This is a genomic window from Litorimonas taeanensis (assembly GCF_003634015.1).
In the GTDB taxonomy this organism is placed as follows: Bacteria; Pseudomonadota; Alphaproteobacteria; order Caulobacterales; family Maricaulaceae; genus Litorimonas; species Litorimonas taeanensis.
The window spans coordinates 971334-1028717 of the sequence record NZ_RBII01000002.1; the positions used below are offsets into that span (position 1 = coordinate 971334).

Below are 57384 nucleotides of genomic sequence, written 5' to 3' on the forward strand. Positions count from 1 at the left end.
TTTCAGCTCCAATGCCGGCATTCAGGTCATGGTTATCAATACGCAGGCTTTTAATGCGACTGGCAAGGATGCCCGCCGTATTTTTATGGAACTGGATGAGTTTCAATCACGTCGACCGATAGATGTGATCGCCGCCAACCGTCCCATTCTTATTTTGGACGAACCGCAAAAGATGGAGGGAACAAAGACGGTTGAAAGCCTAGCGAAGTTTAATCCACTTTTCACTCTGCGTTACTCTGCAACCCACAAAACGGTTCATAATCTGGTGCACCGCCTTGATGCGCTTGATGCCTATAACAAAAAGTTGGTCAAGAAGATTGCCGTGCGCGGGATAACTGTCCGTCACTTGCCGGGGACGAGTGATTATCTCTATGCGGAGCAAATCCGTGTCTCCACGACTAGGCCACCGCAGGTGCGCTTACGTATTGAGAGTAAAACCGCTAGCGGAACCGTAAAACGAAAATCTATCTGGGGCGATAAAGGCACGAACCTTTCAGATGCTTCTGGCGGGATTGGTGCGTATGGGGATTATGTCATTTCGGATATTCGCGCGGATCGGAACGAGGTACATTTCACGGCAAAGGACCCAATAAAGGTCGGACAGGTTTATGGCGATGTCACCGAAGATACACTGCGCCGCATTCAGATACGCGAAACTATCCGCGCCCATTTGGAGAAAGAAAAGCGACTATTTTCTCAAGGTATAAAAGTGCTTTCTCTATTCTTTATAGACAGTGTCGCTAAATATCGCATTTACGGGGATGAAGGCGCAACGGGCGGTGAATATGCCCATATCTTCGAAGAAGAGTATAAACGCGCCGTGGATGAATTAGGTGTTTTAGATGACCCCGACTATATGGCTTATTTGGCCCGTGATGAGGCTTCGCAAATCCATCAGGGTTATTTTTCTGTCGATAAGAAAGGTAAGCTCAAAGACCCGAAGGAAGCAAAAAAGGGGGAGTTTGCAGGCCATGCTATGGGCGAAGATGCGTCTGATGCCTACGAGCTTATCCTGAAGGATAAGGCACGGCTTTTATCTATCGAGGAGCCTGTACGTTTTATCTTCTCTCATTCGGCTCTGCGCGAAGGCTGGGACAATCCTAATGTCTTCCAGATTTGCACGCTCAAACAAAGCAGCAATGATATTTCAAGGCGTCAAGAAGTCGGGCGGGGTCTACGAATTTGCGTTAACAAATTAGGCGACCGCATGGATGACCCGGCTATTGTCCACACTATCAATGTCCTTACCGTTATCGCCAGTGAGAGCTATGAAGACTTTGTCGACGGCTTTCAGAAGGAAACTCGGGAGAGCCTTAAGGCGCGGCCCAAACAAGCGAATGAAGCTTATTTCAAAGGCAAGATATTTGAAATTGAGGGCGGTGATAATGTGCTGGTTGATGAGGCCATGGCCCGCGCGCTTTATCGCTACCTCATCAAGAATGATTATACGGATGATAATGATCATCTCAATGAGACCTATCAAACCGATAAAGAGAATGGAACTTTGGCGGCCTTACCGGAGACAATTGAGCCTTATGCAGTACAGGCCTTTGCTCTAATCGATAGCGTACTGTCGGATGCCAGCCTGCCATCAATTGATGACGACCTGGCCAAGCTGGAAAACAAGCGCCACGAGGATAACTTCGCTAAAAAAGAATTTCAGAAGCTCTGGAAAACTATCAATCGCAAAGCGGTCTATCTGGTGGATTTCGATACGGATGAGTTGATCGCTAATTGCATAAAGGCCATCGATAAAAATGTTCGTGTCGTTGCAACAACCTATACCGTCAAAAAAGGCGAGCAAAGAGATAGCTTCTCAGCAGATGACCTTCAGAGCGGTCAAAGTTTTGGAAATGAAGTGCGTGAAGATCAAGCCGCATTTGGTGAAAAATCGTTAGGGCTTTCCAATGTACGATATGACCTCGTCGGAGATATATCAAAGAAAACCGCTCTAACACGCAAAACTGTAGGTCGGATTTTGCAAGGAATTAGCACTGCTGTTTTTAGCACATACAGGGACAATCCTGAGATGTTCATCTCAGAAGTGTCCAAAGTCGTTGATGACGAAAAGGCCACGGCAGTTGTCGAGCATATCAGTTATAACCTTCTCGATGAAACATTCAGTGACGCTGATATTTTTACTAAATCCACAATCATACCTGACGGATTGAAACGTGCAAAACCTGCTAAGAAACATGTCTATGAATATGTAATCAGCGACTCTGGTACAGAGCGAAAATTCTCAGGTGAGCTCGATGCAAGTGGAGACGTCGTTGTCTACGCCAAGCTTCCAGGCGGCTTTTATATTCCTACGCCTGTTGGCAATTATAATCCCGATTGGGCCATCGCTTTTGAAGAGAACGCCGTAAAACATATCTATTTCGTCGCTGAAACAAAAGGTTCAATGCGCTCTATGGATTTGCGCCAAAAAGAACTTGGGAAAATAGATTGTGCCCGAAAATTTTTCGCGAAGATGCAGTCCCCAAAGATACAATACGACGTGGTCGACAGCTTTGATAAGTTAATTGATGTTGTGCGGAAATAAGACGCGAGTGGGGAGAATATAGACATGGTTTCGAAGGCCAACAGGTATGAATTGTGGGATGAATTTCTTGAAGCATGGCCTGTTGAGGCTGTAGAGACCCTCACTTTAACTCAGTATACAAGTAGTGCGGATGACAGATTAGGTGATAATCCTGAATACCCTTTTACCTATTGGTTGGAGTCCATAACTAATGATCTCGGGTCTATATGGGGTGGGTCTGCTTTCAAATTTGGCATTTTCAAAAGAGCTAAAAAAGAAGAGAAAACAGCAGATAAATCACGGTCCTACTCAGACGATTATGGTTGGTATGCCAAATTTGGGGACGACCCAGAAACAGCTTTTAAAAATGTTAAATCTGCGATTTTGGAAATTATAAAGAATGTAAAAAATGGCCGTCTGGACTTAATTGATAAGTCGCCCATTGGTGACGTCGTTTCCTGGAAAGTAGCTTTTTTATATCAGGATCGTAACAAGCCAATAGTTGTTCCGATTTATGCGGCACGTTCAATTCGTGATACCCATCCAAACATTAAACCGAGCACGCCACTTAGCCGATGCCATGAGATTTTGATAGGTGAAAGAAATGGTGTCGACATTTTCGATTACTATGATCAGCTATTACAACATAGCGAAGCTCATGACGAGGACTCTAAAGAACAGCTAAAGATTACTATAAACAGCTATCCTAAGAACCTCATATTATATGGCCCTCCTGGGACAGGCAAAACATGGACAAGTTCAGAAATTGCAGTGAAAATTTGTGATGGACAGGCTCCCGTTGATCGTGGTGCTCTGATGGATCGTTATAGAGACTTGGTTAAATCAGGACGTATAGCCTTTACAACATTTCACCAATCAATGGGTTATGAAGAATTTGTGGAGGGCTTACGGCCGGTCACAGATGGAGACACAGATGAAGGGGCATCTAGTGGGGGCTTTCGTCTTGTCGCACGCAATGGCTTGTTTCGTAATATTTGCGCTCTTGCTAAGCAAAGTGGAACCCATAACTCAAAAATTGACATTAACCTTGATAAGCATGCGATCTTTAAGATGTCGCTTGGGAACGCAAAGACCGAACCGCATATTTATGCTGCATCATTAAAAAAGGATTGCATAACTCTTGGATATGGAGGGCAGTTTGATTGGTCTGATCCTAAATTCAATAAGTATGACAAAGTAAAAGCTCAATGGGATTCTCTTGGCGTAAATGGGCAAGATATGACGAGTGGGATAAGGGAGTTTCGCAAGTTTCGGTGTGACATGTCTATTGGCGATATTGTAATAGTCTCTGATGGGAATTCTGCCTTTCGCGCAATAGGGCAAATAATTGGTAATTACGAATATGCAGAACCTAGTGACGATGGGGAAGACCCTTTCGATGAAGGTAATTATTACCATCACCGAAGAAAAGTAAAATGGCTGAAGATTTTAGAAGAGTCATTGCCTGTAGAAAACATTAAGTCGGGAAAGTTCACCCAATCGAGTTGCTACCGACTAGATAAATTACAAATAAATTTTGACGTTCTTGAGCGCTTAATCTCTGCTGGCGAGACAGGTAAGTCCAATCTCGCTAATAATGAAGTGCAAAATTATGTTCTTATTATTGATGAAATAAACCGCGCTAATATATCAAAAGTTTTTGGTGAACTAATTACGCTTCTTGAGCCCGATAAACGAATTGGTTCAGGGCCTAATGCTCTACAAGTCACTCTGCCGTATTCCAGAGACAAATTCGGTGTGCCACAAAACCTTTATATCGTTGGAACGATGAACACAGCGGATCGTTCAATTGCGCTTTTGGATACAGCGTTACGGCGGAGGTTTAGTTTTAAAGAAATGATGCCGCGCTATGATATTCCCCCGATTGATAGAAAGGTCGAAGGCATTCATCTAGGAAAATTTCTGAAAGCAATTAATGCCCGTATAGAATGGATGTTCGACAGGGATCATCAAATTGGTCACAGCTTTCTAACAAGCGTTCAGACTCAAGACGATTTAGACCAAGTAATGCGCGACAAAATAATACCCCTACTTACGGAGTACTTTTATGAAGATTGGGAAAAAGTATGTGTCGCGCTGAATGATAAAGGCAATCAGTTTATAAAGAAGAAAAAACTTATTGCTCCAACAATGCAAGGCTCTGAGGAAGAAGAAAGATTTCGTTACAAAGTTAAAGTTAAGCCCTTTCCTTTAGAGGCTTATAAAACGGTTTATCAATCGTGAGAACGCTGACGATCTTTGAGCACGCTTATGTGAGTATTTCTGATAAACCTGCCGAGGGGCGTCTGATGCAAGCGGACGTCGAGGCATTAGACCTCGCTCAAAAATCCATGGGAGCGAATGCTTTTGCGTGGGACGGACGCAACAGGATAAAAGCATCGCAATTTGTGGGTATCATTGCCGCACCCGGAATCAGGCTTGAAATTCTGCCAAAGATTGACAAAAGTGAAAATATAGAGACACGCGGCACATTGATAAAAATGATTGCTGCGGCACTATCTATTCCAATTTATGACGGTGATATAACGCCTCTCAATTCTCAAGACCAGGATTTTCTTGAAATCCTTGTACTTGTATTTGCGCGCCGATTAGCAAGCGAAGTTCGAAAAGGACTGACCCGTAATTATAAACGGCAGACTGATGATTTGGCACGACTGCGGGGCAAATTGGATGTGACGCGTCAGTTCACAAAATTCGCGGCTACGCCTCAAATTCTTGCTTGCGAATTTGATGAGTTTAGCGCTGATAATGCGCTGAACAGGCTCTTGGCGTGCGCGACGTCTCTCTTGATGAGAAAGACTAATGTTGCCACCACTCAGCGTCTCCTAGCGGAAATTGATGCTCACTTCGCCGAGGTTTCGCCAGTGACAGTTCAGCAGGCACTCCAAGAACCGATAATCCTGGATCGCAAAAACCAAAGATGGAGTGTGTGCGAGAAACTCGCGAGGTTACTTCTGCAATCTTTGTATCAAACAGTTCATGGTGGGAAGCGCGAGGGTGTGGCCCTGCTCTTTGATATGAATAAACTGTTTGAAGCTTATGTAACTCGCCTTGCGCAAAAGACCTTGAGACCGATGGGTTACACTGTTTGGACCCAAAAACCGCAAAAAGCCTTAGTGCATGACAAGGAAGGGCGACGCGCCTTCATCACCAAACCTGATATCTATGTGAAGGGGCATGGCGAAGTAATAATAATTGATACTAAATGGAAGACGCTCGATTTCTCAAAAGGAAACTTTGGTATTTCGCAAGCTGACGCGTACCAAATGCATGGATATGCAAGAGTCTATGATGCCACAAAAACTATTCTGCTCTACCCACAAATGCATGATAAATCGGGTGCATTCGCAAGTTGGACCTTTGAGAATTCGGATACCCAATTACAAGTGGCTACAATCGATATTCTAGACGAAACAAAAATGGCGGAAAGCTTATTGTCGATAGTCCAGCTGCAAGGCAATTCGCTTAGTGGGACCGAAATCTCGCAAAGGTACGATCACGCTAGTTTAGCTGCGCAGGTATAAGCAAAGTGTATTTATCTTCCGGACAGCTTGTATTTTCACCCTCGGACCTCATCACATTCATGGAGTCAGAATATGCTTCTGCAATGGAGCGGTTGAAGCTCGGAGATGAGTCTATCGCTGAATTGATGGATGCCGAAGATGTGGTGTTGGCGAGCTTGCAGCAAAAAGGTTACGCCCATGAGGATGCCTTTACGGAGCGGCTCAAGACTCTTGGCAAGGATGTTCTGGAGACGAAGCGGGCCACGCCTCAGCAGACCTTTGATGCCACTTTAGAGGCTATGAAAGCTGGGCAAGAAGTTATCACGCAGGGTTACCTCTCTTTAGGGCAATTTGGTGGGTTTACGGATTATTTGGTCCGCGTGCCTGGGGCCTCTAATTTTGGCAATTATCACTATGAGGTCTGGGACACGAAGCTCTCTAAAAAGCTCAAACCTTATTTTGCCATTCAGCTCTGTTGTTACATTGAAATGCTGGAAGCCATTCAGGGGGTAAGACCCAAGCAGATGGTTGTCGTGTTAGGTGACGAAACAGAAGCCCGGCTGAATGTCGATAATTACTTTGCCTATTATCAGAATTTGAAATCAGCATTTTTAGCATTTCATGCGGAGCCTCCGAAAGGCTTGCCGGACCCAAATATCAGTAAGAGCTATGGCCGCTGGAGTGACCTTGCCCATGAGCAGCTTGTTGAGCGTGATCATCTTTCCCTCGTGGCTAATATTTCTCGCTCGCAAGTCAAGAATTTAGAGAAAGCCGGTATTTTCACGATGCAGGCTTTAGCGGATAGCGAGCTTACGAGCATTCCCAATATGAGCGGCAATGTCTTTGCACGGGCAAAAGCCCAAGCCAAATTGCAAATCGCGTCGAGGGGTAAGGAGATACCTGATTATACTATTCTGCCGCATGAAACGGGCGCGCAGCGCGGTCTTGCGATACTCCCGCCCCATAGTGGGAATGATGTGTTCTTTGATATTGAGGGCTGCCCCCATATTGAAGGCGGGCTCGAATATCTCTGGGGCAATACTTATTTTGATAAAAGCGGCACGAAACAGTTCAAAGAGTTTTGGGCGCACGATTATAAGCAAGAAAAAACAATATTCACCGAGTTCATTGATTGGATTTACGGCCTGTGGCTCGAAGACCCAACCATGCATGTCTATCATTATGCCAATTATGAGATAGCGGCCATACGCAAGTTGATGGGACGCTATGGCGTATGCGAAGAGAAGGTTGATAACCTTCTGCGCAATAATGTCTTTGTCGATTTGTATAATGTCGTGCGCCACGGCATCATGATTGGCGAGCCGCGTTACTCCATTAAAAATGTTGAGCATATTTATCGCGGTAAACGCGACACTGACGTCGCCTCCGGCGGTGAAAGTATTGTCGTCTATGAGAACTGGCGTGAGGATCCAGATGGGCTGACATGGGAAACTTCGAAAGTTCTGAACTCTATTCGGGATTATAATATTGATGATTGTGATAGCACACAGGAGCTGACTGTCTGGCTGCGGGATGAGCAGGCCAAGCATAATATTGCCTATCTTGTGCCCGACGGCGAAGGCGAGAAAGAGGTGCCTGAAGAGGTCACAGACATCACCCAATTACGAGACCGTTTATTAGAGGCGTCTGAAACGCAAGAGGATGTGAAACGCGCGGCGCTGCTGGATGTTTTAGCTTGGTCGTTGGAGTTTCATCGCCGTGAGAACAAGCCGACATGGTGGCGACTCTATGAGCGGCTTGGATGGACGGAGCCTGAATTTTTTGATGATATGGACTGCCTCGCAGGTCTGACCCGAACGGCTACCGAGCCTTATCTGCCTACATCGCGCGCGCGTAATCATGTCTATGAATATGCTTACGATACGAACCAACCCTTCAAAGGCTCGGGTAAGAAGTTCTATGTTCTGGGCGAAGAGAATATGAAGATCTCCCGCTATGCTTATGACCCCGATGCCGGATTGATTTCCTTCCAATATAAGGAGCCTTTGCCCAATAGATTGAGCATCCTACCTGATGAATATGTCAGGCCCGTGCCTATTCCAGGCGCGATTAAGGCCGTCATCGAAACACTATTTGAGACTGATTTTGAGCCTTGCGCGATTGTGGATTTTTTAACCCGCTCTCGCCCCCGTATTACTGGTTTTTCAGGCGGTGACATTATCAGGACTGAGGCTGATTTTATGGCCGAAATCATTCAGGCCGCGACAAATCTGGACAATAGCTATCTGTGCATTCAAGGACCGCCAGGCGCAGGAAAAACCTATACCGCTAAGCATATTATTGGTGAGCTCCTGCGCCAAGGCAAACGGGTAGGCATTTCGTCTAATAGTCATAAGGCGATTATCAATCTGATGAAAGGCGTGGCTGAATATGTTGATGGCGAGAGTATTGATTGCAGCATAGTCAAAGCGGGCGGCGATAAAGAGGATGAAATCTTTGACAGGGACAATGTAAACTATGTTGCCAGTGTAACAAAGTTCACACCGAAAGATGGATGCTGCTTTGGCGGTACGGCATGGGCTTTTAGTAATGAGCACGTCAAAGACAGTTTCGACTATCTATTTATTGACGAGGCGGGCCAAGTCTCTGTCGCCAATATGATCGGTATGAGCCAATCCTGCAGCAATATCATTCTCATGGGTGACCAGATGCAGCTCGGCCAGCCTATCCAAGGCACGCATCCCGGAGAGAGCGGGATGTCTATTCTGGATTACTTACTTGAAGATCATGCCACTATCCCATCCGATATTGGTGTGTTTCTGCCAAAGACGTTTAGGATGCATCCGAATGTGTGTGATTTGATTTCACGGCAAGTCTATGAGGGTAAACTGTCATCTGACGAAGTGACTCATAAGCATATTGTAGAGACTTCTGGGCCGTTAATTACGCAGCCATCAGGTGTCTGTTTTGTCCCAGTTGCCCATGAGGGAAATACGCAAGGCAGTCCCGAGGAAGTGGAACACATTTCAGCCATCGCCAATGAACTTATCGGCAGTCCTTATTGGCCGGACCCTGAGGGGAATGAACGGGTGATTGGATGGGGCGATGTTCTATTTGTTGCGCCATATAATTATCAGGTTAATTTACTGCGGGCGGCACTGGGAGACAGTGCGAAGATTGGCAGTATTGACAAATTCCAAGGCCAGGAAGCGCCTATCGTTATTCTGTCTATGTGCGCCTCAGATGCCGCAGATAGTCCGCGCGGTATAGATTTCCTGTTTTCTAAGAACAGGATGAATGTGGCGATATCGCGAGCGCAAGCTTTAGCGATTGTCGTGGGGAATCCGAAGCTGGCGCAAACCAGCGTCAATAGTTTGAAGCAGATGGAACAGATTAATTTTTTCTGTGATATTGTGAGGTAGGCCCAAGATGAAAAACAAAACTTACCGTAATCTGTTAGCGGATGTTTTGGATAGCCTTGAAGGTATTAAAGCTGCCATTTTACAAACATCAATAGACGAAGTGCGGCGAGTGAGGGTGAACTCCACAAGGGCGCTTAAAGGACTCGTCTATGTTGGCGCAACCAGTTCTACATTAGGGATTGTCACTTTATTTGGCACAGCCGGTACTGGGACAGCCATATCAACTTTAAGCGGGGCGGCCCTCACGAGCTCGCAATTGGCGTTTCTAGGGTTTGGCTCCATGGCAACAGGAGTTGTGGTTTTAGGCGCGATCGGCTTTGCGACCTGCCAAGCCGTCGGTTGGATGTATAAGACAACGGTTTATGGAAAACCCCGCAAGTTTAAAACGCTCTCGGATAATGAAGTGTCTATTCTGAGTATGATTGATAGCCTAGTCGCGCCTCTGGCAGATGCGTTGGAAACTACATCTGAAAATCACGCATATTCACGAGAAGATATTTTTCTATATGCTTTTGATGGGCTCGCACCTTTGCAGGATTTATTGGAAGAAGAATTTGGTTCGAATGTCTTTATCGATGAAAAAGTCGTTCAAGATGTCAATAACTCAATAAAACTTTCATTGGCGTCAAGAGCTGCTTTAAAAAGAAGGTTTTGGGGACTTGTACAGGCCGTTGAGCGCATCACAAATCGCGCCTTAAATGACGTTATGACGCGATTGGAGGCAGGTGTCGCGCCAGCTAGTTCTCCGGTCCATAATCTCGTAGTTAAAGCGCTACGCCAAAGCGTTGCGCCGCAGGAGGTAAGTGATCTAAAACTTGCCGACTGCGTAAGGAGGTTTGACCGCCAGAAAAATGAGACTGTTAAAGGTCAAGCTAAATTGATTTTACTTAAACAGTTGGAACAACTCAAACAGCCGCATGCTCTTGAAAAGGTCGAAGGAGCTGTCATCGTCACAGTTGACGGCGTTTCAAAAACTATTGGGACGCACGGCAAGAAACTTATCAAAACAAGCACTGAGAAAATGAGGCCAGCGGTGGGCGTATTCAAAGACGAAATGGCGCAGCCGCGTTGGGATCGCGTCCGTGACCATAATTTATTAAAACCGGAAGGTAGACTCGCGACGGCGGTTACAAGTGCGGCTCCAAAAATTCAGAACTTAACGGGTAATGCAAAGGGTCTGGGGCGTAAAGTTATTGGAGACTTTTGGCGAAAGACTAAGATTGCTAGAGATAAGCTTGAAGATGCAGCGGCAACAAATGTCTTGGAGTACAACTCAGAAACATCTTATAGTGAACCTCAATCCCGGTTAGCTTCTGTCGTCATTGCCGTGTGCGTCGAGCGCTTGATGAGTAATAGGCTGCGGTACTGGACGTTGGAAGAAGATCTCGTGCTTCAAGCTCTTAGATTATCTATCCCAGATTTATCAGAGGCCGATATTACGGAACTCTCTTCATATTTACGAAATAGTGATCCAGCCCAAATGCGGGGTGTCCTTGCGACAACGAAAGGAAAATATCATGAACTTATTGTTAAGCAGGCTGAAAATATGGATGGGGACGAGGTTTCGGCGAGGCTTTTTGAAGACCTGAATCATCCCGGAAGTGACATTGAATTTATCGTGGATGGGCAGGTCATTGAAGAAGTTCAGTTAAAGGCCGTCGTTTCAGAAGCGCTGATAATTGAGCATCAAAGTAAATATCCTGATATTACAATATTGGCGACAGAAGAAGCTGCCAGCCGTGTTGATGGGGTGGAAAGTTCAGGGTTTTCTAATGCGCAATTGCAGGCCGATGTTGAAGAGAGGCTAAAGGAGCTTGAAGGTGACGGAACTCTTGACAATATGGGTGATGCCTTTGTTGTGTCAGCTCTAAGTCTTGCGGCTTTAAACGCAAAGAAAATTGCCAAAGGGGATGTTAGTGCGGATGATCTGCGTACATCTGCAAATGACATTGCCGCAGGGCTCACAACATCAATTCTGTTGGATATGATATTTTGATTAAGTTTGCGTACTTGAAAACACCTGAATATTCAACGGTTTCGGTTCGTAGAAATTGTGATAGTTAGGAGTTGGGCTTCGTTTAGTCACTTTCACTCGAGTATTTACTCATTATATTTCTAATTTTTCCTCATTTACTTACTCTAAAATTTCCTCGTATAGTGGATGCATGAAAAACTGATGTTGCTAGTTATCAATACGTAACTGGAGAACAACATGACTAAACAAGCTTTAAATCTAACAAAACACGTAACAACTCGTATGCAACAACGTGGAATTAGAGGCATATATATGGATTACCTCTTTAAATATGCTGATCGCTACGAATATGCAGGCGGCGGAAGTGAGCGTGTATATATTTCAACTCGTGAATTTAATTCCTTAAATACTGCGGGTGTTATTCCGGCGGATATCTTGTCCAAAATTCGAAATTTATGCGTCATTATTAAGGATAATGTTGTGGTTACGGCCATGCATAAAACCCAACGCACACGTCGTTGCAATTAATCAGGAGGTCAGCCATGACAAAACAAAGATCAGATGGTGTTAAAACTGATACCTGGGATAATGTTGAAGGCACCCTTCATTCAAAATTATCCTCTGCGGATGCATGGCAGATGGCTCAGAATCTAGGGTTTTTTGTTTCAGAAAAAAAAGGAAGCATGTCACCGCAAAAATTTATCAGACGTATTTTTGAGTCTGCGTATGGTGACCTAGCGGAGTCAAAAATAAAAAATAGAAAGCGTTGGGTCGTCTTACCTGAGGAAGTCAAGGGGCGCACAGTCCGAGATCTGAAAAACAACGACTTAGCTAAGTCAGGAGGTGATTTTAAGCGACTTGCGCAATCACTGGGATTATCGCGAGTGGACTCTTTAGCTATGTTGGTCAAAGAAACGACCCTAGAGCCCGCTTATCTAAAAGTAGCCATTTTAGAAAACTCTGGCTTCAATTTGGTAGAAAATCTTTGCGCATCCATATCGAAAAAATATAACTTAGTTGATTATTATAAAACCCTTGTAACTTATGGCGTAAGTTGGAAGCATTTAGACCCTACTGCTACTGATGAGGAAACCATTCAACGCGCACTTCCTCGCATCAACATTGATGATGACGTTAAACTTAAGTCATATGAAAAAGGAGAGCTAGCACAGGTAAATAAATATGGGTGGCCTGTAGGGTTTTCACTTTCCGGTAATAAGAATAATTACGATAGCTTAGAAGAGCATTTATCTTTTAAATACTCCATGAATGATTCTGACCTGATAGTTCTAGCGCCGACTGTTTTTTTAGGAAATTTATTTTTACCAAATCCCATCTTTAAGGTTCAGTATCCTAAAGAGGTTGGGTTAAAAAATTGGGAGATGGAAGAGCCTGCGTCTTGGACTGAATTTTCAGATAGTTTGAAAACCCAATTTAGTCACTTTCCTTTTTTTGAAGAGCCATCGGAAGGAATAAAAATATATGACCATGATTTTAAATATGAGCATTGTAGAAAAGAGTATGAAGGCTGGTCCAAACTTATAAAACAGCAAGCTAGCGACATGAAAATTAGCTTTGCAGCGGGATATTCGTTTCACCGAGTGTATATGAGTTTATTACCGAGCGCTGATGGTTCTGAGGTCATACCGCATATCATCATTTCGGGTGACCACACGATTGGTGGAACTTATTATTCTGCCTTTCTACCGGAAAAAATTAAGTCTTATTCCTTCAATGGTAATCGTGACATTCAATTTGTGGATCACGGTCGTATTGGTTTTTTTGCTCTCTACGATGAAGCCGAATGGGAGAATGATTTTTCGAAATTTTCACCGCTTATTCAGACCGCTTTTCCTTTAAAGTCACGCTCAGCGAATAGTCTGTTCGCTCATCGTTGTGATAAAAGCGGAAGCTGGCTGAAAGAAGTTGAGGTCAGTGATTTGTATGATAATTATAATCCGGTATTTCACCCAAGCTTTCAATATTCGGAGGAGACGTTAGTCAATTCTGTTGAAGATAGCATAATTGGGAAGCTTCATCGTCATTTGTTGACAATAAAACCTGAAAATTGTGTTTTGGCTATCCTTGATGAGGAGGCAAAGTTGTTTACCGAAAACCTAAGTTATTTCTTGAAAGACATTCGCCAAAAAAACTCAGAAATAGAAGATAATTTAAAATCATACTTTGATAGAAAGTGACTTATTTTAAATGTTAGAGCCTTATGACGTTCTGATATAATGAGGTGATTTTAAATTTAAAAGGCCTGATTGCGATTATGCTAAGATTAGCTAGGCGCTCAACATGAGGCGCCAAAGCGGCATTTTTGCAATAAGACGCGCTTCAACGCCTTCATTAGCGGGTCTGGTTTCATGTAAAAAACCGGACAGCATTAAGGGCTCAATGACGCCGTTATAAAAGTGGTATAGCTTGTGCTGGTTTCCTGTAAGCGTTCAATTTATCGGTCGGGCCGTAAAACTCTGTATGAAGTCTATCAAGTCTGGCAGGCGTGTCTGCTGCGCGATGTAAAACATTTATCCATATATCCCAATTGCCAACGGGACTGCTGCGCATACGGGAAAAGGCCAAATGATCGACTTCAAATAAGTAGGCCGGAATTATCATGTTATATAAAGCGCTTATGTTATTGCATAAGCTCTGGTCTATTCTCGTGAGCTTTAGAGTGCCTTTAAAATGGAGCACTAATTTATGATGACGCAAAAGTTCATGCACTATAATAACAGGTGGAAAATCATCGGCATTCATGCCTGTTGAAACGGCGTAATACTCCTCAATATAATAATACGGTCAATCATATTACCGAGCTAGTGGGTCAACATATTTGCGCTTTAATCGTCCCGTTTGCGTCAGTTCTATGCCGTCCTTCTCTTTGCAATAATTTAGTGTGAGGTGGAGCGCCCGCGTAAGGGCCGAGTGCTTAAATGTGGCCTCGGCCGGGATAATGGTATCCAAATTAAAAAGTTATGACTGTGCCATATGCGACGAATAGATAGAGTTCTCAGACTTTCAAAGTGTTTGTAAAGATCCGCTTGTTTTTTGGCTTATGGCTTTGGTATCTTTGTTTTGTTTTCATGCGTGAAAAACTCATACAGGTTGAATTTGAGAATTTTGGCGAGGTATTCATATTCCACCACATCAACACGTCTTAGGCCGCTTTCCATGCGGGCGACGAAAGATTGATATTCGCCAAGCGCTTTAGCAAGTTCTGATTGGCTCAGTCCGGCGTCTTTGCGCTTTTGCGTTAGAAACGCGATAAGCGCTCTATGGCGTGATGTTCCTAATGTTTTACTCAAGTTACCCTCTGGACACATGTAGAGGGGCATCAGGTAATCTGCTTTTTAGATTATCTTAAATTCAGATAATCTATGGATGGCTGTCTGTATCTTGCGTAAGAGCGTTTGTCTTGATATCGGTAGCTATGGAGAGAACGTGGAATGAAGATTGGATCTTTGAAGGTTATGAAACCTTACTCAAAGCGCATCTGAAATCTATTTCATCTTATTACGTCTACGCGCTTTGCCGCCCAAGTGGCGAGCCTTTTTACATTGGAAAAGGTAAAGGATTGCGGGCTTTGAATCATATATCTGAGGCCAAGCAAGGTCCGCGATTATTTCAGAATAATCCACATAAAAATAACATTATACGAAAGATACGCAGGAATGGTGAGGCTGTTTATTATAAACTTGCAGATATATTTGAAGGTGAAGATGCGTGCTTAGATTTCGAGCATAGATTAATTGAGCATTATAAACGATTTTGCGATGGCGGATGTCTAAGCAATCTAGATCCTGGTCGAGGCTCGGCGAGAGGGCCAGCGCCACTGTCCAAGGCCCGTCATGGAGCGACCTTATCAGGCGCGCCACAGAATAATCCGAAGCGAGCAATACTCAATCGTTTTTTACAAAGCATCGGAGGCGTTGAAAGCGTTCCCATTAAACCGTTTGGTCAGATAAAATTGCAACACTCAGTGCCGCATACACAAAATCGAAAACCGACAAAAAGGTCAGCTTATGCATTAATTGCAAGTGCATCTGCACATGAACTTATCCTTGAAGAAGGCGTCGTAATACCAAGACACTTTGTTTTTGAAGGTGTTGAGGGGATTTTAGAGAATGGCGTATGTCGGGATATTTTGAAATCGGGTATGGCTACATTAAATCCAGCCAAGCATCCCAAGGATGAACACTTTATATTAGCGGCAAAGCAGATTGAAATACTTGAGAGGCTCTACGGCGCTGAAAGATTATCCGAATTTGGGTTAGTGGTGGGGTAGAGTAGTTGGCTTCAAGTTGGTGCATCAACTATCATTTGGAGTAAAACAAGGAATAAAATGAGCAACATATATAAACCCACGCGGGGAGCCGATGATTGGCGTGATTTTTTAGCTGACCCCATATTGCATTGGAAGACTGGGTATTCGGCCAAGTCGATGGCTTATGCTTGGGAAGAGAATGCAGGGATGCCGCCGCGTATCCAGCAGGCTTTAAGCTCGGCCTTTGAGGGCAAAATTGACCCATTAATCGTAATTCCGGAATATAAATTTCCACTTCCGAGCGGCCGGACGCAAAGTCAAAATGATGCACTTGTATTGGCTTGAACTGGGAATCAAACTGCGGTTATTATGATAGAAGGAAACGTGGAAGAACCTTTTGGGGATCCGATTTCCATATTGTTTGACCCGGCGTCAAAAGGAAAGACTGAGCGACTGACTTATTTGACGAAAACACTGGGTCTATCCGAAAGTCCGCCTGTTCATTTATGCTATCAGCTCTTTCATAGAACGGCATCAGCGTTAATAGAGGTTGAAAGGTTCAAGGCGGATATGGCGATAATGCTGGTTCATAGTTTTTCCCAAACACATAAATGGTTTGGTGATTATGCGGCATTTGCAGATTTGATGCGATGTGATGGAGCCTATTTGGAAAATGTGATTAAGAGTGATTTAGCAACCGTAAAGACTCTTTATTTGGGATGGGTGACTGGGGATCTCGTATATCTAACGCGTTAGAGAATATTGGACTTATTATGAGAAAACCTGGATCAGTAAAAAGCCTCACGGATTTAGGGCGTGTTCAATTATCTCCCTCATTCTTCATGCGGGACATGCTTTATTCGGAAATTGCAAACTTCCATGGACTTCCAAATATTCCCAACAACCCGGACCTCGCGATCGCTGCAGGCCGAAAACTTTGCACAGAGCTGCTGGAACCCTTACAAGCCAAATTTGGTAAGGTTTCGATACGTTCAGCTTACAGAAGCCCAAGTGTAAATAAATTTGGGAATGAGAATAAATTAGCCTGTTCCCGCAATGAAATTACTTTAGCTGACCATATATGGGACTATAGGGATAAAGAGGGGAATATGGGCGCAACCGCTACTGTGGTCGTGAATAGCTTCATTCCATATTATGAAAGAACGCAGGATTGGGAATCTATGGCGTGGTACATTCACGACAATTTACCCTATTCAGGATTGGAATTTTATCCGAAGCTAGGCGCTTTTAATATTAGATGGCGAGAGAATCCCGAAAAGCGAATTTACAGTCGTTGCCCTCCACGTACGGGTTATCTGACAAAAGTTGGAATGAGTAATCATTCAGGAGATCATTCGCATCTGTATTCTCAAATGTTGTCTGAGGTTTGTAAAAAGCCATAAGTTATTTGGTTGGGCGCCTCCCTGCGCTACCGCTTCGGGCTAGGCTGTTGTGAACCAAGCCCGCTTCGCGGTCTCGGCCATGCGGCGGCCATCCTTGACGCATCCCGCTACCCACGGGTCTATTTCAGGCGTCTGCTTCTCAGCAGACAATTCCGCATTCCGGCACAGGCTTACCCAGTGACTTTTGGAGAGAGCCACTGGGTCGATCACCCGCCGCTCATTCCAACGTATAGACGGAGATGACTCAGCGCGTGCTCTAAGCCGCGACGGCCTGCGGACCTACGCAGCCTTTGAACTGCATCCAAGGGCCGCTATGACAGCGTGATAGCATACAGCTCGATAACTTGCCTGGCTCCGACGGCCAAGGTTTTGCGGGCCTGAAAGACAAAGTGGATCGCCATACGTGGCAATTCATTAAAGGCGCGGCCTTATCATCTCTTCTCTCGGTAGGGTCTGAGCTTGCGAGTGATGACGGTGATCGTCTGACTCGCGCGTTGCAAAATGCGGGGCAGGACACGGCCAACATTGCAGGACAGCGAATTATTGACCGCAATCTGAATGTTCAACCGACCCTGCGCGTTCGGCAGGGCTGGCGGTTTAACGTCATCGTCTCCCGCGATCTTATTCTTAAACCTTATGGAGAAAGCCGATGAGCCAACCCAAAATCAAACTCGATAAGCTTCCTAATATGAAGCCCGTTAAACACACGATTACAGTGATGCCTGAACTAGAAGCGGATTTGAAGGCTTATGCCAAAGTCTATGAAAAGGCTTACGGCGAGAAAGTAGATATCACCGCCCTTATTCCGTCAATGCTTGCAGGATTTCTTGCCAGTGATGCCGGTTACAAGAAGGCCAAGCGTGAGCTGGCCTAATCCCCAAGAAGCCAGAGAAAGGAATTATTATGGCAACCATTGGAACATTCAGCCCTACAAAAGCCGGAGGCTATGAGGGCACAATCACGACGTTAATGACAAGCCGCAAAGTTAGGTTTGTCCCCAACGACAAAAAGAAGACTGAGGCATCACCGGATTTCTTTGTGAAATCTGGTCGCTGTGACATCGGCGTGGCTTGGAATGAAACGTCCGATCCGCAAGATGACAGTGAACCTATGGACTATATCAGCGTCAAACTTGACGGGCCTGAAATGAATAAGCCAATCAATGCGGCATTGTTTGACCGCGAAGACGGCGCTGACTTGGTTTGGTCTCGTCCGAAGGCTCAATAGCCCTATACGAAACGCAATTCTGCGCGTTTCCCTAAGGCCCGCGCCAGCTTCTTAATTGTTGCTGGCGTGGGCCATTGACCGCTTTCGAGCCTTGAAACTTGGGCTTGCGTCATACCGGCTTTCTCGGCGAGTTCAGCTTGGGTAAGACCAGCCTCGGCGCGCGCTTTAATCATGGCGCTTGCCACAGCATATTCCGGAGTAAATTCATCATAAGCGACCTTGTTCTTGGGATCCGCCAAAAACTCTGATTTCATATCTTTGAAAGTGTGGGTCTGTGTACTCATGGTTCAAATCCTTTCATGCGGTTTCTAGCTTTAATCAATTCCTGCTTAGGCGTTTTCTGCGACTTCTTTACAAAGGCAGAACAAACAACAATGCGTTTGCCGACGACTGTGAAATAGATAGCGCGTGCTATACCGCTTTTTCCTTTCATTTTCATTTCCCACAAGCCGCCTTCAAGATGACGCACATGCGGCATGCCCACTTGTTGTGGGCCGTGTTCAGTGAGCATGTCGCCAATTTGGAAGAAACGCGCTTGTAGGTCGCGAGGTAGTGATTTAACTTCGCGCCTTGCAGCGGGTAGGGCTTCAATTGTCCACTTACTCATATATCATATGTGATATAATGTAAAAGTGCCGTTTTGTCAATTCATCTCTGATGATGGACTGAATTCGATGTGTTTCGTTATTGACTATTGAAACAATATTTAATATTGTTTCAATAATGAATATTGTAAAAAGGTAGGTTATCATGATTTCAGGAATTGATGGCAGCAATTGCATTCTAGAATCTATGGCTAGAATCAGAGTTGAAAAAAAAATGATTGATAGGGCTAAAATCCTAGGGAGTAAGGGTGATTATACAATTGAGTTTCATGGGTCATGTTCGGAATGGGAGGGGCAACAACTTGTTCTTTGCAGCTCACGAAACCCTTATGAACCACGATCATTTAAAAGTTTAGATGGAGCGGTATCTCAACTTTCTAGAATAGGCTTAGCTAGTCTATCTATCATAGTTGAATAAAGGAAATTTCATATCCAGCGTGATTTCAAAATACTCAATGGATGACGTTACTGATTCTCTGTGAAATTGGAGATTTCAATGGCTTTCTTGAGAAGTCTTACAGAGCTTTAATTTTAAAGAAATGCACCACGATACTGTAGATATCACCTGCAATTGGTCCCTATTTGGTCCCTTGAGTTTTTCGGTTCAAAATGACAATTGTTAAAAATCGTCTAAGTTATTGATTTTACTGAGAAAAATGGTGCCCCCACACGGACTCGAACCGCGGACCCCCTGATTACAAATCAGGTGCTCTACCAGCTGAGCTATAGGGGCACTGGTAGGATGGCGCGCCTCTTAGCTTTTGCGTGGCGTTGTGGCAAGCGGATTATTGCGTCTTTTCTGTAAAAAATGAGAGCTTTTACATTTCCGTGAAAACTCTCATTGAATTTACGTGCTATGTGTCACCGACTGTGACTTTGTCTTTACCGCGAAAAGCCGCATATATGGCTGCCATAATTAGATAACCGACCAAAAAATGGCCTAGATCGATGAAAAATCCATTCAGGGGATATCCGCCATAAACGCTTGCATATCCCAAGAGGGGCGCGACAATTGTCACGACTAACCAAAAGGCCGTTTTTAAACAGGCTGGCAAACGCTTAGCGCCTGCCAAATGAAGCACCATGAGGACGCCTACGGCTTGACCCAAAGTGATGAGAATGGCCGATACTAACCATTGTGCCATACCCATCTCCTCGAGTCGGGCCGTAGCCATGTCTTCTGTGATGCCTTCGGCCACCATCCAAGCCTCGCCAAATATTGGCCCATACCATAGCCACCCCAGCATAAAGAAAGCGATGGTCGCTAGAATGACGGCGAGCCAGCTCGTGTTGAAAATTGTTGGCATAGTGTTTCCCCTTATATTAATGGCCTTTTGGCCTTAGATAGAAACTACTCTGATTTAGAGAGATTAGCAAATTTTTGGAGTTCGATCCGTGCCAATACTGTTTTGAGCGCGATTTACGCTTGCACGCTGAAGGCGGCACGGTAGAAGCCATCATTATGGCTCGAATTCTTATTACATCTGCATTGCCTTATATTAATGGCGTTAAACATCTAGGTAATTTGGCGGGGTCAATGTTGCCCGCCGATGTCTATGCGCGCGCCATGCGTTTAATGGGGCATGAAGTGTTATACATATGCGCCACGGATGAACATGGCACTCCAGCAGAGTTAGCGGCTCAGGCGGCCAATATGCCCGTCGCAGAATATTGCGAACAAATGCATGCAGCCCAAAAAGAGGCTGGTGCACATTTCGGATTATCCTATGATTATTTTGGACGGTCATCGGCGGCGTCCACAGCAAAACTGACGCAGCATTTCGCAACCGTGTTAGAAAACAATGGTTTGATTGAAGAACGGGTTTCCAAACAAGTCTATTCAAATGCTGATGGGCGGTATCTACCAGACCGCTATGTAGAAGGGACTTGTCCAAATTGTGGGTTTGAAAAAGCCCGAGGTGATCAATGCGATAATTGCGGTAAGCTCTTGGACCCTGTTGATCTGATTAATCCATATTCGTCCGTATCCGGCAGCCATGACGTCGAAATCCGCGACACAAATCATCTCTATTTATTGCAATCGAAAATGAGCGACAATTTACGGAATTGGGTAAATGAAGCCACGGGGTGGCCGCCATTGGCAACGTCAATTGCGATGAAATGGCTTGATGAAGGATTGCGTGACCGCTCAATAACACGCGACCTCGACTGGGGTATTCCCGTCGTCAATGCAGATGGCGCGGTTCGGGAAGGCTTTGACGGGAAAGTTTTCTATGTATGGTTTGACGCTCCCATTGCGTATATTGGTGCCACGCAGGATTGGGCCGCAGAAAATAACAGTGACTGGGAGCGTTGGTGGCGCACTGATAAAGGCGCTGAAGATGTTCAGTATGTGCAATTTATGGGCAAGGACAATGTCGCTTTCCATACATTGTCCTTTCCTACGACCCTTAAAGGGAGCCAAGAACCGTGGAAGCTCGTTGACCAGTTAAAGGCCTTTAATTGGGTGACTTGGTATGGCGGCAAGTTTTCTACGTCTCAGGGTCGCGGCGTGTTTATGGATCAGGCAAGCGAGTTAGCACCGGGTGATTATTGGCGCTGGTACCTTATGGCGAATGCGCCAGAAGGCTCGGATGCGGCATTTACTTGGGAAGAGTTCCAATCTTCTATTAATTCAGATCTTGCCAATGTTTTGGGTAATTTCGTCAATCGCATCACAAAATATTGTGTCGGTAAATTTGATGGAAAAATACCAGAAGGCGGCGCAGCGGGAGAGGCGGAGGCCTGGATAATTGCTGAGCTTCAGACACGTTTGCCACAGCTAATCGCTTATTACGAAGCGCGCGAGTTTAGAAAGGCCATGGCAGAAACCCGGGCCATTTGGGCGGCGGGAAATGAATATTTAACAAAAGCAGCGCCGTGGACACATTATAAAACGGATATTGAAATGGCCGCAATTGGCGTACGGACCGGGTTAAATCTTGTCGTACTCTTTGCCATTATTGCTCAGCCTATTATACCCGATACGGCTGAGAAAATTCTAGCGGCCCTAAATATTCCTAAAGAAAATCGGAAATGGTCGTTTGGAGATGCTAACGGAATTGCTGAGCTTATCGATGCACTTCCAATCGGTCTCGAAGTGGCCGCGCCAGAACTTCTGTTCTCTAAAATAGAAGATGATGACGTCGCTGCTTGGGCAGAGCGGTTTGGCGGTGGGGCAGATAAAGTATAAAGGCACAATTTTAATATGTGTCTAAGACGCAAGTGATACAGAAGCGTTTATCACAAATTTGAAAGGGAAGAGTTGTGGGATTTACTGAGGCTATTAAGACATTTTACGCCAGATACACAGATTTTTCGGGTCGTTCTAGTCGTTCGGAATTTTGGTGGGTTCAGCTTTGCTTGGCAATTTTGACATTCCTATTTTACTTTGGTGTCGCTATTTCATCTGAGTCGTCTATTGGTGGTGAAATCAGCGTAACACAATTGGTGTTGATTGGAGGACTGATATTGATCTTCTTGGGGCATTTAATTGGTCTGATTGCCTTGCAGGTAAGACGGTTTCATGACTTGGATAAGACAGGCTGGTTGGTACTTGTCTTCGGAATATTAAGTTTAATTCCACTGGTTGGTACCTTGGTCAGTATTGGACAGCTTATCTGGTTTTGTTTTCGTGGAACAATTGGCGGAAATCAATATGGCCCAGACCCATTAGGCCCCAATCATGCCGAAGTTTTTGATTAAAGCTGATATATCCTCCCCTAGAGTCTTTCTTTAGGGTTTAGGGAGTCAAATTAAAGTTATAAACCGTCCCGATTCATTCGAGGCGGTCTTTTTTATACCATCTGATCTCTTTTATACTATCTGATCTCTGGCATTCAGAACGCTAGCCTTCAGATTAATCTTCAATCTGTGTTGTCTCTCTTGCTTGAAAGTCTCGTACATATGTTTTGGGCTTAAGTGTTGAAGCCGTAATGATGGAAACTAAGCCAATCGTTGATGCCCAAGCTATTAGAGTTTCGCCTTGGGGGTTGAAGGCGTGTTTTATAATCAAAAAGGCTAGGCCCCAAGCGATTGGAAAGGCGAAGGCACGGTTCGCTCCACTGTTCCTAATGAAATAGAGCGCCCAAGCCATAGCTAATGCAAGAATCAGAATATTCATAATAAGAAGCGTGTTGGACGAATGGACGAACCCAGTTGCAAGAGGTGCCCAGTTTAGGAAAAATGCCAAGGAGACCCAGCCTGCTATCAAGCTGATTGGCACAAAGACGCAAACTCTCTCACTTGTCTCTAAAGAACCATAATGTTGACTCAGAATGCTCATAGCTTTCACGAGCGATATGAGGGCAGGCACAAAAATAATAGCTGTGGCCCATTGGGCCAGATCGCGCGGGGCAAAGGCTGATGCGAGAGACCAAACACATATACTCCCAAAGCCAAGGGCAGTCCACCAGCCAATCCGCTGATATAGAGGGTGAGTGCGTTTAGAGGGCAGGGTTTGAATGACGCCATAGGCAATACAGCCCACAAAGATTGGAAACCAAATCGAGAAAGCAATACCCAAAGGGACGAGAAAAGATTCGTTTATCTCGGATAGTTCTTTTGGGCTTCGCGCAGAAGTCATAAACACTGAAAGGCTAGAAAGAACCCACATAAGAGGGGCAAAAAGAAAGTTTAATGCGATACGAATAACATCCTTTGGCATTGTTGAGTCCGGCTCTTTATTCAGTGGTTTTAATGGTGATGACATTCTGTTTATACGCTCTAAGAGGCCATTTTGCTCCCGTAATATGGTTAGATATTATAGACCATATCCATATTTTTATCTTTAAAAGCAGTTTTATGGGAGTCACGCCTTATTATTTGTGCTAGCCTTGGGATGTTAAACACTAACGAAAGGTCTATAATGCAAATTCAAATCGTTTCTAAAGGTATTGATGTTTCACCCGCGCTCCGCGAGCGTATCACAGGCCGACTAGACGAGATGATGGACAAGTATATTCACCGCGATGGTGAAGCCCATGTTGCGGTCAGCCGCGAAGGGAGTGGTTTTCGAACGGTATGTTCAGTGCATTTACCAAGTGGAGCCACGATGGAAGGGCAAGGCGAAGCTCAGGAAGCCTATGGCGCCACGGACGAAGCCCTTACGCATATGGAAAAAAGGTTGCGGCGATATAAACGTCGACTGAAAGACCATAGTCAAAAAGCCAAGGCGAAAGAAATGTCGCTTTTCGTTCTGCAAGACCCTTCTGGCGATTACGACATTGACGATGAAAGTGATGCCAATGCGGAAATCGCTGATGAACCTATGGTGATTGCTGAACGTCAGACAAAAATCCGTACTATGACGCCCTCTATGGCTGCATTAGAGTTAGGACTCGCGGATAGCGGTGTTGTTGTTTTTCACAATGCCCGCCATGGCGGATTGAATGTCGTTTTCAAGCGGCCTGACGGTAATATCGGCTGGGTCGACCCAGAAGAGGCGTCTGCCTAAGCAAGTCTCAACATTTTTAATCAATGAGCGTACTGAATGCGCTAATTGACCTTTTGAAGCGCCTCCTTTATGGGGGCGCTCATTATTATGCGTTAGAGCATAAGTTGAATCCGATTCCGAGGGTAGATTTTTAGGGTAATCGGATAGTTTAAATGAGTATATTATGACAACCCCACCGCTTTTTAGTGCGGATAGTGTTCTGTTTGATGTGAACGCTGGAAGCCAGAAACAATTGTTTCAAGAAATTGCGACCAAGCTGATTAAAACTCAGAACTTGGAAAGCAAAGGTATAGCTTGCCGGGATATTGTCGCGGCTGCGGTAGAGCGTGAGCGTTTAGGGTCAACCGGTGTAGGAAATGGTGTGGCATTGCCGCATGCCCGTTTAGACGGTGTGGAGCATGTTAGCGCCATATTTGCAAAACTAAGCCAGCCCTTGGAGTTTGATTCAGTTGATGACCGCGATGTAGATCTTGTTGTTTTCCTTTTGGCTCCAGGCGATGCTGGCGGAGCGCATTTAAGAGCACTGGCCAAGGTCTCTCGTTTGTTACGGCGGCAGGAAATTCGGGCTCGTCTTCGCGCCGCTCCGAATGCGGAAGCTTTGTTTACAATATTGACTGATTTATCGGATGCTAAGGCTGCGTGATTAACGTCTCTCTTGGCATTCATTGTCAAATAATATTCATCTCAAACTTCTGTCAATTTTAAATTGGTCTGACTAAAAGACGCTATGACAGAAAAAGCAACATCCCGTTATTTCAACCGAGAGCTCTCTTGGCTTTTCTTCAACACGCGTGTGTTAGAAGAAGCGCAAAACCCTGCTGTCCCCTTATTGGAACGCGTACGGTTCTTATCGATTTCAGCTTCTAATTTGGACGAGTTTTATATGGTGCGAGTCGCTGGGGTGCGAACGCAAATACTGGCGAATATGACGACACCTTCGGCCGACGGTTTAACACCAGAGCAGCAAATATCAAAGATTGGACGCCGCGCGGGTAAGATTGTGAAACGTCAGGGTGAGTGCTGGTCGCAATTGGTCGAAGAACTTGCCAATGAAAAAATCTATATTCGGAAAATGTCCGAGCTAGATGAGGTCTCAAGAGAAGCTGTTAAATCGCGGTACGAGGAAAATGTTCTGCCGCTTCTTTCGCCCTTAGCTGTTGATCCAGCGCACCCATTCCCTTTCTTACCAAATTTAGGGTTCGGAATGGCTCTGTCTATGAATGTCGAAGGCCGAGATGAGCCAATGTATGGCCTGATTATTATTCCATCCTATGTCGACCGGTTTATGGTTGTTCCCGATAGCGGGAAGGGCCAAAGCTATGTTTTGATTGAAGATGTGCTTGAGACATTTGCTCAGGATCTCTTCCCTGACTTTGCGATTAAATCAAGCGGCTTATTTCGCATTACGCGAGACAGCGATATGACCGTTGATGAAGAAGCAGAAGATCTTGTGAGGCATTTCGAATTTCTATTGAAAAAACGCCGCCGGGGCCGTGTTATACGTTTGGAAACGGGGACAGGTATTGCGAATGATTTACGCGCCTTTTTAATTGATAGTTTCGAATGTTGGGATGAGGACATACAGGACGAGAATAATATGCTCGGACTGTCAGATGTTTCGGAGATTATCTCGAGCCAAAAACCTGAACTTTTATTCCCGTCATTTACAGCGCGTTTTCCAGAACGCATCAGAGAATTTGACGGCAATTGCTTTGCCGCTATTGCTGCCAAAGATATTGTAGTTCACCATCCTTACGAAGAATTCGATGTGGTGATACAATTTTTAGAACAAGCGGCTGCGGACCCAAATGTTGTAGCTATAAAACAAACCTTATACAGAACCTCTGATGATAGTCCGATCGTGGCGGCGCTTATTAACGCGGCAGAAAACGGAAAAATTGTAACCGCTTTGGTGGAACTAAAGGCCCGGTTTGATGAGGCGACGAATATGCGCTGGGCGCGTGATTTGGAGCGGGCAGGGGTCCATGTGGTCTATGGGTTCGTCGGTTATAAAACTCACGCCAAAGTATCCTTGGTCCTAAGGCGTGAAGATGACACCTTACGTAGCTACGCGCATTTAGGAACGGGTAATTACCACGCACAAAATGCAAAAATCTACACTGACCTCGCATTGTTTACCGCAGACCCCGAAATGGGAGAAGATGTAGGGAAGTTGTTTAATTATGTTACCAGCTATTCTCGGCCTCGCGGTTTGAATAAACTTGTTATCGCACCTATGGGGCTTAGGGATGCCCTCTATGAACATATTGATGCAGAGATTGCTTTTGTAAAAGCAGGAAAACCAGGTGGTATTTGGGCGAAAATGAACGCACTCGTCGATGCTGATATGATTGAAAAACTTTATGAAGCGTCTGCCGCAGGCGTAGAAATTGATTTAATTGTGCGGGGTATTTGTTGTTTGCGCCCTGGCGTTCCAGGGTTGTCTGAAAACATAAGAGTGAAGTCAATTGTCGGCCGTTTCCTAGAACACTCACGAATTATCTGTTTCGGGAATGGCGCCGTAATGCCGCATGATAATGCAAAGGTCTTTGTTTCAAGCGCTGACTGGATGCCGAGGAACTTGGATCGCCGTGTGGAAACCCTGATACCGATTGAAGACCCTACTGTGCATGGTCAAGTTCTAGATCAGGTAATGGTTGCCAATTTGATTGATACGGCCAATAGTTGGCAATTAGAGCCGAAAGGAAAATACACACGCGTGAGTGCTGAAGCTGATAAAGAACCTTTCTCTGCGCATGGGTATTTCATGCGCAACCCGTCTTTATCTGGACGCGGCCAAGCCTTGAATAATGATGCGCCTCTACCGCTTGAGACTCTTTTTGCTGAAAGGCTAAGGGAGAAAAAGTGAAGGGGACAAGACGTTCATTAGGGAGAGAAGTCGGGGTCGTTGATATCGGCTCGAACTCGGTTCGCCTTGTGATTTTTGATATATTTGGTGCGCATTTCACACCAATTTATAATGAGAAAGTTCTCGCTGGTTTGGGGCGTGCATTAAAGAAAACGGGGCGCTTATCGGAAGAGGGTAAGGTTCTTACGCTTCAAGCCCTGCAAAGATTTGTACGCATTGCCAAAGCCAGAAACCTTCCGCCCTTAATCATTGGGGCTACGGCAGCATTGCGAATGGCCGAAGATGCGGCTGATTTTATCAAAGTGATTAAGCGCAAAACCGGATTAGATATTTCTCCCATTAGCGGGGATGAAGAAGCGCGCTTAAGTGCGATGGGGCTGATATCTATGCATCCTCGCGCGAAGGGATTGGCGGCGGATTTAGGCGGGGCGAGTTTAGAGTTGGTCGAAATTTGCCAAGGCGAAAGAGAACCCTCTGTTGGCCGCCGAAAGTCATTGCCTTTGGGCCCATTTGATTTGATTGGAGATGACCTCACAAAAATGGGGCCAAAACAAATTGAAAAGGCGAGAAAAACTATACGGTCATATTTAGCCGAGCACACAGATTTAATTAAACAGGGCAAAGGAGCCACGCTTTACTTAATTGGGGGGGCCTGGCGGAATCTGGCGGCGATACACCAAAGTTATGTCGACTATCCTTTACGGACTTTACAAAGCTATACTCTCTCGCCATCCGTAGCGCGAAAACAAGCGAAATGGGCTTATGGAGATGGCCGCGAGGCTGTTCTGAAATGGCCGGGACTACGCCAAAGACGGGCTGAAACATTGCCATATAGTGGCTTACTGTTGGATATCTTACTGGATGTCGTTAAACCCGCCCAAATTGTAATTTCTCACTCAGGGTTACGCGAAGGCCTTGTGCATAATGCTATTCCCAAAACCCAAAGACAACGCGACCCATTGTTTGATGGTTGCCGTGCCTTTGCAAAAGGTTCGTTGCAAACTGTAAATTTTGGCCGCCCACTTTATAGGTTCATTTCAGCTATTGAACCTTCTTTGCCGACAGTTTTTAACACCTTGGATGATGCCCGGCTTTTACAGGCGGCGTGTTTACTGGCGGGTATTGGCAAGGACTTGCACCCTGATTACCGCGCCGAGGGTATTTTTGCGGCTATGCTTTATGCTCCCGTCGCAGGACTATATCACGAAGAACGTGTCTTTTTGGCGCTTTGCTTATTTCGATCCTACACGGCGACGCGTGAAGTGCCTTCGCCTGATATCATTAAGGCATTACTGACCCCTGAACAGCAAAATACGGCGAGTATAATCGGAGCTGCAATGCGGCTAGCGGCTGTCGCGACAGGACAATCTTCAGAGTTATTAGATGCCTTTACGCTGCGCCAGAAAAAGGGTGTGTTGACCTTAAGCGTGGTGAAAAAAGAAAATGATTTAATTACAGATCAAATCGTCTTTCGACTAAAGAAGCTCGCGTCAAAATTAGATTTAGATTACGCAATCGAGTAAAGATCAATTAGAACGCTTGTCTTTTGTGCGGCTTTTTTCGGAGTCCATGATAGAGATATCTTCACCGTTTTTCTCATCATCTAGTGATAATGGTTTATAATCTCTGATAATGGTTGAGCCCACGTCAAGGCTTGAAGCGCCCTCAAGAGTACTGGCCAGGCCGATTTGGCTGCCTTCGATTGTCGATAGTAGAGTGGAAGGCGGCGTCGTCGAAGCGGGTTCATCGGAAAGTGGGGGCACGGGGTTTGGTTCGTCCAATGGTGCGGCTGTCGGTGCAGCTGAACGCGTCACCCGATAAATATCGCCGTTAAATGCATCCGTTACCAGCAGGCCGAGGCTATCAATGGTTAAGGCCGCAGGCGCTCCCCAGGCTGTTCGGCTATTCGCGGGAAAAAAACCTGATAACAAAGGATAAGCCAGAGACTGTGGTTGGCCAAACTTTGTGGGTATAATCAGGACATCAAATCCATCTGGTGCGCGGCGTGATACCAATAAACTATTTTCATCAATTGGGTGGTTCGCAGGTGCAGGCTTTTGGCCTCGTTTAAAGTAAATGTCGGGGACTGGACTTATTCCCGCAAAAGACAGGTCATCGCGGAATTGATGGCTATTTTTTATTGTGGGGCCAAACTTATCCTTTTGTAAAACCCATGGGTATTGGGCACCGATATCCACAAGCGCTAGAATGGGTTGATCGGATTTCTGTGTTTCAACTAATTCGGCCGTCCCCGTTTCCGTATCTATTGATAATAATTTTACTTCACCTTCATTTGTTTGCAGGCCTAAAAACAATGTCAGGCCATCAGAAGAGAGACTTAAAGGGTGGGCCATCGCTGTTGAGTTGGCGGCTCTTAAACCCGCTAATATAGTGGGGGGGTGGTCGCCTTTGACGCGCCAAATGGCATTCCTATCAGCGACGAAGAGTATATCTGAATGGAGGGCCAAACCCGTTGGATTATCAAAACGATGAGCAAGGGCACGTTTCTGATCAACCCGTCCGTCTTGTGCTCTGTCCGGCAGATGCCATATTCGCCCGCTTTGCTGGTCCGCTGCGAATAAATTGCCCTTCATATCTGTCGTTATGGCAGAGAGGTTTCCTAAATTCGAAGCGATTAGCGTTGTCTCGAAACCCTCAGCCGTCATTAAATTATTCGCTCGTTTACCTTTGCGTAAAGCGGGAAGCGTTTGAAGCGGAGCTTTTTCAACTAAATCAATAACGGGCAGAGGTTGACCACCCATTTGTGCCTGAGGTTGTTCCGCAGAGAAACCGAGTCCGAGAACGATTAGTGGTAATATAAAAACGAATCGCATGATTGTTTATGCCGTTGAAAACTGAGTTTGACGATTGAACTTTACAGAAATTGGGTGAATTCAATCTGAAAGGTAGTTTTCAGAGTGAAAAACGTACCAAAAAGGGTTGTTTTTACACGAAGCTTTCTTCTGCTTGTCATCGACCTGTCATAGGGTTTACTTATGTTAAACTTATTGAGCGCGGAGAAATCAGTTTCAGTAACCTCAAATATGAAATATCCCGATTAAAGGAATGGCTGTGCCCAGCCAAACCAATAGCTTGTATTGGTTCCTGTAGCTTTTTGTTTGATACAGAAACAACAAACCCTTCATCAAATTCCTTACCAACTCTCTGCTCTCCCTTCAGGTTTTACTTTCTAAATCATTTTGAGAGCGTTTTATGAGTCTTCAGGCGGTTGATTTTTCCGAAGCTAAACCGGTCGCACAAGGAAACTATCCTTGTTTGATCTTAAATGCGGATTTTCAACCCCTTTCATATTTCCCGCTTTCTCTTTGGTCATGGCAAGATGCGATTAAAGCTGTGTTCTTAGATCGCGTTAATGTTGTTGACCATTATGAGCAATGCGTGCGTTCTGCGAATTTCGAAATGCAAATGCCGAGTGTCGTCGCGCTAAAAGATTTCGTTCCGCAAAATCGCGCTCCCGCTTTTACACGGTTTAATTTATTTTTGCGCGATGGTTTTGAATGCGTTTATTGTCACAGTGAAACAGAGCTGACGTTTGACCATGTCATACCTCGCCGCCTCGGTGGTAAAACCAGCTGGACAAATATTGTGGCGGCCTGCTCCAGTTGTAATCTAAAAAAAGGGGGGCGGCATCCCGATCAAGCAGGCATGCGACCCCTTATAAAACCTTTCCAACCTACAATGCATCAATTGCAGGCCCAAGGACGACGCTTCCCGCCCAATCATTTACACGAGAGTTGGCTTGATTATCTTTATTGGGATATTGAGTTAAAGGATTAGGCGTTAATCTCTCAAACGAGGCTTTCTGCCTCGGCCTTTATCCGAGCGACCATGGCTTGTAATCCATTTGAACGCTGCGGCGATAAATGTTCTGAAAGCCCCAATTTCTCTAATATAGATCGGGCCTCTAATTTTAAGATTTCTGAGGCGTGACGTCCTGAAAAGATTTCCAAAACGACTGCGACAAGCCCTTTTACAATATGAGCATCGCTATCGCCTTTAAACTTCAAAACAGGGTTCTCCTCGCCACTGCGTTCGCTAACAAGCCAGACTTGGCTGACACAGCCTTTCACTTTGGTAGCGTCCGTTTTTAAAGCAGGTTCTAATGGGGGGAGGGACTTACCCATATCGATGACATGCATATAACGGTCTTCCCAACTGTCGAGAAATTCGAAGTCAGAAATAAGATCCTGAATGTTTTCAGGCATAGATTCAAGCAAAGCATCATTCATTCAAAGCAGATAGGCATAAGAATGAAGAGCGGCAAGGGTCAAAGGCTATAAAGTGTTAGCGCATGCCCCCTGCGAAAACCTCTGGAAAATACCCCTCAGATGGGAAAAGACTGGTCACATCACGTGAAAAAGTGATTTGTTTTACTTTGTTATGTTTAAAGGATGACTTTGACACAAATGCAAAATTGGCGTGCCACCTTTATTCCTTGTCTAATTTGGATAGGGGTCGTTACGGCTGCCCTTATCGCAGGTTTGGCAAAAGGGCTGTCCTTGCAGGACTTAGCGCTTCCAGCTGTTATACTGGCGATACCCGGCATATTTGGCGTGTGCCTAAGTCCTATTATTGAACGTGAATGGGCGCAAATTGGCTTAATTTTGGCCTGGTTAGCCCTGGCTATTTGTGTGTGCCTTTTTGCTGGGTATTATCCTTTTGCCGTTTTATTCTTGGCGGCCCCGGTTATCGCGTCTTTGTTTAAACGAGAAAAAATTGTCGAGTCACTCATTTTAGCCACTGTTTTTGCGGCGCTTATATATTTTGCCTTTGTCAAAGGGGCTATTCCTGAATCACCACTTAATGATGTGCAAAAGCTCTGGATGAGCCAAGCTGGTATTATGGGGCTGATTTCTCTGGTGATCAGCACGCTGTTTTCTATAGCGCAGGAAAGAGTCGAAACAGCCGTACCCTCATCAGCAGGGATAAGCACAGACGCTATTGAGGTCAGAGGTGATAATAGATTTGTTTTGGATAGCGATGTTATTGAGACCCTTAACGGAAGTGTTATGCGGTTCTCAAAGTCAGGCGCTTTGATGGCGGCAAATAATGAGGCGCGCTCTAAGTTTCATTTTAATGCACTGGGAATGACCACACTAAACTCTGTGATGTCAGGTAGTCATTCTGTTCAAGAGACGTTCTCAAACGCGGTGAAGAAGAGTTTAAAATCAGATCAGCCGGAAACAATCCGTATCGCTTTGCCTAATCCTTTTGATGCTCAGTCTATCAATAGTTTTGACGCTACTCTCTTGCCGCAAAGTGATGGCGGCGTTTTAGTGCATGCAATTGATCGTACAGCCGAAGAAACGCAAATTGAAGCGCTTCGTCAGCAAGCTGTGATTCTTGAAGGTCGTCCAGATGAAAAGACACTCTTCTTTGCAGGTGTAAGTCATGAGCTAAGAACGCCTTTGAATGCAATTATTGGTTTCTCTGATATGATGCGGTCGCGCCTTTTCGGACCATTGCCTTCGAAATACGCCGAATATGCAGATTTAATTCACGATAGTGGTCAACATATGTTGGACCTTATCGGAGATGTTTTGGATTTATCTAAAGTCGAGGCTGGAAAATATAGTTTGCAATATGACACCTTCGATGCCTCTGATGTTGTTAGAAGCTCTGTGAAAATGTTACGTCCCGCAGCAGATGCAGCAGAAGTAAAGTTCGAAGTGTCAATTGATAGCGATGATAGCTTGCTTGTTGAGGCGGATAGAAAGGCTTTGCGTCAAATCCTATTAAACTTGCTCTCTAATGCGGTGAAGTTTTCGTATAAAGGTGGGCAAGTACTGGTTAAGGCGCAGCATAAAAATGAATATTTGCTTTTAGTCGTCGAGGACCAAGGGGAAGGTATAAGCGCTGATGAGTTAGAAAGGATTGGGACGCCGTTTACTCAATCCCAGAGTGGATTAAATAGTAATGAACGCGGAAGCGGCCTTGGCTTGTCTCTGGTAAAGTCTTTGACAGAATTACATCAAGGCCAGTTTTCTATACAAAGTGAGTTGGAGCAAGGCACGCGAGTTACCGTGGCCTTGCCTTGGTCAAGACCTATCACAGAGCTTAAATAAATCTCACTGAGAAATGTGTTTTAAGTTGGTTTAGTACTGTTTTCCATTCCGGCTTTTCGGGGAAGACGCCCCCAATAAAAAGGCCAAAACACCCACAGCCAAGATTAAGAGTAAAGCCGCTACGCTTATACTTTGATTCGTCCAGTTCTTTTGAGTGGTTCCAAAACCAGACAGCCGTGAAGAATCTGAACGCCAATTTTTAGCGATAGATTGAGCAGACTTTTGCATGTTCTGAACGTCTTTTTTAGGTCTCCAAGCTGATATCTTTTGTTTTATAGTCGTCCAACTGTTCCCAACCCAGTTAAGGGCCGTGTTAGCAGGCGTAGTCGAGACATTAGCCTCGCGAATGGTAATCTGACTATCGGGAAGTGCGGCCTCTAAGAAGCTTTGGCTTTGTGACGGTGGGCTCGGTGCGTCAAATTGAGGTGAGGCGGCGGCCTTCCTTAAGTAATCGCTATAATCCAATGGTAGAGTGGGCTGACTAGTTGTTTTAATTCCGGCATCGGCTTTAGCTTCAGCATATTCTGCTATGGATATGTTAGGCTTGGTTGATAGTGTCTCTGTTGATGGTGTCTCTGTTTTCCAGAATGTGAGTTTCTCTAAGATTTCGGTTCCGTCAATATTGGGGAGCTCAAAATCAAATTTTGGAAGTGAGGCCGTTATCGAACTAAGGTCAGGCAAGCTGACCTTGGGCAGATCCCAATTGGGTATTGCGAAATGAGGCACGTTAATTTCTGGCAGATCGAAGTTTGAAAAATTCAGACCCGATTTTCCCGATGAGGCAGAAGGGGAAATAGAGCGGGAAAAGCCAATGAGAGGCGCTGAGAGTTCAGCCATAAAGACGCTTTTATCGCTCCATCGCGCGACAGAACCTTCAATAGCATTCCAGTGGTCTTCGGTAAGAAGTGACTGCAAGGTAGATGGAAATGATTGACCAGGAACATTCGTAATGACGCCGACCATTTTATCAGATTGGTATGGTGAGCTATATAAGGCTGCGACGCCGCCAAGGCGCACTGAATTTCTCTGCTTTGCCTTTTGGGCAATCGCTTGATAAGCCGCCTGTGCATTTGTTCCGGCGTATTGCTCGCTCTTCACTTGTAATAAATCTTGGCCTTCATACCGATGGCCGCGCAAAGCTGAGCGCACAGTCTTGGGGGCATTATGCTTTGCTATAGAAGGCAACTCTGTAGAGGGTAAAATAAAGAGGATATTTTTATTGTCTTTATATGCCTCTAGCTTGGCTGTGCCTCTTATAAATTGTGCTTGATTCCATCCCTCTGCTTGGCTTTCAGCAAGCTTGGCAATGACAGCGAGGGCGGCATTATAATCTGAATTATTGCGGGGTAATATGATGAGCGTATCGCGGCCATTCGCATCCGAGAAAGGCGCTCCCGTGGCGGCAAAGCGTGAAAGGTCGCTAAGAGGTGTTTCATTATTTGATGTCAAAATTAATTGAGAATTGGATTTTAGATATACCCCTGGGGACGCCAACCCATTGCAGGCTTTTTCAGCGTCTGCGTTTAAGTCTGCGCTGAGGCGTAGTTCATTTTTCTGGCCCCTCAATAGTCCAGACGGAATAGAGAAGCTGGCAGTTTTTCTAGGTTGATCCAGACGTGTGTGGCCAATCACATGGTCATTTAATCTAAGGCTAATGGCATTATTGGCAGATAAAGCTGTTTCGGAGCTTGCTAGCTCTAAAGTGACTTGCCCCTCGCTTGCTGCAGGGTCGGATAGGTTGAATTCATACACTTCATCTGCAGGATTCCATCCCGCTTCAAAGGCTGTATTGCCAAGAGCCGATAATTTGGTTTTACCAGATATGCGAGGCGCCTTTTCGGAAAACCTTTTTTGCATGTGGATCTCACCAATCGTCGTTGAAAGGCGTTTTGTACGGGGTAATTCATATTGAGAAAAAGCCCGCGCAAGGGCCAAGACTTCTGCATCTGTGTCGCCCGTGAATATAAGACGAGAAGGTCGTCCTTCATCAAAGCCCAGTCGTGCGCCCGTTCCTGCTAGAATGGATTTATCTTTAACAAAGGATGAGATTTGATCGCGTCGTCCTGCAATGATCTGAAAGTCACCTTTGCCTTTCAAAGTGGTGAATTTCGGCGCGGCTTTCATTCGTTGTCCTACGCCTTGTGCAAGTAAGCTTTGAAGTGCGGTAACGTCTTCACCTCTCGTATATAAGCTAACGGATTGGGGAGTAGTAAGCGGGTTGCCCAATATATTCTCGACATCACCAACTTTCAGGCTTTGACTTTTAGCCTGACGGGTTAAAGCGATTTTTGAATTGTTTAGGTCAACAACCCATGCTGAGTCATCATGTGCCGCGCAATTCGCGTCTGTGGGGGCTTGGACATATAGACGAATTGTATTGTTTTTCGTCTTCATTTTCGCGGTTTGCAGCTTTAACTGCGCATCGAATCCTCGACCCGTGGATTTAATCTCGGTTGGTGCCTCTTGATTAAATTGAATAAAGAGAGAATGTCCTCTCGCATTATTCCGTGAGGGGTCTGCTGATAGAAAAAGTTTTGCTGAGGTGATGAAATCCGTATCGGGGGCGTCAAACGTAATTGTTTTCGACGGGCTTCGCCAATCGATAACAAATTTTTCCGCTTTGGATTGAAAAGCCGATAAGGGAGCAGAATGTGTCTGGGCCATCGACCCAGAATGATTTGTGCCATATACTGCATTGGCAGAAGCCGCTGGGGCTGTTGCTGATAAAATGGCAATAATCGCGACAGTTTTTAAACTATTTAGACGAAATTGGGACATTGTCCTTGGCCTCATGAATAACATAAGGGTAACCAAGCAAGCGGGATGCCAACATGCTGTATAAGGGGAAACTAATTCTTATTTCTCGCAGTATGGGCGAAGTTTAAACAAGAAAGGGGGAGGCAATTACTCCGAGATTGAAATCAGAATTTTGGGTCCAAGCCCTTCTCCGGCGCACTCAATCCGAGGGAGGTTTTGCGTCTGTCTTACGAAGAGGTGATGCAGATGCAGGTATTGTTTTGATAATTTTCCGCGAGAGGAAACAGCTCACCCTCTTTTCGCCAGAACGCAACTTTGAAGGTGAACGGGTATGGCACCCTGAATTTATAGATAACCAAGCCAGTTTAGATTCAAAAGTTAACAAACGTGTTGACTATGACCCAGACCTTTGGATTTTAGAGATTGAGTCAACGCTCTCGCCAGAAAGGCTAATCGGGGAACCTATCGCGGGGTTGACGGCAGAGCCTGATCCCGCCGAAGCTGCTGCACAAGCCTTATTCCGAGGGCGATAAAGGCGGCGATTAATCCAGCCATAAGGCCATACCAGACGCCTCGCGCTCCGAGAGGTGTGTAAAAGGCTAAGTAGTACGCGACCGGAAATCCTATCACCCAATAGCTGACCCCTGTTAAAAACATGGTCCAGTTCACATCTTTTAGCCCGCGCAAAAGTTGATTGCAGGCAACTTGGGCCGCATCAAAAAAGGCGAAAGCGGCCGCGATGGGAACGAAAGTTAAAATAAAGGCCATGACCTTTTGGTTCTCTGGTTTATTTACATCTAAATATAAAGCCGCAATTGTTTCTGGGGTAATGGCCATAGGGACGGCAAAAATGCCAATGGCAAAAATGGACGCGATTATTGTAGTTGTGGCCGCGCGCTTTTGGGCGGGCAAATTGCCAGCACCGCGCGCTAAGCCGATGCGCACAGCGCCTGCCATACTCATACCATAAGAGAGCATGAAGGCGAGAGAGGCGATGTTTAGTCCAATTTGATATGCGGCTTGTTCGATGACGCCAATAACACCAACAATCAATAAACCTGCATTGAACAACATGCCTTCAAACATCATCGTGACAGAGATTGGCCAGCCCAGACGAACAACATCTTTTAGACGCTCCCAATCTGGTTTTAAAATATTCTTGAAAATGTCAAAGGTTTTGGCACGGCTATCCCATTGGATATAGGCAATGAAAAGACCAAAGCCGAGAATGGCGGATAGGGTTGAGGCTAGGCCCGCTCCGATGAGTTCTAGTCTGGGGAATCCAAATAGACCGAATATCATTACAGCGTTGAAGAAGGCATTTAAGAGCGTCACGAGGACGATAATGATAAATGGAATAAGGGTCTTATCTAAGGCGGCTAGGAAATTTCGTAAGACCAACGTGCCTAGAGTAAAGGGTAAACCAATGCCGACAGCAAAAACATAGGTTTGAGCGCGACGAGTCGCTTCCGGGTCTTGCCCTAGAGCGAGTGCAACGGGTTTCGTTAAAAAAAGAACAGCAAAGATGAGGGGCGTTAATCCAAAAACGGCCCACAAGCCCATCCTTACGGTACGGCGTACATCTCTTGTGTCATTGACATCTGCGCCTAAGGCTTGAGAGGCGAGAGGCGAGACGGCGATGGCGGGCCCGCCGCCAATCATCCACATCAAAAAGACGATAATACTACCAATGCCTACGGCGGCGATATCGACAGGCGAAAGTCGACCAATCATGACAGCATCCACAAAGTAAATTGAAAACTGTACGAGCTGGGTCAGCGCCATAGGGATGCCTAAACGCAGAAGCGCGCCCATTTCTCCGCGCCAAGTGTCAGGAAGTTTTGCCGTTTCCTGCGCTTTGATATCATGCCCTGCGTTCATGATGTGGGCCATAGGGGGTTTTTACAAAAAGGTGAAGTCGCATTCTCGGCAGCCTCACCGATATATCTTAGCGCGCGATTGTAGCGGCCCCTAAAATTCCAATATTAATCATGCTTATCTCCAACGACTACGCAGCGTCCGTTGCGTAGGTTAAGGCCATAAAGACATCTTCAAGGTCAGGTTCTTCTGTACGCAAATCGCCAATAGACAATCCAGCCTCTTTAAATTGATTAAGCAGTCCAGAAATAGAGTCTGTTCCCGCTTGATATGAAATGACCAAATCACCTTCTTCACTGATCTCGGCGTCAAGGCTCTGTAATGACTGAGGTATTGTCGTCAGGTTTTCTGTCGGCGTTATGACGAGCTTACGTTTATCCAATCGGGACAACAGGGCTGTTTTGGATTCATTTGCTGTAATTTCGCCGTTATGAATAATTGCAATTTGATCACACAGCGCCTCTGCTTCTTCCAAATAATGCGTTGTGAGAATGATAGTGGTGCCGCGGCGGTGAAGCTCTTTGACATAGGTCCAAAGCTGCCTACGTAACTCTATGTCGACACCTGCTGTGGGTTCGTCCAAAATCAAAACGGGCGGGTTATGGACTAAGGCTTTCGCTATCAATAGTCTGCGTTTCATACCGCCTGATAATTGACGAACATAGGCGTCACGTTTGTCGAGTAAGCCAAGTGCCTCTAGAATTTCTTCTGTACGTCTTTGCGATTTTGGCACGCCATAATAACCCGCTTGAATTTCAAGGGCTTGATATGGTGTGAAAAACACATCCATTGTGATTTCTTGCGGAACAATGCCAATGGATGCCCGTGCTTGTCGTGTTTGGGTTTCAATGTCGTAACCACAGATTTTCGCTGAACCAGAGCTTTTGTTAACAAGCCCCGCCAAAATATTAATCATAGTTGATTTGCCCGCTCCATTGGGACCTAAGAGACCAAAAATTGACCCTCGTGGGACAACAAGGTCGACGCCTTTTAAAGCGTTTTTCGCAGCGGCTTTGCGTGAAGCCTTATAGGTTTTTTGCAAGTTTTTGATTTCAATCGCAGCGTCGCTCATGATTTTATCCTAAATTCTTGTTAGAGAAGCACAGTAGGGGGAAACTCGATGATTTCCGCCGTTGACGAGTCACTCCTGCAAATTTACACATGTTTCCATATATCTTTCATAGAGGCCTTTACATGGCAAATTCTAATCAAAATGAAGTCATTATCGTCAGTCAAACCCGTATTGCCTGTGATGGTGGCGGAGGTGCGCTTGGGCACCCTAAAGTCTGGCTAGATATGGGGCAGGATAATACGGTTCGTTGCAAATATTGTGATCGTGTTTTCGCACTCGATCCAAATGCTGTCACAGTCGCGCATTAGGTGAAGCTTAGCGCGTCTTATTCGGGCTCGAACCGAAAGCGCTTAACAACTCCAAAGACGGCAACTGGTTCTCCATCAACGATTTTGGGATAGTATCGAGAGCGCAGGGCGGCTCTTTCGGCCGCGCGTACGAAGTCTTTTTCATAACGCTCGGCTTCAATGCTGACGAGTTCTGTTGAATCGACGCGGCCTTTCTCATTTATATCTAATTCTAATGTTACGACGGCGCCAATGTTTCGGCGCATAGCATTTCTTGGATACACGAGTTTTCCATTGCTTCTCACTCGGAGAGGTGCGTTTTCCGCTGTTTCTTCATCCTCTTGTGGCGTGTCTAGGGCGTCTAAGGGTTCAGTTTCATCATCTTCATCAAATTCATTTTCAAGATAAGAAGGGCCGCCGGCTAAGACCTCGTCGGGAATCGAATCGGGAATAGGACTCTCAACATCCTCTAAACGTCGGTCAGGAAGTTCGTTTATCTCTACAAGGCCTATGATTTCGCCGCGCAGACGATCAATGTCATCTTCTCGCGTTCCTAGGTAAGAACCGCCCCAATCCGCTTCAAATAAATTTAGGGCTTCAAGTTTCTCATCTTTAGTGAGCGCGGGTGATGAATTGCCAGATTCAAAGGTATTATAAACTTGGTCTTGTAGTTTTTCCCAATCTGCAATTTCATAACGATTGATCACGTCAATTTGTGCCAATACAGCCATTTTATGCGGCCCATCTTTTACACTGTTCAAATAATCATTCAGTCTAGCTCTGCGTAAAGCGGGATTGGGCTCAGAGAGCGCTTTCCGATAGAGTAAGTCGCTGGCTTGTTTGAGGTCAATTTTTACTGATGTATCTGGCGCATCCAGCTTAAGTGCGAAAATAGCACCCCAAACACTGCCTGCAAAAACAATGCCGATGATAAAGGGCCAAGGACTTAGGCGTTTCTTTTTCGCATTCTCCTCTTCGGGCTGAGTTTCATCTATGGATTGATACACGGTTTTGGGTCTTCTTTATCAGTTTAAAATCTAAAGGTTTGCTTCAGGCTTTTGATTGTGCAGCCGTAATACGTCTTTCTGCGTTTGTTTATAATAGCCTTAGCTTACTTTATACAAAGGAAAGCCTAAAGTGCTATTGAATTTCAGCCCTCTTCCCCTCAAAACTTGTTTCAAGGCTTAGGCCCGGAAACTTGAAATAATAGGTTGTTATGTCTGTTGCCATTAAAACAGTTGATGAAAATTCCCATGTCGTCCTTGTCGATGGTTCTGGATATATTTTTCGGGCCTATCATGCATTGCCCCCGCTTACGCGAAAGACGGACGGATTGCCCATCGGTGCCGTGGCCGGGTTTTCCAATATGTTGTTTAAACTCCTGCAAGGCCAAAACAACGAATCTCGTCCTACCCATTTTGCGGTTATATTTGATGCGTCTAGTCAAACTTTCCGTAATGATATTTATGACCTTTATAAGGCTAATCGGTCGGAACCACCCGAGGATCTACGACCGCAATTTCCGTTGGTTCGCGATGCAACACGCGCTTTTGGCGCGCCTGCTGTTGAAATGGAAGGATTTGAAGCGGATGATTTGATTGCGACTTATGCCAAACAGGCCGAAGCTCTGGGCGCGCGTGTCACGATTATCTCTTCGGACAAAGACCTGATGCAACTCGTATCTGAAAAAGTTCGTATGCTCGATACAATGAAAAATAAAGATATCGGTATTGAGCAAGTCATCGAGAAATTCGGTTTACCTCCTGAAAGCGTGATCGATGTTCAGGCGCTTGCTGGGGATTCAGTTGATAATATCCCAGGGGTGCCTGGTATTGGGGTCAAGACGGCGGCTTTATTGCTGACGCAATATGGCACGCTTGAAAACCTTCTCGATCATGCCGAAGAGATTCCGCAAAAAGGCCGCCGTGAGAAGCTTATGGCCAACAAAGAAATGGCGCTTTTATCCAAAGAGCTCGTCACATTGAAAACAGATGTGGATGTTGATGAGAGCCTAGATGATTTCGTCGTGGGTGATCCTGACGTTGACGTCTTATTCGACTTTCTTGAGCTCATGACATTCCGTACGCTGACAGCAAGAGTGCGTGCGCAGCTGGGGGAAGGCGAAACAGATGGCCTTCGCCGCGACGATGATGTTGGCCGAGGTGTAGAGAGCCCTGCGGAGGCCCGCGGCCCAGCTAATGTTATTTTTAATAAAGAGAAATATGTCTGTGTCCAAGATGTTGAAACCTTGAATCATTGGGTTCAGCGAGGATTAGAAGCCGGCGTTGTTGCTGTTGATTTAGAAACAGACAGTTTAGATAGTGCGGCCGCCAAAATGGTCGGCGTTTGCTTGGCAGTTGCCGATAATGAAGCCTGTTATATCCCGCTAGGCCATGTCGGCGCCGATGGCGGCGGCGATATGTTTGGGGCTGACGCCCCCAAGCAAATACCGCTGAATGAGGCTGTACGCATATTAAAACCCCTACTTCATGCGAAAGGTGTCTTAAAGGTTGGACAAAATTTCAAATATGATTTGGGTGTGTTCCAGCGTTACGGTCTATATCCGGCGCCCTATGATGATACGATGTTGATGTCTTATGCTTTGGGGATGGGGCTCCATAATCATGGTATGGATGCCCTGTCTGAAATGCATTTCGGTCATAAACCGATTGCATTTAAAGACATTGCAGGGACAGGAAAATCACAAAAAACCTTTGACCAAATTGAGTTGGATGTAGCCACACCTTATGCGGCCGAAGATGCAGATGTAACTTTACGGCTTTGGAAGTTTTTAAAGCCAAAGCTAGCCGCAGAGCATGTTTCGACAGTTTATGAAACTATGGACCGTGGGCTGCCTGCTGTGCTTGCGCAAATGGAGAATCATGGTGTGAAAGTTGATAGGGCAGAGCTATCTCGCCTGTCTGGTATGTTCGCGCAGAAAATGGCAGAGCTTGAAGATGAAGCTTATAATCTTGCTGGGGCCAAGTTTAACATGGGGTCCCCAAAACAAATTGGTGAAATATTGTTTGACCAAATGGGGCTTGAAGGCGGTAAGAAAACGAAAACAGGGGCCTGGCAAACTGGTGTTGATGTCTTAGAAAAGCTAGCTGATGCAGGTGAGGCGCTACCACGTACAATTCTGGATTGGCGGGGCTATTCCAAATTAAAGTCCACCTATTCTGATGCCTTGGTGCAGCAGATTAATGCGGATACAGGCCGAGTGCATACTAGTTTTTCTCTTGCCGCGACAACGACGGGACGGTTGAGTTCTTCTGATCCGAACCTTCAGAACATTCCCATACGTACCGAAGAGGGGCGTAAAATACGGGATGCATTTGTCGCGGAAACTGGCCATGTTTTAGTGGCGGCAGATTACTCTCAAATTGAGCTGCGAATTTTGGCGCATGTTGCTGACCTGATGACGATGAAGCAAGCCTTTGCAGATGGTGTGGATATTCATGCCCTAACCGCTAGCGAAATGTTTAATGTACCGCTGGAGGAAATGACGTCTGAAATTCGCCGCAATGCGAAAGCCATTAATTTTGGCATTATCTACGGCATTAGCGCTTTTGGTCTGGCGAAGAATATCGACATTAGCCGTACAGAAGCGAGCGACTATATTAAAAAATATTTTGAGAAGTTTCCCGGTATCAAAGACTATATGGAAGAGACCAAAGCGCAGGCACGCGAAGAGGGGTATGTGAAAACTATATTTGGCCGCAAATGCCACATTAAAGGTATAGCCGATCGCAATCAAATGATGCGTGCCTTTGCAGAACGCCAAGCGATTAATGCGCCTATTCAAGGCGCGGCGTCTGACATTATGCGACGGGCGATGATCCGCATGCCAGAGGCGATATCAAGTGTCGAAGGTGCACGCATGCTTTTACAAGTGCATGATGAACTTGTTTTTGAGGTTCCTGAAGGCAATGCAGCGGCGCTTATCGGAGTCGTGAAGCCGACAATGGAAAACGCCGCCATGCCCGCTGTAGATATTAGCGTACCATTGGTCGTTGAAGCGCATGCCGCGAAAAATTGGAATGATGCGCATTAAACCAGGTTAGACAAACCGTATGGGGTCATTTTTCCGATATGGGCAAGTTTACTTATTGGTCTTAGGTTTGGTCTTTGGTGCCAGTTTTGTTGCCTTGGCAGTAGAAATGAACCAGATGGGCATAGCCTCTAACGCACGAAGCCCTGAGAGAAAATCTGAGGGCTAAGAGAGGTTGAGTGCCTTCGAAAATTAAGCTAGCTATCACTCGATTTTCTGTCCTCTGGCGTTTGAAATCATGATGCGCCGTATGGCATGTTCAAAAGGAATATATAATGACTAAACTCATCCTCGTTCGGCACGGGCAATCACAATGGAACCTTGAGAACCGCTTTACGGGGTGGGTGGATGTTGACCTGACAAAGGCCGGAGTTGCCGAGGCGAAAAAGGCCGGTAAATTAATTGCCAAAGAAGACATTCAATTCGACGCAGCCTTTACGTCATATCAAAAGCGCGCGATTAAAACTCTTTGGCTGGCCCTAGAAGGCATTGATCAAATGTACCTGCCCGTCACGAAAGACTGGCATTTGAACGAGCGTCATTATGGCGATCTTACAGGGCTGAATAAACAAGAAACGCGCGATAAACATGGTGACGAGCAAGTGCATATTTGGCGCCGTAGTTTTGATGTCCCACCGCCGCAAATTGATATGGAACATGAGTTTCACCCTTCCAAAGAAGTGAAATACCAACATATCGACCCAAAAGAATTACCCACTGGCGAAAGTTTAAAAATCACTACGGAACGTGTTCTCCCATATTATAAAAATCAAATCGTGCCTTTTCTAAAGGCTGGGTCAAATCTTATTATTTCTGCGCATGGGAATAGTCTTCGTGCTTTGATGAAAGAAATTTTTGACGTGGCCGACGGAGATATTCCTGGTTTTGAATTCCCAACAGGTAACCCTTTGTTGATTGATTTAGATTCTGAAACGCTCAAGCCTAATTCAGCGAAATATCTCGATAAAAAACGCGCAAAAGAACTGCCAGAGATTAAAGGCTAAGCTGGACAGGGACAAAAATCGGACATTATTCGCAGAAACCCGTATAGAATTGAGGCGTTTAATCCTATCAGGGATCAAAGGCTTCAATTTCAATCGCGCGACAGTCTGTTTGGCGTAAGCTCATAGTGTTAATATCTATGAGGAGCTTATCATGTTTGTTGCATACGTGATTTTGTCAGGTTTAATTTTTAACCGTTAGTTCAAGTTAGAATTGCCAGGGGTAACTGGCAATTCCTTTACTCTGTTTCAATTGGCGTTATGTCTAGGATATGACGCAAAAAGAAACCTATATGTTGCGCGCACTGGAATTAGGCGCCGCGCAAAATGGCCGAACGGCGGAAAACCCCGCTGTTGGGTGTGTTCTCGTTAAAAATGGCGAGATCATTGGTCAGGGCGCGACCGCGGATGGCGGGCGGCCTCACGCCGAAACAATAGCCTTAATGAGCGCTGGGGCGGATGCGCGCGGGGCTACTGCTTATGTTACGCTAGAGCCTTGCTCACATTACGGTCAAACAGGCCCCTGCGCCAATGCGCTGATAGAGGCCGGTATTGTCGCTTGTTATATTGCTGTGATCGATCCCGACCCCCGCGTCCATTGGCGCGGGGCAGCCATCATGCAAGAGGCGGGTATAGATGTACAAATAGGGCTGTGCGCCGAAGAGGCCTTTAACGCACATGCCAATTTTTTTGCGCGGGTGAGTTAGCTCTCTAAGCTTGCCTTTAAGGCATCTTCCTGAGGCATGCCGATGGCGTGGAAGCCGCCATCTACGTGATGCGTTTCGCCCGTACAGGAGAGGCCCAAATCAGAGAGCAGATATAGCGCTGCGCCCGCGACGCCCATTGGGTCTGTATTGTCCTGCATAGCTGCGGCGGCTTTGTTAAAGCGGAACATATGGCGGCCAGAGCCAATACCAGCAGCCGCAAGCGTTTTAATAGGGCCTGCGGAAATAGCGTTTACGCGAATGCCGCGCGGCCCAAGATCGGCGGCAATATAGCGAGTGGAGGCTTCGAGTGCAGCTTTGGCAACGCCCATCACATTATAATTAGGGATAACACGCTCTGAGCCAAGATAAGTGAGAGTCACCATTGAACCGCCATCATTCATGATTTCAGCAGAGCGCCGCGCCGCATCAACGAATGAATAGGCTGAAATATCTAGGGCTGATTTGAAGCCTTCCCGTGTTGTATTATCAACGAAAGAACCAGCTAGCTGATCTTTGCCAGCAAAGGCAATCGCGTGCACAAGAAAATCAATTTTACCAAATTTTTCTTTCAGAGTAGCAAAAGTGCTATTCATAGTGGCGTCATCCGTAACGTCACATTCACATAAAATATCAGAACCAATGCTCTCGGCCAGTGGTTTCACGCGGCGAAGCAGCGCATCACCCTGATATGTGAACGCAATTTCTGCGCCTTGAGCGGCGAGTTGGCGAGCAATTGCCCAAGCGATAGAGTTTTTATTGGCAACGCCCATGATAAGGCCGCGTTTCCCCTTCATCAAAGTGCCTTGGGGAAAGTTATCAAGGGGAGAGGTAGAATCAGACATGGATGTTCCTTACGTCAATCTAAATACGTCATTTGAGGCGTATTCTATAAGGCGTGTCTGTTATGTCGACCAGAAAACAATGTTTGGCCAAAAGATATTCGCGAGCTTGGTGAAATTACTATAATTTTTAATTGCATAGAGGGAAAATTCCCCTCATATTCTTAAAAAAATAAACCGACGTGGGGCACAAGTCGAAATAATTAGTCGACTTAAACAGCTATTATGCATCCAGAACAGTCTTTCGATCTGAATCGACTCGAATCTTTCATGAATCAAATACAAAATGCAAATACGGCTCAGGCTGTCTTTGATAGTTTTTGCGATAATGTGGCACCTTTTGGGTTCACATTTATTTCAATGGGCCGCCTTTTGCCGCCCTTGGAGGGGGCGCAGTCCGCCAAGAATATTCCGCGCCAATTTCACCTCTCGCGTGGCGGAGAGGATCTCATTGAGGAGCTGGTAACAACGGGCGACCTCATGACAAAAAGCCCGCTTGTATTGCATGGCTTTCGAGTCTCTGTTCCCTTTAGGTGGCGTGAAGCTTTTCAGGTGCTCTCTGAAGAGCAAAAAATTCATGTAAAACGATCGCAGTCGCATGGACTAAAATTCGGTATTTGTTTTCCAATTTTACAGGTGCGTTCTGCTCCAGGACTCATGTCGATGGGGCGTGACACTGATTTCAATCTTTCTCTCCAGGAACTTGTTGCCTTAGAGGTCTTGGTCCGAAAGGCTTTTGAGAGAATGCATGAATTGACAGAGATGCCAGAGGATTTGGGCTATCTTTCAATCACCGAGCGGGAGCGTGAAGTTTTATATCTTGTGGCGCGCGGAAAAACGAATTGGGAGATTGGCGCCATACTAAATATTTCAGAATATTCGGTGAGAGACCACCTTAAAAGTGTGTCAAAAAGAATGGCAACGTCTAATCGTACTCATACTGTGACCACGGCCATCCGAATGGGTCTAATTTTGCCATAAAAATGCCCTTCCCCTACATATGTAGGGGTTAGAATCTTTGGAATTTCATAGATAAGCATCATGTAGTGGCGCTTTTGATTTCGCACTCATTTGACACCTCAGTGCCCCGAGATGTCTTCAACAAATGGGGGGGCAAGAGGGCCATTACATCCTCTATTTTCAATAGAAAAACGCCTCAGCCATTTCTGGCTGAGGCGTTGATTTTATTAAGAATATTTGAGTTTATAATTACACCTTGGCAAAAATAACACTGCCATTTGTTCCGCCAAATCCGAAACTATTCGACATGGCGGTTTTAAGCTCTGTATCCACACGTTCACGCGCAATATTCAGTGTTGGAATTTCAGAATCCATTTCTGAAATGTTTATGCTTGGGGCGACAAATCCTTCATCCATCATAAGTAACGTATAAATGGCTTCTTGTACGCCCGCTGCGCCGAGGCTGTGCCCGGTAAGGCACTTAGTCGCTGAAATATAAGGGCCCGTTTCACCGTCTTTACCTTCGACGAAGACACGGTGAATAGCTTTTGTTTCTGCGATGTCGCCAACAGGTGTCGAGGTGGCATGTGGGTTGATATAATCAACCGTATCCAAGCCTGCATCCTCAAGCGCCATACGCATGGCGCGCTCTGCGCCCTCGCCATTTGGCGCGACCATATCATAGCCGTCCGAGGTGGCGGCATAACCAATGATTTCAGCGTAAATTTTTGCGCCGCGTGCAACGGCATGGTCATAATCTTCGAGGACAACCATACCTGCGCCGCCTGCAATGACAAAACCATCTCGTGTAGCATCAAAAGCGCGTGAGGCAGTTTCCGGCGTGTCATTATATTTGCTGCTCATTGCGCCCATGGCGTCAAAAAGAGATGACATGGCCCATTCTACTTCTTCGCCGCCGCCAGCAAACATAATATCTTGTTTGCCCCATTGAATTTGCTCTGTCGCAGCTCCGATACAATGTAAAGACGTCGTACAGGCCGAGGTAATGGAATAGTTCACGCCTTTAATTTTAAAGTGCGTCGCTAAGGTCGCCGAGACGGTCGATGACATAGCCTTCGGTACGGCAAAAGGCCCAATGCGCTTTGGAGAATTATTCTTCCGTGTAATATCAGCAGCCCGAACAATCTCGATAGCAGATGGGCCGCCAGAACCAGCGATAATGCCCGTTCTGTCGTTAGAGACTTGGTCCTCAGTTAATCCCGCATCTGAAATAGCTTGATCCATAGCCACAGCGCTCCAGCCCGCAGCATCTGCCATAAAGCGCATAGAGCGTTTATGTATATGGTCTTTTGGGTCTAAGTCAGGCCGACCTGAAATCTGGCTGCGAAAGCCAAGTTCTGCCATTTTTTCATCTTTAGAGATGCCGCTTTTGCCTGCTTTTAAGCTCTCAGAGACGCTGGCTTTGTCATTTCCAATACAAGAGACAATGCCTAAACCTGTAACAACAACGCGGCGCATTATGCTTCTCCATTCTCAGGGATAAATAATCCCACTCTTAGGTCTTTGGCTTTGTAAATAAGCTCATCATCAGAATACATGCGGCCATCCGCAATACCAAGAACGAGCTTGCGACGGATGACACGTTTTAGGTCGATTTCGTAACGTACTTTCTTAACGTCAGGGGTGACTTGTCCCGTGAATTTGACTTCGCCAACACCTAGAGCTCGGCCTCGGCCCGGAGAACCTGTCCAGCCAAGCCAAAAACCTACAAGCTGCCACATAGCGTCTAATCCCAAACAGCCTGGCATGACAGGGTCGCCTTTAAAATGGCATTCAAAGAACCAAAGGTCCGGGTTTATATCAAGTTCGGCAATCAACTGGCCTTTATCATACTCACCGCCATCTTCACTCATATGAGTAATTCTGTCGAGCATTAGCATAGGAGGCAAAGGCAATTTTGCATTGCCAGGGCCGAAAAGACTTTTCTCTCCACTGACAATAAGATCGTCATAGTCGTAAGAGGGTTTTATTAGTTTCATGAAGCCATCTCTTATAGTAAATTCTTAAGAGGTCTTGGTAAAGCCTTGGGGTTTAAACTCAACCTTTAAGTCATTCGCGACTCTGCCAAATCGCATCCTAGATGTATTTTCTCTCAAGAATTTAGTGTTTTGGCGGTAAATATAAAGCGCTATAAGAATTTCGGTAAGATAAAGGCAGAAAAGGCGCCTATTGCCCAGACAATGAAGCCTAGCGCTAGTATGATTCCGCCTAAGGTGCGTAAACGGCTACAGAGCTTTGCTTGCTTAGGGTCTGCGGGGCAGGGCATGTTGCGCGTTGCGAAGCGAACAACCCAAGCGCAAAGTAGCAAAATAAAAGAGCCGCTGAATACGAGAGGTTTGTGCGCGGAGAGCCAAATGAGTTGTGGCACATTTGTTGTTAGCGTCGATAATGCGGCCCCCATTCCCAATGTGATCATCACGGCGGGTAGAGTACAGCACACTAATGTCGACAAACTTGTAACAAGAGCAATAGCAGGGGCTGCTGTTTCACGTGTGGCTAATTTCATTCGGCTCATGAGAGTCTCAGTATAAAATGATTAGAGGCTTTTGACAGGTTTGCGGGTGATTTCAGTCACGGAATACCCTGCTTTTTTTACAAGTTTTGTAAGAGTGGCATCATCTAGTGAATGCCCCTCTTTGAAAACAACGGACAGTATTTTGGTGTCCAAATCCACATACGTTGCTGCGACGGCTTTGTTCTTCTTGAATGTTTTATTTAGGGCGATGGAGCAAAAGTCGCACACCAAACCGTTTAAGCCGACTTGGACATCGGCGGTCTCAACAATGACGGCTGGTGCCATATCTTCTTTGGCATGTACCATAACGGGCGCTGCGAATAACAATGCGCCTGTTAAACATAAAGTTCGTAAAATCATGACTGTCTCCTTAAAAACGGTGAATATAATTGATGAGAGGTTCGCCTTTGTCGTCAACACCGAGTTCCAAGAGGCTTGGACCTTTAAAGAGCCGAACAATTGCTGATGCCCCCGTTTTATCTTGGCTTTCGGGGCGATTATGCGCTTCAATCATCAACCATGTATGAAGGGCCCCCGTATTCGCTATATATGGAGCAATGCCCAAACGGCCATGATAACTAGAATAGTCGCCATATTGCCCATTATCCCAATATTCAGCGCTAGCAGAAACAAAATATCGACGTGTCTCCCAATCACCAGATACACCTAAAAATAATGCTTCATCATCCTTTTGCGCGATTTGTGAGGGTTTTTCATCTTGTACTAAGCCTAAAGCTATTCGCCCATAAATATTAGCCTGACTGTCACGTTTGTTCCAGCGCTTCATTAGACGATTGGCTTGCACGCCAGTAAAGAGAAAGTCGCCTTCTCGATCATATCGTAGACGCAGCCCAAGACTGTGTTGTGTATCAATTGTATAATGTGCGTGAATACTATTTTGGTCAGAATCGTTTTTTACCATTAAGGTCCATGCATCAGGATAAGAAACGGGACGTGCTTGTGCCGAAAGGGCTGAGGTCAGGCACAAACCGATTCCAATCAGAGGTTTATAGGCGTTAATAGACATACCCCCCTATGGTATGTTATAAAGCAAATATCAACTCACAAAATTGTTAGGATGACAGATGGATAAATGCCACAAATCCCGTTCCGAACGCCGTCAAGGCTGTCGTAAGCGGTTAGCCCGCATAGAAGGGCAAGTCCGTGGTCTGCAAAAAATGATTGATGAGGACCGGTATTGCATTGATATTTTAGTGCAAACTAAAGCGGTTATTTCCGCGATTGCTCGGGTCGAAGGGGAGCTCTTAAAGGATCATATCGATCATTGCCTAACAGAGGCAATAATGAGCGGTGATGATAACGAAAGAGACGTAAAAGTCGCAGAACTCGTTGATTTACTCTCAAAACGCTAAAATCTGGAACTTTTCTCTAAGGCAGGCTTATTTAGATTATGACCCAGAAAGCCGTTCTTTACCGTATGACGAAACCTGTTCATCTTTGTCCCTTTGGATTGAAATCCAAAGATCTCTTGAGGCGAAAGGGTTTTGGAATTGAGGACCATCATCTGACGACCCGCGCTGAGACAGATGAATATAAAGCTGAAAATAATGTAGAAACGACACCGCAAATTTTTATCGATGGCAAATGCATCGGAGGATATACGGATTTGAGGCGATATTTTGGTTTGCATGTCCGCACCGATGAGGACACGAGCTATCGTCCAATCCTTGCTATATTTTCTGTAGCCGCCTTGATGGCGTTGGCTTTGTTTTTCGGTAATGGGCAACCGATATCCTATATAAGGCTGATTGAGCTATTCGTCGCCATTTCTATGTGTGTTTTGGCCGTGCAAAAACTCCAAGATTTACAAAGTTTTTCAACAATGTTCCTAGGATATGACGTCTTGGCCAGAAAATATGTACCTTATGCCTTTTTCTATCCCTTTGCTGAAGCTGGCGCTGGGGTATTAATGTTGGCTGGCGGACTGTTCGGCTTAATCGCCGCGCCTTTTGCTTTCTTCATAGGAGCGATTGGAGCCTGGTCGGTTTTCAAGGCCGTATATATTGAGAAACGAGAATTAAAATGTGCTTGCGCAGGCGGCAATAGCCAAGTGCCTTTAGGATTCGTATCGCTTTCAGAGAATGTGGCGATGATAGGGATGGCGATTTGGATGGTCGCCAAAGCCTATGTTTATTAGTTAAATAATGCCGAGCTTTGTTAAGGTTGGCAGCACTCCTACCGTCCTGTCAACATGATGCGCGGTGATACCGAGTTTTTGCGCGGCTTCGACATTCATAAGTGTGTCATCGAAAAAGGTTACATCCGCAGCGAGAACGCCCATGCTTTTCAACGGAATAATATAGCTCTCATCATCTGGCTTGGCGGCAGAAATTTCATGGGATGCAAAAGCATAGTCGAATATGTCTGATAAATTAAACATAGCCTTTAAATGTTCCCAATGAAGGGCGTTTGTATTTGAAAGGCAGGCAATGATATATTTTGATTTTAACGCCGCGAGTGTCTCTAGCGTATTATGAAAGGGTGGGTGAACCCAACTATTCCACATTGATGCAAAGTTTTCGGGGCTTATGTTCATATTGAAGAGTTCAATCATTTCCTCAAGAAATGTTTCGTCATCACAGGCGCCTATTTCATAAGCATGAAATATTTCAGAGGCGGATAACTTTGCGATGACGGCATCCCGTGTAAGCCCGTGGTTTTTAGAAAGGGCATCCAGCCCAACCCATGGTACGACAACGCCGCCAAGATCAAAAAGAAGAACATGTTTGTTCATGCGGGTTACGGCCATTTCACGACGGGCGGCATTGAACTGAGTATTGTTTTCACATTACCGCCAGTTTTAAGGCCGAACGTAGTACCGCGATCCCAGAGTAAATTGAATTCAACATATCGGCCGCGGGTAATCAGCTGTTCTTCACGTTCTTCTTCGGTCCAAGGTTCGTGTATGCGCCCACGCACAATGGCAGAGTAGGTTTTTAAAAAGTGCCGACCCACATCTTGGGTAAACGCGAAATCCTCTTCGAAATTACCACTATTTAGGCGGTCATAGAATATTCCGCCTGTTCCGCGTGGTTCGTCTCTATGCTTTAAGTAAAAATATTCATCGCACCAATTTTTATAGTGCTCATAGTCAGCGACATTATGTTTGTCACATGCCGCTTTCATTCCCGCATGAAAGGCTAAAGCGTCTGGAGCGTCTTGATGTCTATCTATAGCCTGTGTTGGCGTTAAGTCGCCGCCGCCGCCAAACCAGTCTTGTGTCGTAACAATATAGCGCGTGTTCATATGTACAGCGGGAATGCGTGGGTTTCTTTGGTGGGCGATCAGCGATATGCCAGCGGCCCAGAATCGAGGGTCTTTATCCGCGCCCGGCGTTCTTGCGGCCATTTCAGGGGTGAACTCACCTTTGACAACAGAAATATGGACCCCGCATTTTTCAAACAATCGACCGCGCAGCATTCCGCCCGTACCGCCGCCGCCATTTTCGACTTTTCTTTGCCAGTCTTCATATTCAAATTTACCGGCTTCACCCGGATAAAGCGCGTCTGGGGCTTCGCGTTCTAGGGCTTCAAATTCTTTGCAAATTTGATCGCGCAAAGTTCTGAACCAATGCGCTGTTTTGTCTTTTCGAGTATCAAAATCAGTCATAATAATGCTTTAGGGTAAAGCCTTTGTCTGTCGCAAGGCTTCAAAGAGCGTGATTGCGACGCTGGTTGCAAGATTAAAGGACCGTGCATTAACGGCAATGGGTATAATAACCCGGGCATCAGAAGCGGCATGAACTTCATCAGGAACGCCCGCGCTTTCACGGCCAAACAATAATGTATCTTCGTCTTGAAAAACAAAATCAGAAAGCGGCGTAGCCCCTTTCGTTGTGAGAAGCACAGTGCGCCCTTTAGAGGCGTAGCTTTCCCAAGATGTAATGCGTTGCAATCCACCTGGCGGTTCATAGTCCATAGCCGCGCGGCGAAGGGCTTTTTCAGATAAAGGAAAGCCGCAAGGTTCTATCACTGATAGAGGGATATCAAACCCTGCGCATAGGCGCATTATCGCGCCCAAATTGGCGGCTATATCAGGTTGGTAAAGCGTAACATTCATGAGGGACTTATAACGCGGCAACGGCGCGGCACAATCAGGGCCATGCAAATTATATTATCATGCAAATTATATTATAGAGTGGCCCGACTAGCCTTATGTATCTGTTGAAGATTCTGCGGAGCTGAGGGTATGAGCGGGCTCTTAAGGGTAGGTTTGAAGGCGTTCCTTGGTCAATTTAGTGATTATGAGAATTATTTGCAGTGATGAGGGGCGAAATTGTGGAATCCATGACAATAAATCTGTGAATTGCGTCGACTTGCCGCGAATATTCTGTGGCATTACTAATTATAAAGGGTTAGACACCGGCCAAACAAAATTATCGACTGAAGGAGTGGACAGACTATGTCCGATACGCTCGACACAAACGAACACATTGATGAAGAAAAGCGCGATTTCATATTTATCGCCACGGGCGCTGTCGCAGCGGCCGGAGCGGCCTCTGTAGCGTGGCCATTGGTGGCGCAAATGGGCAAGGCGGCTGACACGCTTGCGGCAGGCTCTATTGAGATCGATTTGACGAAAATCGCAGAAGGCCAACAGCTTAAAACCTTATGGCGCGGCAAACCTGTTTTTGTGCGTCATCGTACAGCAAAGGAAATTGCTGAAGCTGAGGCAGTACCTTTGTCTGACTTAAAAGACCCGGCAACAGATGATTCACGTCTTGTGGCTAACCCAGAAGGTAAAGTTGACCCGAAATATCTCGTAATGGTTGGCGTTTGCACCCATTTTGGTTGCGTACCTGTTGGTGAGGCTGGCGATTTTGATGGTTGGTATTGTCCGTGCCATGGTTCACATTACGACACATCGGGTCGTATTCGGAAGGGGCCAGCGCCTACAAATATGGCGATTCCCCCTTATGCATTTATTTCCGACACAGTAATCAAGGTAGGTTAATATGTCAGGACACCCTTCAACATACGAGCCGAAATACGCTGCAACAAAATGGATGGATCAACGCCTACCGATTATTCGGATGGGTGCAGATTTCATGACGTACCCGTCTCCAAGAAACCTGAATTATTGGTACACATTTGGCGCTATCCTTGCGCTATGTTTAGTTGTTCAAATTATTTCAGGCATCATTTTGGCGATGCATTACGTGCCAAGCATTGACGGTGCGTTTGCCTCTGTTCAGCGTATCCGTCGTGATGTGCCATTTGGATGGCTATTACAGCCTATGCATGCCGTCGGCGCGTCTATGTTCTTCTTGGCTGTGTATATGCATATGTTCCGCGGCCTATATTATGGATCTTATAAGGCACCACGTGAAGTCCTGTGGATTGTGGGTTGCTTGATTTATCTTGTTATGATGGCGACAGCCTTCTTGGGATATACACTACCTTGGGGACAAATGTCTTTCTGGGGAGCTACAGTTATTACTGGTTTCTTTGGCGCCGTTCCGATTGTTGGCGAGAGCCTACAGCAATGGCTGCTGGGTGGCTATGCGGTTGATAATGCTACGTTGAACCGTTTCTTCGCTCTGCATTATCTGTTGCCGTTCATCATTGCGGGTCTTGTTGGTTTACATGTATGGGCTTTGCACCATGTTGGGCAAAATAACCCTATCGGCGTGACAGAGAAAACAAAGTCAGATACTTTGTCTTTCCACCCATATTACACTGTAAAAGATGCCTTTGCCGTAGCGGTGTTCTTGCTGATTTTTGCTTTCTTCCTGTTCTATCAACCAGATGCGTTGGGACATGCGGATAACTATATCGAAGCCGACCCAATGAAGACGCCGGCTCATATTGTACCTGAATGGTATTTCTTACCGTTTTACGCAATTTTGCGGGCTGTTCCTGATAAGCTTGCGGGTATCCTATTGATGGGCGGGGCGATTGTCGTGCTATTCGTGCTGCCTTGGCTCGATACATCAAAAGTGAAATCCTTACGCTTCCGTCCGGTTGCGCGCGGGTTCTTCTTAATCTTTATCGTGATGTGTTTTGTCCTCGGTTGGTGTGGTGCAGGTACGCCTGATGATGTGGCACTGCCATTTGGTTCAAAGATGGTTGATGGTGTCTCTGTAGATTCAGGACTGACATTCTACCGTCTCTCACAAATTGCGACGATCTATTATTTCGCTTACTTCCTTATAATTCTCCCCGTATTGGGCTTAGTTGAAAAACCCATTAAACGACCTGACTCTATTACGCAGTCAGTATTGGGTGATAAGAAACACGAAAAAACGGCGTAACCATGACTTCTAAATTACTTAAATCTTTATTTGTCGCTGCGGGCGCGGTCGCCGTAATAGCCACAGGTGGCGCATTTGCGGCAGGTGGCAGCAGTGACTATAAAATGGAGCACAAGCACTGGCACTTTAATGGGCCGTTTGGGACCTATGATAAAGCGGCAGCGCAGCGCGGCTATCAGGTTTACCGTGAAGTTTGTTCAAGCTGTCATCAGCTTAAGTTCCTCTCCTTCCGTCACCTCGGTGATAAAGGCGCGCCCTTTCATATGGAAGACTATCCGAACCCGAATGATAACCCATATGTAAAGAATTTCGCCGCTGATTGGACGATACAAGATATCGATTCAGATACAGGTGATGTTATTGACCGCCCAGGTATTACTGCGGATAATTTCCCGCCAATTTATGCAAATGATGCGGCGGCACGCGCTTCTAATGGTGGGGCGTTGCCCCCGGAGCTATCTGTAATCGTAAAAGCACGCACTGGCGGTGCAGATTATGTTTACAATCTTCTTACAGCCTATGATGCACATAAGCCTGATGATGTGGAATTAACGCCTGGCCTTTATTATAACCCTGTTATGGAAGGCGGTAAAATTGCTATGGCCGCTCCCTTATCAGAAGGTATTATAGAATATGCTCCCACAACAGATGCAGAGGGCAATGAGATAGCTGCGCCCGAAGCCACAGTGGAGCAAATGGCGGCAGATGTGACAGAGTTTTTGGCTTGGTCTGCTGATCCAAAGATGGAGCAGCGTAAAGGCACCGGTATCATGACGATGGTCTATTTGTTCTTGCTTTCGATCTTATTGTGGTTCTCTTACAAACGAGTCTGGAGACATGTTGAGCATTAGTTCAACGCATATTTCTCTTTAAAAAAAGCCCCGGTGATAATCCGGGGCTTATTACATTTAGGGATAGAGATGTTACAGGATCAATGTGAAGCGCGAGCCATCTGGTAAGGGCTGATAATGAATGTCACCGCCAATGACATCTGCACTTTGTTTCACCATATAGAGTCCTAATCCGGTACCCTCGGCAGCTTTGGTATGAAAGCGTTCGAACATTTCAAAAAGACGATCTCGGTAGGCTTCTTCAATGCCCAGGCCGTTATCTTGGATAAAGAGTACCAAATGCCCGTCCGCATCATATGTAGAAATTTTAATTGTAGGCTCGGCTTTGCTCATATCTCTATATTTTATGGCATTAGAAATCAGATTATTAATAATGAGGGCCAGCCGAGTTTTCTTCGTGCTAATGGGCCGAGAAAAATTTAAATCTTTGATAACTGTGATACTTTCCATGCCGTCCAAGTGACTTAAAAGAGACAAACTATCATCTATGAGGTGATCCACTAAGAGGGTTTGGTTACATTCCTTTGAGAGCTTAGTCTGTGTTAAAGATAGAATATCATCCGCTAGGCTATAGAGCTTTTGCAAGGATCTAAGCGATATATTTCGAAACTTATTAGATTTTTCTATATTGCCGTCTTCTGCAAATTTCTCAGCTAATTGGAGCATGCTTATTGATGAGCGGAGAGGGGAGCGAAAATCATGCGAAATTTGGTAGGATAACCGTTGAAGCTCATCATTAGCATTCACCAAAGCTTCTTTGGCATCTTTCTCTTCGGTGATATCTTGAATTTGGGAAATAAAATAAAGAGGTTTATTATTGTCATCTCTTACAAGTGAGACTGTTAGTAAA

The 57384-nt window shown here is 45.6% G+C and carries 55 protein-coding genes, 1 tRNA gene and 1 pseudogene (2 of these 57 running past the window's edge); 33 read left to right on the forward strand and 24 right to left on the reverse strand.

Annotated elements, in window-relative coordinates:
• From DES40_RS12540 to DES40_RS12570, 7 genes are all read left to right on the forward strand, one after another.
• On the forward strand, nucleotides 1-2545 hold the 3' portion of the coding sequence (locus DES40_RS12540) for a type III restriction-modification system endonuclease (RefSeq protein WP_121102671.1). It extends 578 nt beyond the left edge of the window; only the last 2545 of its 3123 coding nucleotides appear in the window; its start codon lies beyond the left edge, outside the window; the stop codon is at nucleotides 2543-2545.
• 24 nt (nucleotides 2546-2569) lie between these two features.
• Nucleotides 2570-4768, forward strand: coding sequence for an AAA family ATPase (locus DES40_RS12545; RefSeq protein WP_121102673.1), 2199 nt, complete (start codon nucleotides 2570-2572; stop codon nucleotides 4766-4768).
• Between the two features lie 29 nt (nucleotides 4769-4797).
• Nucleotides 4798-6069 carry an McrC family protein gene (locus DES40_RS12550; protein ID WP_147405913.1) on the forward strand — a complete coding sequence of 424 codons (1272 nt, stop codon included), beginning with the start codon at nucleotides 4798-4800 and terminating at the stop codon, nucleotides 6067-6069.
• Nucleotides 6070-6128: 59 nt separating this feature from the next.
• Nucleotides 6129-9431: a TM0106 family RecB-like putative nuclease gene (locus DES40_RS12555; RefSeq protein ID WP_233345630.1), complete on the forward strand. Its 3303-nt coding sequence runs from the start codon at nucleotides 6129-6131 to the stop codon at nucleotides 9429-9431.
• Nucleotides 9432-9438: 7 nt separating this feature from the next.
• Nucleotides 9439-11427, forward strand: a complete 1989-nt coding sequence (locus tag DES40_RS12560; RefSeq protein WP_121102679.1) for a hypothetical protein — start codon at nucleotides 9439-9441, stop codon at nucleotides 11425-11427.
• Between the two features lie 216 nt (nucleotides 11428-11643).
• On the forward strand, nucleotides 11644-11934 hold the full coding sequence (locus DES40_RS12565; protein ID WP_147405914.1) for a hypothetical protein: 291 nt from the start codon (nucleotides 11644-11646) through the stop codon (nucleotides 11932-11934).
• A 14-nt stretch (nucleotides 11935-11948) separates the two neighbouring features.
• Nucleotides 11949-13604, forward strand: coding sequence for a hypothetical protein (locus tag DES40_RS12570; RefSeq protein WP_121102683.1), 1656 nt, complete (start codon nucleotides 11949-11951; stop codon nucleotides 13602-13604).
• Between the two features lie 211 nt (nucleotides 13605-13815).
• On the opposite strand, the gene DES40_RS13110 is transcribed toward DES40_RS12570, so the two are convergent.
• Both DES40_RS13110 and DES40_RS12580 read right to left on the reverse strand, forming a co-directional pair.
• The gene (locus tag DES40_RS13110) at nucleotides 13816-14028 is read right to left on the reverse strand and encodes a hypothetical protein (protein ID WP_147405915.1); all 213 of its coding nucleotides are present in this window, start codon (nucleotides 14026-14028) and stop codon (nucleotides 13816-13818) included.
• 437 nt (nucleotides 14029-14465) lie between these two features.
• A complete protein-coding gene (locus DES40_RS12580; RefSeq protein ID WP_121102687.1) occupies nucleotides 14466-14735 on the reverse strand; it encodes a helix-turn-helix domain-containing protein in 270 nt (89 codons plus the stop codon).
• 107 nt (nucleotides 14736-14842) lie between these two features.
• Between DES40_RS12580 and DES40_RS12585 the strand changes: the two genes are divergently transcribed.
• The 3 genes and pseudogenes from DES40_RS12585 to DES40_RS12600 all read left to right on the forward strand — a co-directional run bounded on the left by DES40_RS12585 (nucleotide 14843) and on the right by DES40_RS12600 (nucleotide 17079).
• A complete protein-coding gene (locus tag DES40_RS12585; RefSeq protein WP_121102689.1) occupies nucleotides 14843-15697 on the forward strand; it encodes a GIY-YIG nuclease family protein in 855 nt (284 codons plus the stop codon).
• A gap of 57 nt (nucleotides 15698-15754) precedes the next feature.
• Nucleotides 15755-16432: pseudogene (locus DES40_RS13510) on the forward strand (DUF6946 family protein).
• A 17-nt stretch (nucleotides 16433-16449) separates the two neighbouring features.
• Nucleotides 16450-17079, forward strand: a complete 630-nt coding sequence (locus tag DES40_RS12600) for a hypothetical protein (protein WP_121102695.1) — start codon at nucleotides 16450-16452, stop codon at nucleotides 17077-17079.
• 39 nt (nucleotides 17080-17118) lie between these two features.
• Here the strand turns inward: DES40_RS12600 and DES40_RS13415 are convergent, their stop codons facing one another.
• Nucleotides 17119-17289 carry a hypothetical protein gene (locus tag DES40_RS13415; RefSeq protein ID WP_233345632.1) on the reverse strand — a complete coding sequence of 57 codons (171 nt, stop codon included), beginning with the start codon at nucleotides 17287-17289 and terminating at the stop codon, nucleotides 17119-17121.
• A 119-nt stretch (nucleotides 17290-17408) separates the two neighbouring features.
• On the opposite strand from DES40_RS13415, the gene DES40_RS12605 reads away from it, so the two are divergent.
• From DES40_RS12605 to DES40_RS12615, 3 genes are read left to right on the forward strand one after another with little or no spacing between them, the layout of a single operon-like run.
• Nucleotides 17409-17732 (forward strand): TrbI/VirB10 family protein, encoded by a 324-nt coding sequence (locus tag DES40_RS12605; RefSeq protein WP_121102697.1) that lies wholly within the window; start codon nucleotides 17409-17411, stop codon nucleotides 17730-17732.
• Complete coding sequence (locus DES40_RS12610) at nucleotides 17729-17953, forward strand: DUF2274 domain-containing protein (protein ID WP_121102698.1); 225 nt, start codon at nucleotides 17729-17731, stop codon at nucleotides 17951-17953. Before DES40_RS12605 ends, DES40_RS12610 begins: the two co-directional genes overlap by 4 nt.
• A 29-nt stretch (nucleotides 17954-17982) precedes the next feature.
• On the forward strand, nucleotides 17983-18306 hold the full coding sequence (locus tag DES40_RS12615) for a DUF736 domain-containing protein (RefSeq protein WP_121102700.1): 324 nt from the start codon (nucleotides 17983-17985) through the stop codon (nucleotides 18304-18306).
• 2 nt (nucleotides 18307-18308) lie between these two features.
• On the opposite strand, the gene DES40_RS12620 is transcribed toward DES40_RS12615, so the two are convergent.
• The 4 genes from DES40_RS12620 to DES40_RS12640 all read right to left on the reverse strand — a co-directional run bounded on the left by DES40_RS12620 (nucleotide 18309) and on the right by DES40_RS12640 (nucleotide 20218).
• Nucleotides 18309-18590 (reverse strand): helix-turn-helix domain-containing protein, encoded by a 282-nt coding sequence (locus DES40_RS12620; protein WP_121102702.1) that lies wholly within the window; start codon nucleotides 18588-18590, stop codon nucleotides 18309-18311.
• Nucleotides 18587-18913 (reverse strand): type II toxin-antitoxin system RelE/ParE family toxin, encoded by a 327-nt coding sequence (locus tag DES40_RS12625; RefSeq protein ID WP_121102704.1) that lies wholly within the window; start codon nucleotides 18911-18913, stop codon nucleotides 18587-18589. The genes DES40_RS12620 and DES40_RS12625 overlap by 4 nt, the downstream gene beginning before the upstream one ends.
• A 655-nt stretch (nucleotides 18914-19568) precedes the next feature.
• Nucleotides 19569-19644: transfer RNA gene (locus DES40_RS12635), tRNA-Thr, on the reverse strand.
• Nucleotides 19645-19765: 121 nt separating this feature from the next.
• Complete coding sequence (locus tag DES40_RS12640; protein ID WP_121102706.1) at nucleotides 19766-20218, reverse strand: DUF1761 domain-containing protein; 453 nt, start codon at nucleotides 20216-20218, stop codon at nucleotides 19766-19768.
• Between the two features lie 155 nt (nucleotides 20219-20373).
• On the opposite strand from DES40_RS12640, the gene metG reads away from it, so the two are divergent.
• Nucleotides 20374-22104, forward strand: a complete 1731-nt coding sequence (metG, locus tag DES40_RS12645) for a methionine--tRNA ligase (RefSeq protein WP_121102997.1) — start codon at nucleotides 20374-20376, stop codon at nucleotides 22102-22104.
• A gap of 74 nt (nucleotides 22105-22178) precedes the next feature.
• Nucleotides 22179-22616: a DUF805 domain-containing protein gene (locus tag DES40_RS12650; protein WP_121102708.1), complete on the forward strand. Its 438-nt coding sequence runs from the start codon at nucleotides 22179-22181 to the stop codon at nucleotides 22614-22616.
• A gap of 154 nt (nucleotides 22617-22770) precedes the next feature.
• Here the strand turns inward: DES40_RS12650 and DES40_RS12655 are convergent, their stop codons facing one another.
• On the reverse strand, nucleotides 22771-23622 hold the full coding sequence (locus DES40_RS12655) for a hypothetical protein (RefSeq protein WP_121102710.1): 852 nt from the start codon (nucleotides 23620-23622) through the stop codon (nucleotides 22771-22773).
• Nucleotides 23623-23778: 156 nt separating this feature from the next.
• On the opposite strand from DES40_RS12655, the gene hpf reads away from it, so the two are divergent.
• The 4 genes from hpf (at nucleotide 23779) to DES40_RS12675 (ending at nucleotide 28758) form a co-directional block, all read left to right on the forward strand.
• Nucleotides 23779-24366: a ribosome hibernation-promoting factor, HPF/YfiA family gene (gene hpf / locus DES40_RS12660; RefSeq protein ID WP_121102712.1), complete on the forward strand. Its 588-nt coding sequence runs from the start codon at nucleotides 23779-23781 to the stop codon at nucleotides 24364-24366.
• Between the two features lie 163 nt (nucleotides 24367-24529).
• Nucleotides 24530-25009: a PTS sugar transporter subunit IIA gene (locus DES40_RS12665; RefSeq protein ID WP_121102714.1), complete on the forward strand. Its 480-nt coding sequence runs from the start codon at nucleotides 24530-24532 to the stop codon at nucleotides 25007-25009.
• An 84-nt stretch (nucleotides 25010-25093) separates the two neighbouring features.
• Nucleotides 25094-27235, forward strand: a complete 2142-nt coding sequence (locus DES40_RS12670; protein ID WP_121102716.1) for an RNA degradosome polyphosphate kinase — start codon at nucleotides 25094-25096, stop codon at nucleotides 27233-27235.
• Complete coding sequence (locus DES40_RS12675) at nucleotides 27232-28758, forward strand: Ppx/GppA phosphatase family protein (protein ID WP_121102718.1); 1527 nt, start codon at nucleotides 27232-27234, stop codon at nucleotides 28756-28758. The genes DES40_RS12670 and DES40_RS12675 overlap by 4 nt, the downstream gene beginning before the upstream one ends.
• Nucleotides 28759-28761: 3 nt before the next feature.
• Here DES40_RS12675 and DES40_RS12680 read toward each other — a convergent pair whose 3' ends face one another.
• On the reverse strand, nucleotides 28762-30069 hold the full coding sequence (locus DES40_RS12680; protein WP_121102720.1) for an NHL repeat-containing protein: 1308 nt from the start codon (nucleotides 30067-30069) through the stop codon (nucleotides 28762-28764).
• A gap of 379 nt (nucleotides 30070-30448) precedes the next feature.
• Here DES40_RS12680 and DES40_RS12685 point away from each other — a divergent pair, with 379 nt between their 5' ends.
• Complete coding sequence (locus DES40_RS12685; RefSeq protein WP_121102722.1) at nucleotides 30449-31033, forward strand: HNH endonuclease; 585 nt, start codon at nucleotides 30449-30451, stop codon at nucleotides 31031-31033.
• Nucleotides 31034-31044: 11 nt separating this feature from the next.
• Here DES40_RS12685 and DES40_RS12690 read toward each other — a convergent pair whose 3' ends face one another.
• The gene (locus tag DES40_RS12690) at nucleotides 31045-31461 is read right to left on the reverse strand and encodes a SufE family protein (RefSeq protein ID WP_121102999.1); all 417 of its coding nucleotides are present in this window, start codon (nucleotides 31459-31461) and stop codon (nucleotides 31045-31047) included.
• A gap of 201 nt (nucleotides 31462-31662) precedes the next feature.
• On the opposite strand from DES40_RS12690, the gene DES40_RS12695 reads away from it, so the two are divergent.
• Complete coding sequence (locus tag DES40_RS12695) at nucleotides 31663-33321, forward strand: sensor histidine kinase (RefSeq protein ID WP_170144992.1); 1659 nt, start codon at nucleotides 31663-31665, stop codon at nucleotides 33319-33321.
• A gap of 30 nt (nucleotides 33322-33351) precedes the next feature.
• On the opposite strand, the gene DES40_RS12700 is transcribed toward DES40_RS12695, so the two are convergent.
• Nucleotides 33352-36099, reverse strand: coding sequence for a hypothetical protein (locus tag DES40_RS12700; RefSeq protein WP_121102726.1), 2748 nt, complete (start codon nucleotides 36097-36099; stop codon nucleotides 33352-33354).
• Nucleotides 36100-36236: 137 nt separating this feature from the next.
• Here DES40_RS12700 and DES40_RS12705 point away from each other — a divergent pair, with 137 nt between their 5' ends.
• Entirely contained in the window at nucleotides 36237-36611 is a 375-nt protein-coding gene (locus DES40_RS12705; RefSeq protein ID WP_170144993.1) for a DUF1491 family protein, read from the forward strand.
• Here DES40_RS12705 and DES40_RS12710 read toward each other — a convergent pair.
• The gene (locus DES40_RS12710) at nucleotides 36541-37971 is read right to left on the reverse strand and encodes an MATE family efflux transporter (RefSeq protein WP_121102730.1); all 1431 of its coding nucleotides are present in this window, start codon (nucleotides 37969-37971) and stop codon (nucleotides 36541-36543) included. The two genes, DES40_RS12705 and DES40_RS12710, sit on opposite strands and share 71 nt — an antisense overlap.
• A 115-nt stretch (nucleotides 37972-38086) precedes the next feature.
• Nucleotides 38087-39028, reverse strand: coding sequence for an ABC transporter ATP-binding protein (locus tag DES40_RS12715; protein WP_121102732.1), 942 nt, complete (start codon nucleotides 39026-39028; stop codon nucleotides 38087-38089).
• A gap of 122 nt (nucleotides 39029-39150) precedes the next feature.
• Here DES40_RS12715 and DES40_RS12720 point away from each other — a divergent pair, with 122 nt between their 5' ends.
• Entirely contained in the window at nucleotides 39151-39336 is a 186-nt protein-coding gene (locus DES40_RS12720) for a zinc-finger domain-containing protein (protein ID WP_121102733.1), read from the forward strand.
• A 17-nt stretch (nucleotides 39337-39353) separates the two neighbouring features.
• Here DES40_RS12720 and DES40_RS12725 read toward each other — a convergent pair whose 3' ends face one another.
• Nucleotides 39354-40322 carry an energy transducer TonB gene (locus tag DES40_RS12725; protein ID WP_121102735.1) on the reverse strand — a complete coding sequence of 323 codons (969 nt, stop codon included), beginning with the start codon at nucleotides 40320-40322 and terminating at the stop codon, nucleotides 39354-39356.
• A gap of 209 nt (nucleotides 40323-40531) precedes the next feature.
• On the opposite strand from DES40_RS12725, the gene polA reads away from it, so the two are divergent.
• From polA to ribD, 4 genes are all read left to right on the forward strand, one after another.
• Entirely contained in the window at nucleotides 40532-43369 is a 2838-nt protein-coding gene (gene polA, locus DES40_RS12730) for a DNA polymerase I (RefSeq protein ID WP_121102737.1), read from the forward strand.
• Between the two features lie 19 nt (nucleotides 43370-43388).
• Complete coding sequence (locus tag DES40_RS13280) at nucleotides 43389-43535, forward strand: hypothetical protein (RefSeq protein ID WP_170144995.1); 147 nt, start codon at nucleotides 43389-43391, stop codon at nucleotides 43533-43535.
• A gap of 106 nt (nucleotides 43536-43641) precedes the next feature.
• Complete coding sequence (gene gpmA / locus DES40_RS12735; protein WP_121102739.1) at nucleotides 43642-44370, forward strand: 2,3-diphosphoglycerate-dependent phosphoglycerate mutase; 729 nt, start codon at nucleotides 43642-43644, stop codon at nucleotides 44368-44370.
• A gap of 269 nt (nucleotides 44371-44639) precedes the next feature.
• Nucleotides 44640-45074: a bifunctional diaminohydroxyphosphoribosylaminopyrimidine deaminase/5-amino-6-(5-phosphoribosylamino)uracil reductase RibD gene (gene ribD, locus DES40_RS12740; RefSeq protein ID WP_121102741.1), complete on the forward strand. Its 435-nt coding sequence runs from the start codon at nucleotides 44640-44642 to the stop codon at nucleotides 45072-45074.
• On the opposite strand, the gene DES40_RS12745 is transcribed toward ribD, so the two are convergent.
• A complete protein-coding gene (locus tag DES40_RS12745) occupies nucleotides 45071-45916 on the reverse strand; it encodes an enoyl-ACP reductase FabI (protein WP_121102743.1) in 846 nt (281 codons plus the stop codon). The two genes, ribD and DES40_RS12745, sit on opposite strands and share 4 nt — an antisense overlap.
• A 267-nt stretch (nucleotides 45917-46183) precedes the next feature.
• Here DES40_RS12745 and DES40_RS12750 point away from each other — a divergent pair, with 267 nt between their 5' ends.
• A complete protein-coding gene (locus tag DES40_RS12750; RefSeq protein WP_170144996.1) occupies nucleotides 46184-46894 on the forward strand; it encodes a LuxR family transcriptional regulator in 711 nt (236 codons plus the stop codon).
• A gap of 228 nt (nucleotides 46895-47122) precedes the next feature.
• Here DES40_RS12750 and fabB read toward each other — a convergent pair whose 3' ends face one another.
• The 5 genes from fabB to DES40_RS12775 all read right to left on the reverse strand — a co-directional run bounded on the left by fabB (nucleotide 47123) and on the right by DES40_RS12775 (nucleotide 50436).
• Nucleotides 47123-48352, reverse strand: coding sequence for a beta-ketoacyl-ACP synthase I (gene fabB / locus DES40_RS12755; RefSeq protein ID WP_121102747.1), 1230 nt, complete (start codon nucleotides 48350-48352; stop codon nucleotides 47123-47125).
• Nucleotides 48352-48873: a bifunctional 3-hydroxydecanoyl-ACP dehydratase/trans-2-decenoyl-ACP isomerase gene (gene fabA, locus DES40_RS12760; protein WP_121102749.1), complete on the reverse strand. Its 522-nt coding sequence runs from the start codon at nucleotides 48871-48873 to the stop codon at nucleotides 48352-48354. The genes fabB and fabA overlap by 1 nt, the downstream gene beginning before the upstream one ends.
• Before the next feature lie 149 nt (nucleotides 48874-49022).
• The gene (locus tag DES40_RS12765; RefSeq protein ID WP_233345638.1) at nucleotides 49023-49409 is read right to left on the reverse strand and encodes a hypothetical protein; all 387 of its coding nucleotides are present in this window, start codon (nucleotides 49407-49409) and stop codon (nucleotides 49023-49025) included.
• Between the two features lie 21 nt (nucleotides 49410-49430).
• Complete coding sequence (locus DES40_RS12770) at nucleotides 49431-49769, reverse strand: heavy-metal-associated domain-containing protein (RefSeq protein ID WP_121102751.1); 339 nt, start codon at nucleotides 49767-49769, stop codon at nucleotides 49431-49433.
• A 10-nt stretch (nucleotides 49770-49779) separates the two neighbouring features.
• Complete coding sequence (locus tag DES40_RS12775; RefSeq protein ID WP_121102753.1) at nucleotides 49780-50436, reverse strand: hypothetical protein; 657 nt, start codon at nucleotides 50434-50436, stop codon at nucleotides 49780-49782.
• Between the two features lie 58 nt (nucleotides 50437-50494).
• Here DES40_RS12775 and DES40_RS12780 point away from each other — a divergent pair, with 58 nt between their 5' ends.
• The gene (locus tag DES40_RS12780; RefSeq protein WP_121102755.1) at nucleotides 50495-50782 is read left to right on the forward strand and encodes a metal-sensitive transcriptional regulator; all 288 of its coding nucleotides are present in this window, start codon (nucleotides 50495-50497) and stop codon (nucleotides 50780-50782) included.
• 38 nt (nucleotides 50783-50820) lie between these two features.
• A complete protein-coding gene (locus DES40_RS12785) occupies nucleotides 50821-51567 on the forward strand; it encodes a MauE/DoxX family redox-associated membrane protein (protein ID WP_121102756.1) in 747 nt (248 codons plus the stop codon).
• Here the strand turns inward: DES40_RS12785 and DES40_RS12790 are convergent, their stop codons facing one another.
• Genes DES40_RS12790 through DES40_RS12800 form a run of 3 tightly spaced genes read right to left on the reverse strand, consistent with a single transcriptional unit; the run spans nucleotide 51568 to nucleotide 53489 of the window.
• Nucleotides 51568-52164: an HAD family hydrolase gene (locus DES40_RS12790; RefSeq protein WP_170144997.1), complete on the reverse strand. Its 597-nt coding sequence runs from the start codon at nucleotides 52162-52164 to the stop codon at nucleotides 51568-51570. It lies immediately after the preceding gene.
• A gap of 5 nt (nucleotides 52165-52169) precedes the next feature.
• Complete coding sequence (gene hemF / locus DES40_RS12795; protein ID WP_121102760.1) at nucleotides 52170-53039, reverse strand: oxygen-dependent coproporphyrinogen oxidase; 870 nt, start codon at nucleotides 53037-53039, stop codon at nucleotides 52170-52172.
• 9 nt (nucleotides 53040-53048) lie between these two features.
• A complete protein-coding gene (locus DES40_RS12800) occupies nucleotides 53049-53489 on the reverse strand; it encodes a tRNA (cytidine(34)-2'-O)-methyltransferase (protein ID WP_121102762.1) in 441 nt (146 codons plus the stop codon).
• 342 nt (nucleotides 53490-53831) lie between these two features.
• On the opposite strand from DES40_RS12800, the gene petA reads away from it, so the two are divergent.
• The 3 genes from petA to DES40_RS12815 are packed head-to-tail and all read left to right on the forward strand — an operon-like array spanning nucleotide 53832 to nucleotide 56534.
• Nucleotides 53832-54383: a ubiquinol-cytochrome c reductase iron-sulfur subunit gene (gene petA / locus DES40_RS12805; RefSeq protein ID WP_121102764.1), complete on the forward strand. Its 552-nt coding sequence runs from the start codon at nucleotides 53832-53834 to the stop codon at nucleotides 54381-54383.
• 1 nt (nucleotide 54384) lies between these two features.
• Entirely contained in the window at nucleotides 54385-55683 is a 1299-nt protein-coding gene (locus DES40_RS12810; protein ID WP_121102766.1) for a cytochrome b, read from the forward strand.
• A gap of 2 nt (nucleotides 55684-55685) precedes the next feature.
• On the forward strand, nucleotides 55686-56534 hold the full coding sequence (locus tag DES40_RS12815; RefSeq protein ID WP_121102768.1) for a cytochrome c1: 849 nt from the start codon (nucleotides 55686-55688) through the stop codon (nucleotides 56532-56534).
• Between the two features lie 72 nt (nucleotides 56535-56606).
• Here DES40_RS12815 and DES40_RS12820 read toward each other — a convergent pair whose 3' ends face one another.
• Nucleotides 56607-57384, reverse strand: partial view of a sensor histidine kinase gene (locus DES40_RS12820; RefSeq protein WP_121102770.1) — the 3' portion only. The gene runs 374 nt beyond the window's last position; only the last 778 of its 1152 coding nucleotides appear in the window; its start codon lies off the right edge, out of view; its stop codon occupies nucleotides 56607-56609.

Excerpts from the sequence above, each read along its gene's own strand:
- DES40_RS12685 (WP_121102722.1), top strand. The coding sequence starts at position 30,449 with ATGAGTCTTCAGGCGGTTGATTTTTCCGAAGCTAAACCGGTCGCACAA.
- fabA (WP_121102749.1), bottom strand. The coding sequence starts at position 48,873 with ATGAAACTAATAAAACCCTCTTACGACTATGACGATCTTATTGTCAGT.
- DES40_RS12615 (WP_121102700.1), top strand. The coding sequence starts at position 17,983 with ATGGCAACCATTGGAACATTCAGCCCTACAAAAGCCGGAGGCTATGAG.
- polA (WP_121102737.1), top strand. The coding sequence starts at position 40,532 with ATGTCTGTTGCCATTAAAACAGTTGATGAAAATTCCCATGTCGTCCTT.
- DES40_RS12715 (WP_121102732.1), bottom strand. The coding sequence starts at position 39,028 with ATGAGCGACGCTGCGATTGAAATCAAAAACTTGCAAAAAACCTATAAG.
- DES40_RS13280 (WP_170144995.1), top strand. The coding sequence starts at position 43,389 with ATGGGGTCATTTTTCCGATATGGGCAAGTTTACTTATTGGTCTTAGGT.
- petA (WP_121102764.1), top strand. The coding sequence starts at position 53,832 with ATGTCCGATACGCTCGACACAAACGAACACATTGATGAAGAAAAGCGC.
- DES40_RS12640 (WP_121102706.1), bottom strand. The coding sequence starts at position 20,218 with ATGCCAACAATTTTCAACACGAGCTGGCTCGCCGTCATTCTAGCGACC.
- DES40_RS13110 (WP_147405915.1), bottom strand. The coding sequence starts at position 14,028 with ATGATAATTCCGGCCTACTTATTTGAAGTCGATCATTTGGCCTTTTCC.
- DES40_RS12545 (WP_121102673.1), top strand. The coding sequence starts at position 2,570 with ATGGTTTCGAAGGCCAACAGGTATGAATTGTGGGATGAATTTCTTGAA.
- DES40_RS12765 (WP_233345638.1), bottom strand. The coding sequence starts at position 49,409 with ATGAGCCGAATGAAATTAGCCACACGTGAAACAGCAGCCCCTGCTATT.
- DES40_RS12710 (WP_121102730.1), bottom strand. The coding sequence starts at position 37,971 with ATGGCCCACATCATGAACGCAGGGCATGATATCAAAGCGCAGGAAACG.
- DES40_RS12810 (WP_121102766.1), top strand. The coding sequence starts at position 54,385 with ATGTCAGGACACCCTTCAACATACGAGCCGAAATACGCTGCAACAAAA.
- DES40_RS12620 (WP_121102702.1), bottom strand. The coding sequence starts at position 18,590 with ATGAGTACACAGACCCACACTTTCAAAGATATGAAATCAGAGTTTTTG.
- gpmA (WP_121102739.1), top strand. The coding sequence starts at position 43,642 with ATGACTAAACTCATCCTCGTTCGGCACGGGCAATCACAATGGAACCTT.
- DES40_RS12585 (WP_121102689.1), top strand. The coding sequence starts at position 14,843 with ATGGAGAGAACGTGGAATGAAGATTGGATCTTTGAAGGTTATGAAACC.
- DES40_RS12695 (WP_170144992.1), top strand. The coding sequence starts at position 31,663 with ATGCAAAATTGGCGTGCCACCTTTATTCCTTGTCTAATTTGGATAGGG.
- DES40_RS12700 (WP_121102726.1), bottom strand. The coding sequence starts at position 36,099 with ATGTCCCAATTTCGTCTAAATAGTTTAAAAACTGTCGCGATTATTGCC.
- DES40_RS12720 (WP_121102733.1), top strand. The coding sequence starts at position 39,151 with ATGGCAAATTCTAATCAAAATGAAGTCATTATCGTCAGTCAAACCCGT.
- DES40_RS12655 (WP_121102710.1), bottom strand. The coding sequence starts at position 23,622 with ATGTCATCACCATTAAAACCACTGAATAAAGAGCCGGACTCAACAATG.
- DES40_RS12775 (WP_121102753.1), bottom strand. The coding sequence starts at position 50,436 with ATGTCTATTAACGCCTATAAACCTCTGATTGGAATCGGTTTGTGCCTG.
- DES40_RS12750 (WP_170144996.1), top strand. The coding sequence starts at position 46,184 with ATGAATCAAATACAAAATGCAAATACGGCTCAGGCTGTCTTTGATAGT.
- DES40_RS12565 (WP_147405914.1), top strand. The coding sequence starts at position 11,644 with ATGACTAAACAAGCTTTAAATCTAACAAAACACGTAACAACTCGTATG.
- DES40_RS12815 (WP_121102768.1), top strand. The coding sequence starts at position 55,686 with ATGACTTCTAAATTACTTAAATCTTTATTTGTCGCTGCGGGCGCGGTC.
- DES40_RS12745 (WP_121102743.1), bottom strand. The coding sequence starts at position 45,916 with ATGTCTGATTCTACCTCTCCCCTTGATAACTTTCCCCAAGGCACTTTG.
- DES40_RS12600 (WP_121102695.1), top strand. The coding sequence starts at position 16,450 with ATGAGAAAACCTGGATCAGTAAAAAGCCTCACGGATTTAGGGCGTGTT.
- ribD (WP_121102741.1), top strand. The coding sequence starts at position 44,640 with ATGACGCAAAAAGAAACCTATATGTTGCGCGCACTGGAATTAGGCGCC.
- DES40_RS12680 (WP_121102720.1), bottom strand. The coding sequence starts at position 30,069 with ATGCGATTCGTTTTTATATTACCACTAATCGTTCTCGGACTCGGTTTC.
- fabB (WP_121102747.1), bottom strand. The coding sequence starts at position 48,352 with ATGCGCCGCGTTGTTGTTACAGGTTTAGGCATTGTCTCTTGTATTGGA.
- DES40_RS12800 (WP_121102762.1), bottom strand. The coding sequence starts at position 53,489 with ATGAATGTTACGCTTTACCAACCTGATATAGCCGCCAATTTGGGCGCG.
- DES40_RS12690 (WP_121102999.1), bottom strand. The coding sequence starts at position 31,461 with ATGCCTGAAAACATTCAGGATCTTATTTCTGACTTCGAATTTCTCGAC.
- DES40_RS12570 (WP_121102683.1), top strand. The coding sequence starts at position 11,949 with ATGACAAAACAAAGATCAGATGGTGTTAAAACTGATACCTGGGATAAT.
- DES40_RS12555 (WP_233345630.1), top strand. The coding sequence starts at position 6,129 with ATGGAGTCAGAATATGCTTCTGCAATGGAGCGGTTGAAGCTCGGAGAT.
- DES40_RS12785 (WP_121102756.1), top strand. The coding sequence starts at position 50,821 with ATGACCCAGAAAGCCGTTCTTTACCGTATGACGAAACCTGTTCATCTT.
- DES40_RS12610 (WP_121102698.1), top strand. The coding sequence starts at position 17,729 with ATGAGCCAACCCAAAATCAAACTCGATAAGCTTCCTAATATGAAGCCC.
- metG (WP_121102997.1), top strand. The coding sequence starts at position 20,374 with ATGGCTCGAATTCTTATTACATCTGCATTGCCTTATATTAATGGCGTT.
- DES40_RS12790 (WP_170144997.1), bottom strand. The coding sequence starts at position 52,164 with ATGAACAAACATGTTCTTCTTTTTGATCTTGGCGGCGTTGTCGTACCA.
- DES40_RS12580 (WP_121102687.1), bottom strand. The coding sequence starts at position 14,735 with ATGTGTCCAGAGGGTAACTTGAGTAAAACATTAGGAACATCACGCCAT.
- DES40_RS12780 (WP_121102755.1), top strand. The coding sequence starts at position 50,495 with ATGGATAAATGCCACAAATCCCGTTCCGAACGCCGTCAAGGCTGTCGT.
- hpf (WP_121102712.1), top strand. The coding sequence starts at position 23,779 with ATGCAAATTCAAATCGTTTCTAAAGGTATTGATGTTTCACCCGCGCTC.
- DES40_RS12625 (WP_121102704.1), bottom strand. The coding sequence starts at position 18,913 with ATGAGTAAGTGGACAATTGAAGCCCTACCCGCTGCAAGGCGCGAAGTT.
- DES40_RS12770 (WP_121102751.1), bottom strand. The coding sequence starts at position 49,769 with ATGATTTTACGAACTTTATGTTTAACAGGCGCATTGTTATTCGCAGCG.
- hemF (WP_121102760.1), bottom strand. The coding sequence starts at position 53,039 with ATGACTGATTTTGATACTCGAAAAGACAAAACAGCGCATTGGTTCAGA.
- DES40_RS12560 (WP_121102679.1), top strand. The coding sequence starts at position 9,439 with ATGAAAAACAAAACTTACCGTAATCTGTTAGCGGATGTTTTGGATAGC.
- DES40_RS12665 (WP_121102714.1), top strand. The coding sequence starts at position 24,530 with ATGACAACCCCACCGCTTTTTAGTGCGGATAGTGTTCTGTTTGATGTG.
- DES40_RS12670 (WP_121102716.1), top strand. The coding sequence starts at position 25,094 with ATGACAGAAAAAGCAACATCCCGTTATTTCAACCGAGAGCTCTCTTGG.